This window comes from Uliginosibacterium silvisoli, from assembly GCF_036017035.1.
GTDB lineage: Bacteria > Pseudomonadota > Gammaproteobacteria > Burkholderiales > Rhodocyclaceae > Viridibacterium > Viridibacterium silvisoli.
In genome coordinates this window covers 131410-187709 of the sequence record NZ_JAYXHS010000001.1, presented here as the reverse complement: position 1 = coordinate 187709, position 56300 = coordinate 131410, and the positions used below count along the sequence as shown (strand labels likewise).

The window sequence follows — 56300 nt, the reverse complement described above, 5'->3', positions numbered from 1 at the left end:
TGCCCGCCACAATCGGCATCAGCGCAGCCAGTGCGACGAGCCGCTCGATGGATCCTTCGAAGGCGCCGATCACGCGTGACGCGATGAAGGCCGTGACGAGATTCACCGCCAGCCAGGACCAGCGGTTCTTCACCGAATCCCACACGGAAGCAAAAATGTCTTCCTCTTCCTTCAGGCCGGCCTGGCTGAGCAACTCGCTTTCGGACTGCTCGCGGATGAAGTCGACCACCGTTGCGACGGTGAGCCGGCCGATCAAGCGTCTATCCCGATTGGCCACGGGCGCCGACACGAGGTCATAGCGCTCGAAGGCCTTGGCGGCATCGTCGGCCTTGTCGCCTGGATGCAGGCACAGCATGTCGGTGAGCATCAGATCGCCGACCAGGCTTTCCGGATCGTTGATGAGCATGCGGTGTAGTGGCAATACACCGAGCAGGCGCTCTTCGCGGTCTATGACAAACAATTGGTCGGTATGGTCGGGCAGTTCGTCGAAGCGGCGCAGGTAGCGCATGACGACTTCCAGCGTCACGTCCTCGCGCACCGACACCATCTCGAAGTCCATCAGTGAGCCGACAGCATCCTCTTCGTAGGACATGGCCGCGCGCAGCTGCTCGCGCTCCTCGGCATCGAGGCCGAGATAGACATCGTCCATGACCTGCTTGGGCAGGTCGGGGGCGAGGTCGGCGAGCTCGTCGGCGTCGAGCTGCTCGGCGGCAGCGACCAGCTCCTCCGGCTCCATCGACTCGATGAGCGACTCGCGCACCGCATCGGAGACTTCCAGCAGCACCTCGCCGTCGTTGATCTGCGAGTCGTCACCGCGGATCAGCTCCCAGACGAAGAGACGGTCTTCGAGGGGCAGGGCTTCGAGAATGAAGGCGATGTCGGCCGGGTGCAGCGTCGACAGCTTGCCGGTGAGGCGCGCGACGTTCTGCTTGTGTACGAGGCTCTCGACCAGTTCGTGGTTCTTCATCTCCTGCCGATGGACAACTTCCTCCTCCAGCTTCTGACGGGCGAGCAGAGCCTGCACCTCGCGCAAGGTGTGCTGCATGTCGTCGTGATGGAGCTGTTCGGGTGTGCTGGCCATGGCAGGGCTGCTGAGGAGAATGCCGATGGAAAGAGCGGCCGAGTTTAACCCAGCCACGCCCCGGGAGATGCGTAGAAAGGCCTGCCGTCAGGTGGAAAGTTGTGAAAACAGCTTTCGCGAAACCGCAGCCGCGCAGCCGCGACCCGCCTAGTCGAGCTGCCTGGCCTTGATCTTGTAACCAGCGAGGGAATTCCAGCCGTCCTTCATGCGGATGAGGAACTCTTCCTCCGCTTCGCCAGCTGCGTAGCGTGACTTGTAGGTCAGGGTGACCAGCACGCTGCCGCTATCCTCGACGGCTTTCCAGCTCTGGCGCTCGGTGCCCTGCACCGGGCCCATCTTGGCGCGCACCTTCTCCAGCCGCGCCACGAAGTCCTGCTGCGATTCATGCTGCTTCAATTCCGGTGCGGCAGTGCTGTAGATCTCTGCCACGTTGCCGCCATTGAGCGCCATGTGGAACAGGGGGACCGGTTGCTCGGCCACATCGGGATTGATCTCCACGGGCTTGGCGCAGGCCAGCAGCGTGATGCAGGTCAGCCCTGCCACGATGAGAGCGTGCAGCGGCGAGCGGGTCCTGGTGCTTGTTTTCATGTTTGTCTCTCTGTTCTTGTTGTGTGAGGTGCCGTGCATCAAGGTACTTCCGCGTAGGCCATGCGCCCCTGCACGCGTGCCGAGTGCGTCACCAGCCTCGGCGGATAGGTCTTCTCGAACTTGCGCGGGTTGGGCAGCATCACTGCAATGTGAGCGGCCTGAGCGGCATTCAGCTGTGCGGCGGAGATATTGTAGTAGCGGCGGGCTGCAGCCTCGGCACCGAAGATGCCATTGCCCCATTCGACGACGTTCAGATACACCTCGAGGATGCGGCGTTTGTCCCACAGCAATTCGATCATCACCGTGATGATGGCTTCCTGCGCCTTGCGCACATAACTTCGCGAGGGTGACAGGAACAGGTTCTTGGCCAGCTGCTGGCTGATGGTGGAGCCCCCGGCAACCGACTTGCCCTTCTTCTGGTTCTTCTCCAGCGCTTTCTGCATGCCCTCCCAGTCGAAGCCCTCGTGGTCGACGAACTTGTCGTCTTCCGCGGCGACGACCGCGCGCTTGAGCTGCACCGAGATGCGCTGGTAGGGCACCCAAGTGTATTGCAGCTTCGCCTCGGGGTTCTTTTCGCGCAGCTCGCTCAGGCGCAGCGACATGAAGCTCGTCGACGAAGGGTTCACCCATTTCCACCACAACACATTGCCGAACAGCCACAGCTGGTAAGCCAGCAGGAGCAGGACGACGGTGATCAATACATGCTTGAGGAGGCGGCCAACAGATTTCATGGGGGGATTGCCGGAACGGGATTGCGAGCGGATTGCTGTCGGCGCAGAGGATTGCAGAGGCGGCTTATGGACGCAAGCGCGGCTGGCGAGCCCGCCTTTCCGGCGGATACACCCTTGAGGGCGATTCGCCTTGCGGACCCAGCGATTGCGCTATTCTGCAGCAATCGGCCCTTGCGTACCGGGCCGCCGCGGCCCGGCCCGCGTGGCCCTCGCCGCATTGATCGCAGCACACACTTGCAGCACATCTTGCCCAGGAGTTTGCTTTGCCAGTCAGCGAGGTCGTCCCATTTACTGCTGCCGATGGTTTCCAGTGCAACCTGATCCATGTCACTGGCGATCGGGCGCCCAGCAAGGGGCCTGTACTGCTCGTGCATGGTGCCGGCGTGCGCGCCAACATCTTCCAGCCGCGTACGGAAACCACCCTCGTCGATTACCTGCTTGCCAACGGCTATGACGTCTGGCTGGAGAACTGGCGCGCCAGCATCGAGTTCTCGCCCAACCGCTGGACGCTCGATCAGGCAGCCGCCTATGACCATCCCGCCGCTGTGCAGAAGCTTGTTGAGCAGACCGGTGCAGCGGAAGTGAAGGCCGTAATCCACTGCCAGGGCTCGACGAGTTTCATGATGAGCGCCGTCGCCGGCCTCGTGCCGCAGGTCACCACCATCGTCAGCAACGCCGTGGCACTGCATCCGGTGGTGCCCGCCATGTCGCGCCTCAAGCTGTCGCTGGCCACGCCTATCGTGGCGACCATGACCGACTACCTGAATCCGCAGTGGGGTCTCAAGGCCGAAGGCCTCGTGCCGAAACTGCTGGCCAGCACCGTGGCGCTCACGCATCACGAATGCGACAACCCCGTCTGCAAGTTTTCAAGCTTCACCTATGGCACGGGCTTTCCGGTGTTGTGGCGTCACGAGAATCTCAATGACGCCACGCATGAATGGCTCAAGCATGAGTTTGCCAGTGTGCCGCTGCGCTTCTTCAAGCAGATGAGCCGCAGTGTCAGCAAAGGCCAGCTCATCTCCGTCGAAGGCCTCGACCAGCTACCCGCAGAGTTCGCCGCGCAGCCACCGAAAACCTCCGCACGCTTCGCCTTCCTCGCGGGGGAGCAGAACATCTGCTTCCTGCCGGAGAGCCAGCAACGCACTTTCGATTTCTTCGAACAGCAACGCCGCCATTTTCACTCATTGCGCATCCTGCCCGACTACGGGCACCTCGATATCTTCATTGGCAAGAACGCGGCACGGGATGTGTTCCCCATCATCCTCGACGAACTGGATCGACCTCACTAGGACTCATCAGGAGCAATACGTCATGGGCAGGCCAAGAAGACTTGAAGAACAGGCTGGGCGTTTCGCACTCGTAGACGGCATTCCGTTCCAGCTGCCGGTCAGTTCGCACAAATCGCCGGCGCTGATGGCGGCCTTCAGCATCGATGCCGACAAGGCCGCTGCGCTGATGCCCGGTAACGAGATGCATCCTTTCCGCTTGTGGAACAGGGGGCTGCTGGTTATTACTGTCATCGATTACATTGAAACCAATATCGGCAAGTACATTGAGTACAGCGTTGCCATCGCCTGCACGCACGGCAAGAAACCCGCGCCGCGTCTCCTGCCCGCGATCTTCATGAAGACCTTCGGCACAGGGCAGTACGTGGTCGACCTGCCGGTGAGCACCGAGATATCGGTGAAGGGCGGCAAGGGTATCTGGGGCATGCCCAAGCATCAGGCGAATCTGGATTTCGTCATCGGCGACGAATGGGTCAGCAGCCAGTACGACCTCGACGGACTGCTCGCCGTGCGTATCGATGTCGAGCGTCCGAAGAAGGCCTGGCTGCCGCTGAACGTAGGTGCCATCAACTACTGCGCCTTCCGCGGCATGTTGATGGCGTCATACATCTACTTCAAGGGCAAGCTCGGCTTCAAGCTCATGAAGAAGGGCTCGGCGCGCCTCACGATTGGTGACCACCCGCGCGTGCAGGCGCTCAAGACGCTCGACATCAGCCCGGAACCGTTGTTCTGTGGCTTCCTGCCGGAGACGGCAGGCGTGCTCGACGACCACTTCGAGGCCTGGTTTCTCAGCGAGAAGACTCCGCCAGCGCGCATGGAAGGGCTGGAGAGCGTAGCGAATCTCGAGAACAAGGAAGAGTGGCTGACGCCGCCCAATCGCAAGGATTGAACAGGGGATGACTGCGCATGGATAAGCTCAAGAACTACCTCGGCACGATCATCACGCTGATCGCCTTGCTGACCATCGTCAGTGGCGCTGTGCAGATGATCTGGCCGGGCTTCGTGCTGAAGATCATCGGCGGTTCCTTGGTGCTGGCCAATCAGCATTCTTTCGGCATCGTCGGCATGTTCATGATCCTGTTCGGCGCGCTGACGCTACACGGACTGATCACGCATTCGTCTCCCGCATTGCTTTGGGCAAGCATCCAGAAGCTCGGTGCTTTCATTGCTGTCGCCCTTGGCGTGCATGAGCAGCTGTTCTCCTCGCTGGCGATGGCCGTTGCGCTGTTCGATCTGCTGTCGTTTTTCCTGATGATCATCTTCTGGCGCAAGATGGTTAACGGCACGCTGGCATCATGAAACCTACCGTCGTTGCGCTGGCGGCGGATGCTGCTGAAACCACAAGACGCTCGCTGGTGCTGGCCGGCGGCGGCATGCGTGTGGCCTGGCAGGCCGGCGTCCTCAAAGCGCTCCATGAAGCAGGCCTGCGCTTTCATCATGGGGACGGCACTTCCGGCGGCACGATGAATCTTGGCATGTTGCTGTCGGGCCTCACGCCCGACGAGATGTGCGAGCGCTGGCGCACGCTCGATGTGAAGGACTTCGTGTCCTTCATGCCGATGCGCGAATACTTCAAGGCGCTCAACATGAAAGCCATGGGCGACGCCGATGGCATCGTCGAGAAGGTCTTTCCGCACCTCGGTATCGACCCGGCACGCATCCGCCTGGCCGAGGGCATGGCGGGCAGTTTCAATGTCTGCAACTTCACGCAGAAAACCAACGAGGCGATTCCACACATGGACATCGATCTGGACCTACTGGTCGCCGGTATCTCGCTGCCGATCTTCATGCCCGCCGTAAAGCGCGGCGACACCGAGTATCTGGATTCGGTGTGGATCAAGGATGCGAACCTCATCGAAGCGGTGAAGCGCGGTGCCGAGGAAGTGTGGCTGGTGTGGTGCATCGGCAATACGCCGACCTATCACGATGGCTCGTTCAACCAGTACGTGCACATGATCGAGCTGAGCGCGGCTGGCAAGCTCAACGAAGAGATGGCCTTGGTGAATGAGCTGAACGAACGCATCGCGCGCGGCGATTCGCCTTACGGCCAGAAGCAGCAGATCAGGCTGCACGTGGTCAAGCCAGAGAAACCGCTACCGCTCGATCCCGATTTCTATCTAGGCCGTATCGATTCCGCCACGCTGGTCGATCGCGGCTATGCAGATGCCATGCGCTACCTTCGTACCCGCAAGCCGGAAGGAATGCCACTCACGCCGGAGGCCACACAGATGCAGGACGCAGGAACAGGCATCGCGTTTCGCGAAACCATGGCCGGTTATTTCTCGCTCGGTGCGATTGATCCGAAGACAGGCGCGGCGCAGGGCAAGTCGGCCAATACGCAGCTGGCGCTGCACGCAAGTATCGACATCGAGGACATCGACGCCTTCGTCGCCGACCCGCAGCATCGCAGCGGGCTGAGCGGTCATGTCGACTTCGCGCCGCTCGGCACGAACATGCCGGCCTCGCACGGTGTGTTCGCCTTGTTCATGCCCGGCGATGAGCCGGGGCTGCGCTGGATGGTGTACGAACTCGGTTTCCAGCACGCGGGCAAGGACTACTACCTTGCCGGCAAGAAGGAAGTGCGCGTCGCTTCGCCGCTCGCGCTGTGGCCGGCGACGACGACCTTGTACACGAAGCTGCATGAAGGCCGCGACACGAGCGGACCTGTCGTCGGCGCCGGCGTGCTGAGTCTGGGTGTCAGTGCCTTGATGAGCTTGCTGTCGACCTTCCATGCCACCAACGCACCGACGATGGGCAAGAGCCTCGGTGCGACAGGCAGCTTTGCCGGCTTCTTCACGAAGTCGCTGGTCTCGACTTACATCATGCGGCGCTGATCGACATTTCCGGAAGGGCGGAGCAGGCGATGAAGAATTACGATGTCATCATTATTGGCAGTGGTTTTGGCGGGGCAGTCAATGCCTGCCGTCTGAGCGAGGCGGGCCTCAAGGTGCTGGTGCTGGAGCGTGGCCGACGCTGGGCGCCGGAAGACTATCCGCGTGGCGAAGGCGACGCGTGGATCTGGGATCAGTCCGAGCCGGAAAGCTGCAACGGCTGGATCGACCTGCGCATCATGGATGACATGACGGTCGCGCAGGGAGCTGGTGTCGGTGGTGGCTCGCTGATCTACGCAAACATTTCGGTCGAAGCCAAGCCGGATGCGTTCAAGAACGGCTGGCCGTCGCAAATCACCTATGAGGAGTTGAAGCCGTACTACGAGCGCGTCGGCAAGATGCTCGACGTGCAGACCTTGCCCGAGAACCAGCTGACCGAGCGCTACAAGCTCATGAAGGAAGGCGCAGAGAAGCTCGGCTATGGCGACCGCTTCCGCCCCTTGCCGCTGGCCGTGAGCTTCGACAAGGACTATAGCTACGATCGGCCCGATCCCTTCAGCGACGCGCACTCGGTGAAATTCACCAACCAGTTCGGTGTGGAGCAGGGCACTTGTACGCACTGTGGCAACTGCGACATCGGTTGCCAGGTGAAGGCCAAAAACACGCTGGATCTCAACTACATCGCGCGTGCCGAGCAGCTCGGTGCCGAGGTGCGGCCGCTGCACGTGGTGTACAACATCTCGGAGGATCGAGGCCGCTATACGGTGCACTTTCATCGCGTGGTCGACGGGCAGCTCGTGCCGGGGTTCGAGACCGCGGAGCGCGTCATTCTCGCGGCTGGCTCGCTGGGTTCAACCGAGCTGTTGCTGCGCGCACGCGACCAATACAAGACCCTGCCGAAGATCAGCAACTACCTTGGCCGCAACTGGAGTTCGAACGGCGACTTCCTGACGCCCGCGACCTACGAGGGCCGCGACATTTCGCCCACGCATGGCCCGACGATTTCCTGCGCCATCGACTTTCTGGATGGTGCGGTGAACGGCAAGGAGTTCTTCGTCGAGGACGGCGGCTTCCCCAATCTGCTGCTCAATTTCCTGCGCGACGGCGCAAAGGGCGCCAAGCCGAAACACCGCGTGCTGGTGCAATGGCTGGAGACGCTCAGCGGCATGAAGAATCCAGCGGCCAGTGTCATGCCCTGGTTCGGTCAGGCGATGGATGCGGCGGATGGCAAGCTCTATCTCGGGCGCGTCTGGTATGCACCCTGGCGTCGTGTGCTCAAGCTCGACTGGGATGTGACGCGCAGCGAGGCGACCGTGCAGGCGATGGTCGATATGCACATCAAGCTGTCGGAAGCGACGGGTGGTGATGCGACTGTTCCCTTTACCTGGAGCCTGCTGAAGAACCTGGTGACCCCGCATCCGCTAGGAGGATGCAATATGGGTACGACGTCTGCGGACGGTGTGGTCAATCATGCAGGTGAGGTGTTCGGCTACCCCGGGCTGTACGTGGCCGACGGCGCCATCGTGCCGCGCGCCGTGGGGCTCAATCCTTCCCGCACGATTGCGGCGTTGGCTGAACGCATTGCGTTCTTGATGCAAAGGAGGCTGGCAGGTAGTTGAGTGCCGGTCTGTGCTGGATGCGAAAAGCCCACGGCATGCCGTGGGCTTTTTATTGACGACTGGCCCGCCCCGCACGGCACCCGAGAGGGGGCGGTGTACCGCTTGGGGCGGGTCATTCGCTTCGTGCAGGGTGCGCTGGTCCCTGTTCGGATCAGTATTCCATTTCGCTCGCGGCCAGCATGACGGCGCCCAGACCTTGCGGCACGTTTTCACGCACGTACGAGTACTTGCAGACCACTGGTGGCGAGGTGAACTTCACGTAGGTGGACGGCACGCACTGGTCTGCCGGAGCAGGCAGCGGACCATTGTTCAGGTCCGTGCGGAAGTCTGCATTCGTGTAGGCGTTGTAAACACCGCCAAGACTCATGCCGACCACCGTGCCTTGCACCTTGACGGTGTTGTTGCTGTTCGACAGCGCAACCTTCGTCTTCACGCCTGCCCAGCCCTTTTTCGCGACATCCAGGTAGCTGCTGTCAATGATGTCGAGACGTGCTGCCTTGGCCAGGGAGTAAACGAAGAGCGCGCTGGCAGAGGTTTCCTGCCAGTTCGCTTGGGCAGGGACCGACTCACCCGGATAGCCGCCGTTGGCGGGTAGTGGGCCATCCTTGACGTCGAGCACCTGATACCACAGGCCGTTGGTGCCTTGATAGGTCTTCAGGCCCTTGGCGATATTCTTGACGATCTGGACTAGCTGGTTGCGGTCAGGATGGTTCTTCGGCAGGTACTCCAGCACATCGACGATGCCGGTGATATACCAGGCTTGAGAGCGTGCCCACAGAATTGGCGAAGTGACCTGTCCGTCCAGTGGGGGGTACTTGCCAGCCTTGTAATCCAGGCCAACCCAGATGCCGTCAGTCGCACCGTTCCAGCCGTGGTAGTACAGATTCTTGGTGGGGTTGAAAGTGTACTGGGCTGCCAGCTTGATCTGATTGGTCAGGGTATTGAAGGTGGCCGTTTGGGTGGCGCCGGTTTCATATTGGGCGGCATAGCGCGCCAGGAACGGCGTTGACATGTAGATCGCATCGAGCCATTGCTCGTTCGCGTAGGTTGGTTTGTGCCACCAGGCGCCTTGCGGATTGGTCTTGATCGTCGGGAAGATCGTGCGCACGTACTGCATGGCCTTCAGGTAGCGCGAATCACCCGTCTTCTTGTACAGACCGAACAGCAGGGTGGCGGGCTGAATCGTATCCTGGATCGTCGGGTCGTTCGGCGTCGCGCCGGCAGGGAAGGTGCGGCCATAGTTGATCACGCCGTTCGCATCGACATAGGTGTCGACGAACTTCTTCACGTAGTCGTAGTACTTCTGACGGCCCGTCTTCTCGTAAAGCTTCCAGATGGCGAATAGCGGCACGGTGTTCGTGTATTCCCAGAACTTCGGCGCCGGGCTGGCAGGCACGGTGGCGTAGTTCAGGCTGAAGCAGTTGGACGGTGCGCAGGTCGTGTAGTCATCGAGCACTGGCCAGGTATTGATCATGTAGTTCGCGACGTAGTTGCCGTGGTTGCCCGGTACCGGTGTCGCATTGGCGGTCATTGCCGTCGAGAACATGCCAATACCAACGAGTGCGGTAGCGCATGTCTTGGCTGTAAAGCTCATCTTCATTGTCCGTGCCTTTCTGCTGGGAAGCTCGGTGAGTCAAACGACACACCGGACGCTCCGGTTTGTTGTGTCAAGCAAAGGTCCCGTAACGCCTGTTTTCAATCGTGTAAGGCTGAGGCCCAACCTCCGTCTGGTTTGACGGCAGCGCTGCCCGATTGCTGCGCAAAGGTGTATTTGTCAGGCCAATTGAAAAACAATGTGTCGGGGATCGCACGCTAACGTTCGCCCTGTCGGTATGTCAATAGCCCATTTTGCGTGCCTGACCGACGGCTTATGAGTTCGCCTATCTGCTTGTTATACATAATTAACAAGCTTGTCATTTGCATGAAATATGGCAGATCTGCGGTTGTGCGATTTACCCCGCGAGCTGCTTCCGATAGCACTGTGAAGCGTATTTGTGTGCAACAAAAAGTCGGACGAATCTATAAAAGTCTGACTAATTTGCGCGGCGCCGCCTCCGAAGATGCGGCGCCCTGCGGCTATGCGAGCCAATCGCAGGGGAGACAGGGGAGACAGGGGAGACAGGGGGAGGTAGAGGAGGTAGAGGAGGTAGAGGAGGTAGAGGAGGTAGAGGAGGTAGAGGAGGTAGAGGAGGTAGAGGAGGCGAGCGTGAATACGTCGCCAGAAATGAAAACGGACAACTTCTTGCGAAGTTGTCCGTTGTCTTGCGATGAACGCAAGGCGTGTCTTCGAGCAGGCTCCGCCACGCGGAGCCGGTCCGGATTACATGCCCATGCCGCCCATGCCACCCATGCCGCCCATGTCAGGCATGCCACCGGCAGGCTTGTCTTCTGGCAGCTCACCGACCATTGCGTCGGTGGTCAGGATCAGGCTGGCAACCGACGCTGCGTTTTGCAGTGCCGAGCGCGTCACCTTGGCTGGGTCCAGCACGCCGATTTCGACGAGGTCGCCGTAGGTGTCGTTGGAAGCGTTGTAACCGAAGTTACCCTTGCCTTCCAGAACCTTGGCAACGACGACCGATGGCTCGGCGCCAGCGTTCTGCACGATCTGACGCAGCGGCTCTTCGATGGCGCGCAGCACGATCTTGATACCTGCGTCCTGGTCGGCGTTGTCGCCCTTCAGGTCGCCGATGCCGGCGCGGGCGCGCAGCAGTGCAACACCGCCACCAGCCACGACACCTTCTTCGACGGCTGCGCGGGTAGCGTGCAGTGCGTCTTCAACGCGAGCCTTCTTTTCCTTCATTTCGACTTCGGTGGCAGCGCCAACCTTGATCACTGCAACGCCGCCGGCCAGCTTGGCCTTGCGCTCTTGCAGCTTTTCGCGGTCGTAGTCGCTGGTCGAAGCGTCGGACAGGGCTTCGATCTGGGCAACACGTGCCTGGATCGCTTCAGCCTTGCCGGCACCGTCGATGATGATGGTGGTTTCTTTTTCGACTTCGATGCGCTTCGCTTGGCCGAGGTCAGCCAGCGTAGCCTTCTCGAGCGACAGGCCGACTTCTTCAGCGATGACCTGGCCACCGGTGAGGATGGCGATGTCTTCGAGCATGGCCTTGCGACGGTCGCCGAAGCCAGGCGCCTTGACGGCAACGGTCTTCAGGATGCCGCGGATGTTGTTCACAACCAGAGTTGCCAGTGCTTCGCCATCGACATCTTCAGCGATGATCAGCAGTGGGCGGCCGGACTTTGCAACTTGCTCCAGCACGGGCAGCAGGTCACGGATGTTCGAGATCTTCTTGTCGAAGAGCAGCACGAACGGGTTGTCCAGAGCAGCGATCTGCTTCTCTTGGTTGTTGATGAAGTAGGGCGACAGGTAGCCGCGGTCGAATTGCATGCCTTCGACGATGTCCAGCTCGTTTTCGAGCGACTTGCCGTCTTCAACGGTGATCACGCCCGACTTGCCAACCTTGTCCATCGCGTTGGCGATGATGTCGCCGATGGAGCTGTCGCTGTTGGCGGAGATCGAACCGACTTGGGCGATTTCCTTGTTGGTGGTCGTTGGCTTGGCGTTCTTCTTGATCTCGGCAACGATGGCTGCAACAGCCTTGTCGATACCGCGCTTCAGGTCGGCCGGGTTGAAACCAGCTGCGACGTACTTGAAGCCTTCGCGAACGATGGCTTGTGCCAGCACGGTTGCGGTCGTCGTGCCGTCACCGGCGTTGTCGCTGGTCTTCGAAGCGACTTCCTTCACGAGCTGCGCGCCCATGTTTTCGAACTTGTCCTTCAGTTCGATTTCCTTGGCCACGGACACACCGTCCTTGGTCACGGTCGGTGCGCCGAACGAGCGCTCGAGCACAACGTTACGACCCTTCGGGCCGAGGGTCACCTTGACCGCATTGGCCAGGATGTTGACGCCAACGACGATCTTTGCACGTGCGTCGTCGCCGAACAGAACTTGTTTAGCTGCCATGTTTATGACTCCAGAATATTTGAATCGGATTCGGTGTGAAAAAACAGGGGAGGCGCGTAGCGAGCAGGTCGCGATGAAGGCGAGGAGCGGAAACGTACGCAGGTACGTTGAGCACCGGAGCCTTCAGCCCGGCCTGCGCAGTAGCGCAGCACCGGTTTTTTACAGTTCGACGACACCCATGATGTCTTCTTCGCGCATCACGAGAAGCTCTTCGCCATCGACCTTGACGGTCTGGCCGGAGTACTTGCCGAACAGCACGCGATCGCCAACCTTGACGTCCAGCTTGCGGACTTCGCCGTTTTCCAGAATCTTGCCGTTGCCGACAGCCAGAACCTGACCTTGATCGGGCTTTTCACCAGCGCTGTCTGGAATAACGATGCCGCTGGCAGTTGTGCGCTCGGCTTCGATGCGCTTGACGATCAGACGATCGTGCAGGGGACGAATTTTCATATCCACTCCTGTTGGGGAAGATCAAGAATTAGAGGGCGCCGGAGGCACCCCGACAAAAAACAGGGGAGGAGCTTTGTTAGCACTCTCTCCCGGGGAGTGCTAATGATAGGTGCCGCATTGCGGTATTTCAAGTCCGCACGCTCACTTTATTGTCCGGCCGGGCGCCGTTTGCCCGTCGGGACGGGCGGGTATTGGTGCCGTTCTTGTCAACAGTCCGCGCGCTCAGGGTTGATGTATTTATAACTTTTGGCATATACGGCAATTTTTTTCTTCAGGGTGTCCTAGGCAGGTCGATACGATTTTCAATGCGCGATGTGCGCATCAATTTCTGCCCGATCCGAGGAAGCAGCTGCCTCATGCGCAACAACCAGCCCGTCACCCAGCAGGAGTCCGTCATTCCTGACGGCGTGTTCATCTATTCGCGCACCGATCTGCGCGGCAATATCACCGAGGCGAATGCGGCGTTCGCCGAGATCAGTGGATTCACACCCGCTGAAATGGTGGGGCAACCCCACAACCTGATTCGTCACCCTGATATGCCGGAGGCCGCCTTTGCCGATCTGTGGCGCAGCCTCAAGGCGGGGCGCCCCTGGAAGGGGCTGGTGAAGAATCGCCGCAAGGACGGCGGCTTCTACTGGGTCGTCGCCAACGCGTCACCGGTGCGCGAAGGGGGCGCCATCGTGGGCTATCAATCGGTGCGTTCGCGCCCGACACCTGCGCAGATCGCGGCGGCGTCCAGCGCCTACCAGCGCATCAGGGCGGGTGATACATCGATCCGCATCCAGGATGGGCGCGTGCGCCGCAACCACGGCCCGCTGGTCGAAAAGCTGGTTTCGCACGACACGCAACTGCTCGCGTTCGCAGCCCTCGTCGGTGTCGCGCAACTGGTTTCGCTCGTCGCGATGCTGGCTTCGTGGCCGGCACTGGTCGTGGCGAGCGAGGCCTTGTCTGTCCTGACCTTGCTTGCCGCAGCCTACATGCTTGTCGTCGGTTTGCCGGGAGCACTGTCACGTCTGAACACGATCCAGGCGTTTCTCGACCGTACGCTGACGACCGGCGAACTGACCGAGACACTGGTGCCGACGCGCAATGACCGCATCGGGAATATTGCGGCGAGTCTCGATACGCAGTTCTCCGCCATGCGCGCGACGCTGCAGATTCTTGGCGACGCTGGGCATGACATTCATGCCACGACCGATGCCCTGCACCAGAGCGTGGAGCGCCTGACCGACTCGGCTGCACGCCAGAGCGAGCTGACGTCTTCCGCCGCCGCAGGGGTCGAGGAGATGACGGTGTCGATCAGCGAGGTCGCGACCTTCGCGACCAGCACGCGCACGGTCGCGCAGACGGCGGGGGAGAATGCCTGTCAGGGGGCCGCTGTTTCACGCCAGGTCACCGACAATATGCAGGTCCTCTCCGGTAGCGTCTCCGATTCGACGCGCATGGTGACCCAGTTGGGGCAGCGCATGGATGAGATCGGCAAGGCGGCTGGTGTGATCAAGGAGATCGCAGACCAGACCAATCTGCTGGCGCTTAACGCAGCCATCGAAGCGGCGCGGGCTGGTGAGCAAGGGCGCGGCTTCAGCGTGGTGGCCGACGAGGTGCGCAAGCTCGCCGAGCGCACGGCTACGGCGACGCGCGAGATCGACGAGATGATCCGGCGCATCGATGAAGATACGACGAGCGCCGTCTCGGGCATGCATCGCAGTGCGACGCAGGTGGGTGATTCCGTTGCGCTCGTGCTCAAGGCGCAGGTCGCGCTGGCGACGATCAACGATGAGATGGGGGCCACGCTGGAGATGGTGGGCGAAATCACGCATTCGACCTCCGAGCAGAGCGCCTCCATGACGGAGCTGGCGAAGAGCGTGGAGCAGGTGGCCCAGCTGACAGAAAACAACCTAGGCGTCGCCCAAGACACGCGGGATGCCTCCTTCGTTCTGCAGCGAAGCGTCGAGCGCATGCGCAAGGCGGTAGCGCAATACCGCGTCTGAATCCGAATGTTTGAACCCACGGCGCGGCGCGAGGCTTGCAAGATGAGCCTCACGCCGCGCTTTTGATTTACCATCGCTATATAAATGTTTATATAGATAAAGAGATGGTGGACAAGTCGACGGGGCGCCTGATCGGCAAGCTCGAGGTCACGACGGAGTCGGGCAGCTTTCTGGGCGGCACGCGCATCCGCCTGCTCGAGGCCATTGCCGAACATGGCTCGATTTCCCAGGCCGCGCGCCACGTGCCCATGTCGTACAAGGCGGCTTGGGACGCGGTGGATGCGATGAACAATATGGCGCAGCAAGCGCTCGTTGCGCGTACGACAGGTGGCAGGCAAGGGGGCGGCACGCAGCTGACGGAGTACGGCAAGAGCGTGATCGCCATGTACCACGCCGTCGAGCGCGAGTATCAACAGGCGCTGGATCGCCTGTCGCAGCAAGCGGGCGGCGAGGCCGGTTCGGTTGCTGGTTTCCAGCAACTCTTGCGGCGCATGAGCCTGCGCACCAGCGCGCGCAATCAGTTCGTGTGCACCGTCTGCGGCTTGCGTGAGGGGGATGTCGAATACGAAGTGCTGCTGCGGCTGAATGCGGAGAGCACATTGGTGGCGGTCGTGACGCGGGAGTCGGTCGAAACGCTCGGGCTGGCAATCGGCACCGAGGTGTTCGCGCTCACAAAGGCCTCCGCAGTGGCGCTGGTGCCCAGGGAGACCCCGCCGTCGGAGCAGACCAATCTCCTCTCTGGTGTGGTCACGCGCGTGCATGAGGGCGAAGTCAACTCGGAAGTCGTGATCGATCTGGGCGACGGCAAGAGTCTGGTCGCGGTGACGACACGTGCGCTTGTGTCGGCGCTCGATGTCCGCGTTGGCGAACCCGCGTGGGCCACGTTCAAGGCCTCGAACATCATCCTCAGCGTGATCGGTTGATGGATTGCATCTGCCGATCGCCAAAGATGTCCCCCCTCAAAAAGAAAAGGAACAAAGCATGAACATCATGAAGAGCGTGTTGCGGAGTGGCCTGGCTTGTCTTGTCATCGGGCTGATGCAGGGTGCCGTCAGTGCGGCAGAAGTGCAGGTCGCCGTGGCTGCGAACTTTGCCGGGCCTTTCGAGAAGATCGCCGCCGAGTTCGCCGCGGAGAGTGGTCACAAGGCCGTCGTTGCGGTGGGTGCTACCGGCAAGTTCTACGCGCAGATCAAGAATGGTGCGCCATTCGAGATTCTCCTGGCGGCGGATGACGAGACGCCGCGCAAACTCGTTGCGGAAGGCGACGGCGTTGCGGGCAGCACTTTCACCTATGCCAAAGGCAAGCTGGTGCTGTGGTCAGCCAAGCCGGGTTTCGTCGATGAGGGCGGCAAGGTGCTGACGCGTGCCGATATCGCACATATCGCGATTGCCAATCCGAAGCTCGCGCCGTATGGACTGGCGGCAGAAGAGACGCTCAAGGCCGGCAAGCTGTACGACGATCTCAAACCGAAATTCGTGATCGGCGAGAGCATCGCGCAGACCTTCCAGTTCGTCGCCACGGGCAATGCGGAGCTGGGCTTCGTCGCCATGTCGCAGGTGTTGGTGCCGGGCAAGCCGGTGGAGGGCTCTTACTGGGCCGTGCCGTCGAACCTGTACTCGCCGATCCTGCAGGATGCCGTGCTGCTGAAGAAAGGCGAGGCCAATGCAGCGGCGCAGGCTTTGCTGAAATTCCTCAAGAGTGACAAGGCGAAAGCTGTGATCAAGTCGTACGGTTACGATCTCTGATGAACCTAGGTCGGAAAAGCAAAGCGCCTTGAATGAACCTGCCTGACATCGATCTCTCTGCCGTCACGCTGACGCTGAGGCTGGCCGCTACCACCGTGCTCATCCTGTTGCTGATCGGTACGCCGCTCGCATGGTGGCTGGCACACACGCGCTCGCGCATGAAAGGCATCATCGGCGCGGTGGTGGCTTTGCCGCTGGTGTTGCCGCCAACGGTGCTGGGTTTCTATCTGTTGGTGTTTCTCGGGCCGAATGGCATGGGTGGCAAGCTGACCAAGGCGCTCGGCATCGGCGCCTTGCCGTTCACGTTTGCAGGGCTGGTGGTGGGGTCCGTGCTGTATTCGATGCCCTTCGTCGTGCAGCCTTTGCAGAACGCATTCGAAGCGATCGGCCGACGCCCGCTGGAAGTCGCGGCGAGCCTGCGGGCGGGGCCGTGGGACAGGTTCCTCAGCGTCGCCTTGCCGCTGGCCAAACCGGGCTTCATCACGGCGGCGGTGCTCGGCTTCGCGCACACCGTGGGTGAGTTCGGTCTGGTGCTGATGATGGGGGGCAATATCCCCGGCAGGACGCGCGTGCTGTCGGTCGACATCTACGACCACGTCGAGGCCCTGGAATATGTCGAAGCGCACTGGCTGGCTGGCGGGATGCTGCTGTTCTCGTTTGTTGTGTTGTTGATCCTCTATTCCTTCCATGCCCGACCCCGCACTTTCTGAGGCGCATGCAATGGCTCACCTGAGTGCGCACCTGCGCGTACAGCACGCGGACTTCACACTGCAGCTCGCGCTCGACCTGCCGAGTCGCGGCGTCACCGCATTGTTTGGTCGCTCAGGTTCCGGCAAGACGACGGCGTTGCGTGCCATCGCTGGTTTGCAGAGACCATCTGCCGCGCGCATCGCAGTTGCGGGCGAGGTCTGGCAAGACGATGCCGCGGGCATTTTCGTACCTGTTCATCAGCGTGCGCTGGGCTATGTGTTCCAGGAGGCCAGCCTGTTCCCGCATCTCGATGTGCGCGCCAATCTTGCATATGGCATGAATCGTGTGCCACAAGCACAGCGGCGCGTGACCTGGGAGCAGGCGGTCGACTGGTTGGGCGTGGGGGCCTTGCTTGCGCGACGCCCCGATCAGTTATCTGGCGGTGAGCGTCAGCGCGTGGCGATTGCGCGCGCCTTGTTGACCAGCCCGCGCCTGCTGCTGATGGATGAGCCGCTTGCTGCGCTCGATGCGATCAGCAAGGAAGCGATCCTCCCTTATCTCGAGCGCCTGCATCGCGAGCTGGACATCCCCGTGCTCTACGTCAGTCACGCGCTGGACGAAGTTGCGCGCCTGGCTGATCACATGGTGTTGCTCGACGCGGGCCGGGTGTGCGCCAGCGGGCCTTTGCAGGATGTGCTCACGCGTCTGGACCTGCAGACAGCATTGAGCGACGACATGGGCGCGGTCATCGAGGCTGAGGTCATGGAGCGTGACGAGGTCTACGGGCTCAGTCGTGTGGCGTTCGCGGGTGGAGGTCTGTGGGTGGGCGGACTGTCTCGCGCAGTGGGCGAGCGCGTGCGTGCTCGCGTGCTGGCGCGCGACGTGAGCGTGGCTGTCGAAGCGCCCCGGGCGTCGAGCATCCTGAATGTGCTTGATGCGCGCGTCATGGAAATCCTGGATGCAGGTACCGACAAGGTGAATCTGCGCCTGCTGCTTGGGTCGGACGAGCGTGGCGGGGCGGTGCTGGTCTCGCGCATCACGCGCCGCTCTCGCGATCTGTTGGCGCTGGAGGTCGGGCAACGGGTTTTTGCGCAGGTCAAAAGCGTTGCGCTGGTGACCTGAAGGTACGCAGCAAACCGTCGGTGCGCATTGCGGCGACAGTGCTATCCGCCTTGTCTGTCTGAGCGCGGCCACTTGCAGCGCGTGGCGTCGTCGCAAGCGAACGCGCGTCTGTCAGGAGCTGGGGATCTAGTCTTCCCGGTTGTCGAAGTTGTCGCGGATGTATTGCTCGAATACGCGGTCAGTACCGGTGCGCTTGTATTCCTGGTCGCTGGTCAGACGGCTCAGACGGCGGTCGAGCTCCATGTCGGAGTGATTCCAGTTGGCCTTGGTGAAGATGTACATCTTTACCTGGTTCGTTTGCGCGTTGACCTCGTCCTTGATGGCGGCCTCGCGGTCCGCAGGCACTCCCTTGGCGCGCGGGTGCAGCCGGTGCCATTGAGCGTGCGTGCCTTCATGGAAGAGTTCGACGAGAGTGGCCCCGACGCTGCCGCGATACTTTTCGGCGATGCGTATGAACTTGCCGCTCCATTCGCCGCGCCCGCTGATCGATGCGTCATACATGATGCGTCTGTTCTGGTTCAGTTCGCGCAGTATGGCCACGATCTTCTGGCCATCCTTCGTGCTGCCGGGCGGGGACTTGGCGATCAAGTTGATGTTGTAGCCCATGAGCCCCTGCGTGGAGGCTTTCTCGTCGTCCTGGCGAGTGTCTATGTCCTGGACAAGAGGGTTGGCTGCGTCGATTGACGGGTCTACTTCGACCTTGAGGCCAATCGTGCCAGGTTCAGGTGATTGCGCGAGGCAATTCGTACCGTCTTCCTCCAGCCCGCCGTCACGCAACGAGCAAACTGAACCGGGTTTGCGACCATTTCCCATAGCGAGTCTCCGAGCGGTGCCACGCCTTCTCGTAGCGATTGGCGTGCGAGACCGTAACGGTCGCAATAAGTGTTGTCAATGCGACCGGGCGCGCGCCGTTCAGGCCTGCTCGCCCGACAGATCATCCAGAATCGGGCAGTCCGGTCGCCCGTCGCCGGCACAGCAGTGCGTCAGATGCTGAAGGGTATTCACCATTCCCTGTAGCTCGGCAATCTTGGTCTGGAGCTCTTCGATGTGATGAGCAGCGATCTTCTTAACCGAGGCGCTGGAGCGACGCCGGTCTTCCCACAGGCTCAGCAGTTCGCGGATTTCCTCGATGGAGAAACCGAGGGTACGCGAACGTTTGATGAAGCGCAGGGTGTGTATCTGCTGCGCACCGTAGAGGCGGTAGTTGGCTGCCGTGCGGGCGACGTTGCGCAGCAGGCCGATTTCTTCGTAGTGGCGCAGCATCTTCACCGAGACACCGCTTGCCAATGCAGCCTGTCCGATATCGACGAGACCGCTTTCGAGCGCCTCGGCGCGTTCCGGGAGTGTCTTTCTCATGTTCTCTCCTTGTCGGCAAGAGTGGATGTCGCGCTGCCACGCCAGCGCTTGAGCAGCAGGGCGTTGCTGACCACGCTGACGCTGGACAGGGCCATGGCAGCACCGGCGATCACTGGATCGAGCTGCCCCGCAGCTGCGAGTGGAATGCCGATGATGTTGTAGATGAAAGCCCAGAACAGGTTCTGGCGGATCTTGTGCCAGGTGCGCCGGGAAATGTCGATGGTATCTGCGACAAGGCGCGGATCGCTGCGCATCAGGGTGACGCCGGCGGCCTGCATGGCCACGTCCGTGCCGCCGCCCATGGCGAAACCGACGTCAGCGGCGGCCAGTGCCGGGCCGTCATTGATGCCGTCGCCGACCATGGCCACCTTGCCGAATTTCTGCCGCAGCTCAGCGACGATGGTCGCTTTGTCCGCGGGCAGTACTTCCGCGCGCACCTCGGTCAAACCGAGCTGTGTGGCCGCTGTAGCTGCGCTGCTGGCGTGATCGCCCGTCACCAGTACGGCGGCAATGCCGCGTGCTGTCAGTGTGCGGATGGCAGCTGTGGATTCGGGCCGCACTTTGTCGCCGAAGGCCAGCATGGCAAGCAGGGTGGGTTGTCCCGTCAGGTCCGCCATCCACGACACCGTGTGGCCCTGATCCTGTTGGGCTTCGGCATGTGCCGCGAGGGCCGTCGTGTTGACCTGCAGCTCGCTCATCCAGCGTGGGCTGCCGATGACGATGTGCCGGCGGCTATCGCCCGCTCCGATGCGGGCGCCGATGCCGCGTCCCGCTTCGACTGTCACCTCGCTCGCTGCGGGCAGCGTCAGGGACTGGCGCTGCGCTTCCGCGACGACGGCTTTCGCCAGCGGGTGTTCGCTGCCGGACTGGATGGCAGCAGCCATGGCAAGTGCTGCGTCGCGCTGGCCGCCGACACTTTCGAGCACGATGAGCTCAGGCTTGCCGACGGTGAGCGTGCCGGTCTTGTCGAACATGACGGCGCGTACGTCATGCGCAATCTCCAGCGCTTCCGCATCCTTGATGAGGATGCCGCGACGCGCAGCGACACCGGTGCCGGCCATGATTGCCGCGGGTGTCGCCAGGCCGAGTGCGCACGGGCAGGCAATGACCAGCACGGCGACCGCGTTGAGGATGGCGTGCTCCAGATCGCCACCGATCAGCCACCAGCCCAGCAGGGTCAGCAAGGCCAGGCCCAGCACTACCGGCACGAAGATCGCGCTGACCTTGTCGACCTGGCGCTGGATGGGCGCTTTCTTCGCTTGCGCGTTCTCGATCAGCGCGATGATGTGGGCGAGCTGCGATGCTGCCCCCACGGCGCCGACCGCAAGCGCAATGAGGCCTTCGCCGTTGACGGCGCCGCCCGTGACCACGTCGCCGATATTCTTCGGCACGGGCAGGCTCTCGCCAGTCAGCAGGGATTCGTCGACATGCGAGCGGCCTTCGATGATGTGTCCGTCAGCGGCGATGCGCTCGCCGGGGCGCACGATGACAATGTCACCGACGCGTAATTGCGCTGCAGGTACGTCCTGCTCGGTGCCATCCTTGCGCACGCGTGCCGTTTCCGGACGCAACTTCTGCAATGCGCGAATCGCTTCGGTGGTGCTGCGCTTGGCGCGCGTCTCCAGCCATTTGCCGAGCAGCACCAGCGTAATGACGGCGGCCGAGGCTTCGAAGTACAAGTGCGTCGGGCCCGCATGCGCGGCGTGCGCGGAGCCCACGAGGAGTTGATAGACGCTGAGCCCGTAGGCGGCACTGGTGCCCAGCGCGACCAGCAGGTCCATATTGCCCGCGCCCGCCTTGAGTGCGCGCCAGCCGGCCCGATAGAAGCGTGCGCCGCAGACGAACTGTACGGGTGTGGCGAGTACCCACTGCCACAGCCCCGGAAGCATCCAGTCGCGGCCTGACGCGCTGCCCAGCATGGGCATGACAAGCGGCAGGGTCAGCAAGGCGCTGGCGAGCAGCATCCACTTCTGCGTGTCACGCATGGGGGCTGGTGCGGGGCTCTCCTCGTTGATGCTTGTTGCTGCGTAGCCGGCGCGGGCAATGGCGGCGATCAGATCTTCTTCGCTGACCGCATGTGACACGACGTGCGCGCGTTCAGTCGCGAGATTCACATCCACCGCTTCGACGCCATCGAGCTTCAACAGCGCCTTCTCGACGCGCGCGACACAGCTCGCACAGGTCATGCCATCGATAGCCAGATCCGTGTTCGTGGTGGGCACGTCGTAGCCGGCGCGGCGGATTGCCGCAACCAGCACCTCCGTTTCGGTCTGTGCGTCGAGCGTGACGTTCACTCGTTCGGTGGCGAGGTTCACGCTCGCCTCGCTGACACCATGCACCGCGCGCAGCGCCTTTTCGACGCGAGCCGCACAGGAAGCGCAGGTCATGCCGGAAACCGGCAGGCCAAGACTGCGCGGGTGATTGCTCGATGCGGTGCTTGCTGTCATCAACGTGGATACCATGACGGGCTCTTCTGGAGAGGTAGACGAACCCATGCTGGACCTTACCATGATGGGAGAGTAAAGCGAATCGCCAGAAAATTTCTGTGTGTTGACCTTCCTATGGGGGGAGGCTGCACGATGAGTGCGTACTCACACCTCTGGAGTTAGTCATGAGTGGACAGATATTTGAACTGAACGTGCCCGACATGAGCTGCGGGCATTGCGTCAGCGCAGTCACCAACGCCATCAAGGCGCAGGATTTCGATGCAATCGTGACGGTCTCGCTCGCGGACAAGACGGTGCGGGTAGAGACGACGGTGGAGCGTGAAGAGATCACGCACTGCCTGGCTGAAGCGGGCTACCCCGCGAGCTGACAGACGACAGTATTCAGGAGAGCTTTCGCTTGAAAACAAGCAATCGTGCCTTTGTTACGCGCCTCGCCATCGCAACGGCGATGGTTTGTGTGATGAGTGTGGGCTTCGCGCATGAGGAGAGCGCGCACGCCGCCGCGAAGGCTGCGAAGCCCGAGCAGACTGCCTGGGGGATAGCCGGCAGTCCGAAGGCAGTGAGCCGGACTGTCGAGATCAGGATGCTGGACACGATGCGCTTTTCGCCCGACAAGCTGAACCTGAAGCAGGGCGAGACGGTGCGATTCGTTGTCAGGAATGAAGGCAGCATGCTGCACGAACTCGTCATCGGGACGAAGGCAGTGCTGGATCAGCATGCGGCAATGATGGCGAAGTTTCCTGACATGACGCACAGCGCGGCCTACATGGCACACGTGGGTCCCGGTGCGACGAAGGAACTGATCTGGACCTTCAACCGTGCCGGCGATTTCGACTTTGCATGTCTCATTGCCGGGCACTACCAGGCAGGCATGAGAGGGCAGATCGTCGTTACCGGGAAATCGTGATCAGGCGACCGGTCTTCATGTCAGGCGAAGTGAAACGTTATCTCGGTGGCGGTGCTGCAGGAGGTCATCGGCAGTACGGTTGAAACAGCTGTGCCAATGTCGCCGTATTTGCCATTTCAATCGCGTATTTATTGTTTTGATGCGCATGGTGCGACCACTGGTTGTGCCGAACAAACCGCCCGTCAGTACCGGGCAGGCGCTACATATATGCCACTAGAATTCGCGATCTTCCGCAGCGAATCAATGAGGCTTCCACGTGTCCGGCCTGTCCGCTTCAAACGCCAGTTTCGATCTCGCTGGCCTTGGTCTGTCCCTTCCCAGCCGGGACAGCTTTCTCAAAGCACTTACCCAGCAGGCCCGTCTGTTATCCATCGTCACGGCCTTGCCGGATGCGGCGCTGGTCGTTGAGCGTTTCCACGGCACTGAGGCGATCTCCAGCTGCTATCGCTTTGAAATCGACTGTCTCTCAAGCTCCGCGCATCTCGAGCTCAAGCAACTGCTGGGCGAGCAGGTCTCTTTGCGACTCTTGCTGGCGGATGGTCGCTCGCATCGCAGCTGGCACGGCATCGTATTGCAGGCCGCGCAGCTCGGTGCCGACGGCGGTCTGGCGCGCTACCGGCTGACTGTCGAACCCTGGTTTGCGTGCCTGCGCCAGGTGCACAACAGCCGCATCTTCCAGGACAAGACGGCGCAGCAGATCGTGGAAGAAGTCTTTGCGGCCTATCCCGAACTCGACTACGAATTCCGCCTGAACGAGGAGCTGCCGGTGCGCAGCCTGTGTGGTCAGTATCGCGAAACGGATCATGACTTCGTCGTGCGATTGTTTGCCAGTGAAGGCCTGTCTTTCCACTTCGAGCATGAGCAGGACGCGCCGGGTGTGGCGGCCATCGATTCACCCGCCAGCAATGCCGAACAGAAGCACACCCGCCACAAGCTCGTCATCTTCGACACAACGCATGCACTGCCGGAATGCCCGCAAGCCGTGATCCGCCATCACCGCAACAGCAGCACCGAAGGCAGCGACTGCTTCGAGCACTGGCGCACGCGTCAGGCCGTGACCACGAACGCGGTGGCGCGCGCTAGCTGGGACTATCGGCAGCTCATCGCTCCCGCTGGAGAGTTCAGCAGTACGGGCGAAGCCATCGGGGGCCTGGGCGACGTGCCCGTGCTGGAAGACTACGACGGCAGCGGCGCCTACCGCCATGCCGATGCCGCGCAAGCCGAACGCGCTGCATGCCTGCAAGGTCAGTACGTCGAGCTCGCCATGCAGACGCATGTCGGCGAAGGCTCGGTGCGCCAGCTTGCGCCCGGCCAGCAATTCACGCTGATGCGTGGCTTCGGGCTGATCGACCTCAGCCAACCGGACGCTGCGCGCAATCGCTTCACCGTACTGGGCATCACGCACGACGCCGCCAACAATCTTGAAGGCAATGCCAAAGGCATTGCAGGTCTGCTGGGTGCGGGCAGCGCAGAGAACGGCACCTATCGCAACCATGCAGTCTGTGCGAATGCCGGGCTGCCTGTCGTGCCGCAACCACTTAACAAGCCTGTTGTTCCCGGCTTCCAGAGCGCCATCGTTGTCGGAACGGAAAACGACGCGGCGGGCCTCGGCACACATAGCGATCGCGATGGCCGCATCCGCATCCAGTTCCCATGGCAACGTGGTGCCAGTCCACTCTCAGGCGGTTTGAATCACGACACCGAGCGCGCAACGGGTAAGGACACGAATGGCACCTGGGTGCGTGTTGCCGAATCCTTCGCGGGCCCCAACTGGGGCAGCAACTTCACGCCCCGCGTCGGCAGCGAGGTCATCGTCGAATTCATCGAGGGCGATATCGACCGCCCCATCGTCACCCACCAGATGTACAACGGCGACGACAACCCGCCCTGGCCCGCGGGCGAGGGCAGCAGCGCCAACCATCCCGGCGTCATTGCGGGCATGCACGCGCCGACGCTGGACGGCAGCGGCTGGAGCCAATGGCTCATCGACGACGCCACCGGCCAGCTACGCACGCGACTCGCCACCAGCCACACCGCCAGCCAGCTCAATCTCGGCTACCTGATCCATCAAGGCCCAACGAGTTCCACACGCGGCGCATGGCGCGGCACAGGCGCAGAACTGCGCACCGATGGCTGGAGCGTCGTGCGCGCCGCACAAGGCATCCTGCTGTCGACAACAGCCAGACAGAACGGTGCCTCCACGCAGCTCGATAGCACCGAAGCCGCAGGCCAGCTCAAAGCCGCTTTCGATACAGCCTCGCGCCTCTCCGACGCCGCCAGTCAATCGGAAGCCGACCCGCTGACGCAAGCGGGCCAGATCGACAAATTCAGAAGTACCATCCACCAGAAAGACGCGCCGCCAGATGGCACCGGCACAACCGATCGCGAAGTCCCCAGCTTCGCCGCAGCAGCCATCCTCGTAGAAGGCCCGAGCAGCATCGCCCTCGCCAGCCCGGCCAGTACCACCCTATTCGCCAGCGAGCACCTCACCGCCACCGCGCAGGCCGACGCTCAGCTCACTGCACAACACACGGCCAGCTTCGTCGCAGGCGACGCTGCGAGCCTTTACACGCATACAGGTGGCATCAACGCCATCGCCGCCAATGGCCCGGTCAGCATCCAGGCGCACGACGGCCCCGTGGAAATCCTCGCCGACAAGACCGTCACTGTCACCAGCTCAAACGACAGCATCAGCGTCCTCGCCAACAAGAAGATCGTCCTGCAGGCAGGGCAATCCTCCATCACGCTCGAAGGCGGCAACATCACCTTCGCCTGTCCGGGGAATTTCATGGTGAAGGGCGGGAGTCATGCGATGGCGGGTGGGGCGAGTGCGGCGGCGAGTCTGGCCGGGCTGCCGTCTGGCGTCATGGGAGTCACCAAGGCACAGCTTCTGGAGAAATCGCCCTACGATGAACAGTTTCGTGCGGTGGACAAGGCAAGCGGCGAACCGATTGCTGGTCAGCCCTATCGCATTGAGACTGCGGAGGGAGATGTAGTTGAGGGCGTGACCGATAAAGATGGCAAGACGCAGCGGGTAAAGACGCTTGACCCACAGGGGCTGAAACTCTCCTGGTTGAGCAAGGACGCTGTTGCCAGTGCCGCCGCCAACGCAACCGAACAGGAGTGCTGACAAATGGCTGAAACTCTGACGCCTCCCGCCAAAGCAAAAGCCAAGAAGCCTGACGCTACGGCAACGACCAATACCACGCCTGGTTCTTGCGTAGACGTTCCCTGCGTCGTGAAGCACAAGGTGACCTATCACTTTGACATCACATCAAAGAAGACACTATTACTGCCTTACGCATATGCCATCAACGGCAAAGTGGATACCGCCTTCAGAAAAGGAGCTTTGTATCTGTCTTGCGGTGACAAAGCTGGCTTTTCGATATACGCAGAAAAGGGGGCGAAGATTGAGTTCTATCTTGGTAGCGACGCTCATCCGGACTTTCGAAAAGCGCCTGTTTACGCATTTACCGTTGGTGACGCCGCAGCCGAAATCCAGATCAAGGAGAAGGCGGGAAAGCACTCTGATACGGCCGATCTCGTTTTCAAGGAAACAAAAGAAACAAAGGCCTCCGCGACTGGAAGCATTAGCAAGGTACATCACTATGCCGGCACTTTGACTGGCGACATCTGGCTCAAGATCTCGCACAGGTACTTCGTGGACGAGGCGACGGATAGAATTCCAGCCTCTGTGTCCGTAGAAATTCGTACGGCAGTACTGAAGCTCTATTCCCAAACCTCCCCTCATTCCGGTGATCTCAAAATCACGCTTCAGAAAGCGGACAAAGCCGCTCAGTCCGTAACCCTCAAGTTTGTTGGCTCGGACAATTGTTCCAACAACATCAACAATTTCGATCTCTATGCCGACGGTTTGCCGCGCGTACATCCACAAGCTTGGGTGGCGGTGATCGAAACAGCGTTGGAAGCGAATGTCAGCGAAGTAACGATCAGCTCGGGTTGGCGGCCGATGATTGGCTCCATCCTTCATCGCGTCGGGCTGGGTTTGGATGTGAACTACCTGGACAAAACTCGATTGAATCGTAAGGAGCTGAGAGCCGAGCAGTACGGAAAGGGCACATCGCCTGACACATCAAATGTCAGTGAAGAAGAGAAGAGGCTGTTTGATGAGAAACTCAAGGCGGAGGCAGCAGAGAAGCAGGCTAAAGCCAATCTACAAAAGCTGCTAGACGAACAGAAAGCGCTAGAGAAAGCCAGGAAAACCTCTCTCGGCAAGATTGACCCGTTGCGGGAGGCAGCGCTGCCAGGGGAAATTGAAGCCGCAGATAAGGCAGCAGCGAGTAGCTCCCAGAAGGTCAAAGACGCGAACACCAAATGGGGCGAGGAGCGTGACAAGAACGAACCTGCTTCGGTCAAGTCTTTTCGTACTCGCCTGATGAAATGCGACTGTGTGCGCTCAGTGTTTGATCCGTGGTTTATGGATGTAAATACCAAAGACAAGATTAATCCCACACCTAACGTTCAGCATGACAGCAACGAAACACTGCATGCCGATCATTTGCACCTGACTGTGCGCGACGAAGGACTGCCACTGCCATGAGACTTCTGTTGATATGCAGCGCTCTGTGGTTGGGCCTAGCGTTCCCTGCACAAGCGCAAGAGGATGGTTCGCGTGTCTGGATCGAACGCAAATGGGAGTTTCGGTATGTCATGAAGATCGAGCGCCCCATACGCTTCAAACATCGCAAAGAACTCAGCCAAGAAACGCTGAGCAAGGCAGATCCATCTGTGGCCGCGGACATAGAAGCAATCATGCCAAACGTGAAGATCTTCGAAATTCCAAACGAGTATTACGAATCTGACAACAAGGTCGCCACGCTGCTAATGACTTTCAACGCGGAAGCCGAAGTTACGTCCCTGTATGATTGGCCACACAAACTTTTCGGGCGCATCAACCGCATCCGTAACATCGTCTTGGCTCCGGGCAATGGTCCGAACGATCAGCAGTTCCGAGTTGGGCCATGGTTCACCGGCCGTACTGCCGATGACTCGTTCTACGTTCCGGCGATCTGTACCGGCGACGATAAGGAGCGCTATTCGAAGGGCTTCGTCGGAAACACCGTGACAGGCAACTTCGGCTGCCGCGAATGGGCCTACTACCTCATGAACGCAGACTACCCTTACATCGATGTGACTTCGTACATATGGGGCGAGGACTACAGCAAGAAACCAAACAAACGAGGCAAGTATCCGCTTCAGCGAGAGACTTTCATCCGCCCCGTCATCGGCTGGGGCCGTTTCGATGTGCCACCCAAGCCAGTAATCGGCCGTCACGGCACGAACTGGGTGTGCTTGCACGAATGCCCCAATGGCGATGCGCCCGGCATCATCCCCGACATCAAGGCTTGGGCCACCCAGAACGGCTGGCCGGCTCCCAAGGTGCCGAAGAAGATGCCGCTGTTCCCGGACAAACCTTACAAGCTGGGCGAACTGGTGGATTGAGGTAGCTTGCTGTGAAAAACCGGCGCTGTAACGTCACGCATGCGTTGGCAGCGAAACCCATGCTGATCGGTATCGAGGAAGCGAGAAAACAGGTCGCTGGAGAGATGGCATGGGGCGAACACAGCGACGCCACCGGCACGGTGAAGCGGCACGTGGTCCGGTTCGACAAGCAGAAAGCTGCGCTATAGGCATCGCAAACCTTCCAGTACGGATTGCCCGAAAGCGACTCGCTGTCGCGCAGCGTAAACGTCACGAGTTTTGCGCCGCTCAGCCTCGTGCAAGGCCGTTGGCAGGTGGGCAAAGTCCAGCGCGCATATGGTATGGCGATCGACTCTGTAAGTGTCAGTGCCAAGGGAGAAGTGTTCGCCGTGGCAGCGGCGAACAAGGGCGATGACACGGAGCTGAAGCTGGTGCTTCTGGAGCAGGACAAGCTCGCCTGGCAGGAAAGGAGCACGCTACCAGGCTCGTTTGGCGTGCTGACCTCTTGGGTCGGTTTACGTGACTTCATCGTCGGAAAGAATGCCATTGTCGTTAATACGAGCAGCGAACATGAAGTGCCGCGCCTGCTCTACCCCTGGGGTCGCAACAAAGCTTCCATCTCCGGCAATGGCGTCTTCTACTCGGTCGATGGCGGGAAGTCGTGGAAGCGGCTGGCCATGAATGGCTACCTCGGCTTGCTCGGGCTGGATTCCAGAAATGATCGTGTCATGTGGTCAAAGGGCAGCTGGTATGAAAGCAGGGACGCGAATGTCTACAGCTACGGTCTCCAATGATCGTCTTGATTGGATATCCATCGTGAAGTCTGGCCTCAAGATGAGGACGAGCAGCGTTGAAAGGTTCTTGACGTGAAGCTTCTACAGTTTCTCATTGCTACAGGTCTGGCGGTCTATGTGGCGCAGCAGAGCCCGCACTGGGCATTGCTGTTCTGGGGTGCGTCGCTCGCGTGCTGGGTAGTGGAGGGACTTTGGCTGCGCTGGAGCAAGAGCAAGCACGGCTTGCCCTTGTTGAGCGTGGCGATGACTGTGGCGCCACTGGCGGTGACGTGGAGTGCAGCAGGCTGGGGCTTCGAGCACACGTCGGGCGTTTTTGCGACGCTAGCTGTGATCGCCGCAGTGGCAGTGCTCGTGCTGGTCTTGTACGCAGTGCAATCGGCAGTGGCGATCGTGTGCGGAGTGGCGAAGGTACGTGCGGCAATCGACAAGGCCGCAAGGCGCGAAGCAGAGGATACGGCAACAGTGGAGACAATTTACGATCGCGCTCCCTCGACCGAGCAAGCACATTGGGATGTCCATCCCAGCGGCTTGCGCTATCGGTCAGAGATAGTCGGCGAAATCGGCATGGGCGGGCCCGCGACCTATGCTCACCGCTTTGACAATGGCGTGGTGCTGGGCAATGGCTCCTTGTACATTGGTGAGCACGGGCGCTATGTGGCGTGCACGGGTGTGGACTCCGCATGCGACATCACGCTGATGGATTTCGAAACAGGCAGGAGCCGGCAGTGGACCGATTGCGATGACGCCAGGTTGCTGTGCGGCGAACGCGGGCCGGAGCATCCAAAGTTGCGCGGGCGGCTGCAGTCACCCAAGGCGGTGCAATGGAAACGCGCGCACGGCCTCTGGCTGCATCCTGATGTGGAAGTGGCGCGGGAGAAAATCGAGCTGTGCGACGAAGCCGGGCGTCACCGCCTGGAGCTGGAGGCGATCTTCGATGAAGCGCAATTGCGCGACATGGCAGATTCGGCGAGCTATGTGGCGCAACCGTTTTACCGCATCAAGCTTGACGGACGCGAGCTGTCGCTGCGTACGGCATTGCCGGACGAGATCGTCTGGAGCAAGGCAGGAGACAGACTGCTGATCCCGGCAGTAGCACAAGACGCGGGCGGTTCGCACTGGCTCTGGCGCGAGGATGCGGATGCGATATGGGTAACACCGGCATGGCAAAGTGATCGTGCGCTGGAGTGCGCCAGCTTGAGTCGTGTGAATGAGATTGACAGCGAAGGGCTGTGGATTTTGTTCAGTGTCGGGGCGCCTCGGGGGGGCGGCTATCCGAATGCCTGGCGGGCGCTGCGCAGCCCCGATTCATTCACCTACGGTTCCTACCCGAACGAATGGGTACGCGGTGCTGACGAGCATGGGCGTGTCGAGGTGGTGGCGCTGACGGGCAATGAAACCTCCTGGCGTTTGCGTTTGCGCTGGGATGAGCTCGGCCAGCCAGAGGCGCTGGGCGTGGTGGAGACGCGGCGCGGCGCGAATGGCTCACCCGCAGTTTTCGAAGCCTTGCCGTCCCGACCAGACGATCGCTTGACGCGCTATAGAGTGCGCGCGGGAAAAGCGGTGGCGGAAGATGTGCAGTTGTTTCACCTGTGGTCGGACTGCGGACGGTTTCTTGTTTTGCAGCCGTATGCAGCGGGCGCGACGGACACTTTCTTCGTACTTGATACGGAGAGTGGTCGGCGGCTGGATACGACGTATCGCGTAGCGGGCTTGCAGCTCAACAGCTTCGAGTGCGGGCAATTGCAGGTGCAAGCGCCAGTGGGGTGTGTGCCGCCCCGCTATGGATTCGGACCTTTCGAGAAGATCGGTCGTGCACCAAGCCCGAATGATGAAGGAGAAACGTTCGCGGTCGAAGACGACTGGCTATTGATGGAGAGCCTGCGGTTTCGCGTGGACATGACAAAAGGGTCGATCGACGGACCCTTGACGAAGTGCGTGCGAGTCAAAAAGCCGCCGTTTCCCAACGCGGCATTTGCCTATGTGTATCCGTCGCCGGATGGCAAACGCTGGGTGCACTGCTTCGGCGCCCGCGACGAATACAACGACAGTTATGAGCGTGGGCAAGAGTCGCGCTACCAGGCGTGTGCAATCACCAGCGACGGTGTTTGCCTGGAAGGGCTGGGCGCAGCGATGATCTGGTCGCAGGACTCCAGATACCTGTTCTTTACCACGCGGCTGCCCCGTGAGCATGCGGACTTTGAAGACATGGACTGGAAGGGCCGGGTGCTCGACTGCGAGACGCGGCAACTGCACGGTGCGAAAGATCTGAAAGGCCTGGCGATACTGGATCAGTTCGACGCGGACGGATTGAAGTGGCGTTGGGTTGAAGTCGACTGGTGGCGCGAAGATGTGGGCACGACGCCGAAGCATTTCTCGATGAAGTCTCTTCTAGCGAAGTTGGCGCAGCCGTTGGAAATGCATGGCGAACTGTGGCTCCCTGCCGGGGCTCAGAGGCGACAGGACTGGGCTGCGCTTTACGAATCGAGCAAACGAGCGGTGGCAAGCTTTGAGGATTAAGGTCTGACTGCATGGATGGCGCGAGTACATATCGATCAGATCATGCGATGGTTGAGTGAGTCGCGACGAATGCGACATACCGATCTGAGTCGTGCTCGCATGGGGATCTCCTTCAAGCGCTGGACGAGGAAGGGGAAGGGGGCTGTCGGTGCGCATGTCGCAGTGCTGGATGTCTGTTGAGGCATACTGGTTTATTGGTTGCCATATCTCATGTTCACTGCGTTTTCGAGGATTTGCGATTTCTTCGCTTGAGCATGAGTGCCAGTAGCGCGCTTCCAGCCGCACCGGCTCCCGCTAACGCCGGTACCAGCATGCCCTCCAACTGACCCACCGGCTCCGACGCCAGCCTCACCTCATTGCCCGACGCTGTGCGCAACCAGCTGATGAACTTCGGATCCGATAGGCGCATGCCACCGCCGCCCTGGCCGAAGGTGTAGGTGATGGCGCTTCCGGTGCCAAGTGGTGTGGCGAAGGTGTTGATGCCCATGACGACGATGCGTCCGGCGCTCGTGACGAAGGCGGGGGAGCCGGAGTCGCCGCCGGCGACCATGGTCTCGCGGGCGTTGCCGAGGGTGATGCCGCCGAGCGGGCCTGTGCCGGTGGGGCCGTCGAAGTCGTAGAGGTAGAACGCGCTGCTGCGGCCGCTGGCGTCGATGCGGTCGGGCAGGGCATCCACCACGTTCTCGCCGATGCGGCGTATCGACTCATTGCTGCCGGTACTGACGCCCGTGTCGCCCTGTCCCGAGCCGCCGTAGCCGACCAGTGTGATGATGCTTGCGCCTGGCTTGATGGGCGCGTCCTGCACGCGATAGCGCAGGGCTTCTGCGGGCGCACTCTTGGCGAGGTGGATCAGCGCGAGGTCGTTGTAGGGAAAGTCGTAGCCGGGGAAGACATCGATGCGACTGGCGGCGATGACGCTGGCTTCGCCGGGGACGTTGATGATGACCTTGAGCTCTTCCGGTTTCGCCACTGCACCTGAAGCGATGTGCGCAGCGGTGAGTACATGGTGATCGCCAAGCAGGACGCCTGAATAAACGTTTCCTCCCGTGCGGATGGCGACTGCGCCCGACCAGTCGGAGTTGGCAACGATAGCGTCGACGCGACTGGCGGGGCTGTCCGGCGCGGTGCCTGCCATCATGGCTGACAGGCTGCCCGGAAGGAGCATGGAAAGGATGCTGGCAGTAAGGAAGAATTTGCGTGTAAGCGTGGTCAGCATGCAGTACTTCCTGCGCGAGGGGACATTGTCCGGGCCTGATTCCACTCCGTTGTAGCGTCGGCGCGAAACTTGCGCCCGTCGAAATCCGGGCTGTAATGAAAGTGTCAGACCGGCGGCTATCATGCACGCCGCCCCGGGCGTTTGCCACCAGTGCCTGATGCGTCGTGCAGCGCATGCCATGTGGCGCATCGCCCCCGCCAGTCAAGAAAGCCGTACCACTGGTCGTTATGTGCTGTGGACATGGCGCGCTGCACTAACGCCTTGGTGGGCTCTCGCACATAATCAGGCAGATCAGCGCGCAGGGACACTGGCCGGGACAGGCCGGGGGGCGCGATAGTGAGGAGAAGAAGCGAATGGATATGTGCCGGATCGTTTTCAGCGGAGAGTTGCTGGACGGGTTTCACATGCAGGATGTACAAAAGGCTGCAGCCATCCGTCTGCGTGTTGGAGATGAGCAACTGGCGCGCCTGTTTTCGGGCGAGCCCACGGTGTTGAAGAAGGCGGTCAGTGCAGAAGCGGGCCAGCCCTATCTGGCGGAACTGGAGCGCATGGGGATGAAGGCGCGTCTGGAGTCGCTGGCGCCGCTCAATGACTCGCAGGCCGTTCAGGTTTCTTTCAAGGTGGTCTTCTGGGGAAAGACCATCAAGGGTTACAACAAAGCGCAGGTGATGCGTGCCGTGCCGCGCCGTTTGCGTGTGGACGAGGCGCAGGTCGTGCGTCTGTTCTCCGGCGGTAAGGCGGTGCTCAAACGTGGCGTCAGCGCCGAAGTTGGCGGGCGCTATGTAACCGAACTGGCGCGCATCGGCATGCAGGTCGAGCTGGAAATTGAAACAGAGTCCCTGCCGGTGGGTAATTCAACGAGCAGCCAGATCTTCGCGTTCAATAGCGCGGCTGGTGGTGTGGTGAGCGCGCCGCTGGTGGATGAGGACAGCTACGGCAGTTTCCTGCAGACGCAGGTGGATCTGCAGCGCAACGGCACCTTGCTGGGTACCAACATCATGGGCGTGCTGGGGGCGCAGGAAGAGCCCGAGGTGTCTACACCGCCTCCTGTTGCGCCTCCCGCTGTGGTGACGCCTGCAGAAGCCAAGGCGCAGTCGGTGGAGCGGCTGGCGTCAGCCATCGAGCTCGCTTATGCGGAGGAGCTCGGCAAGCACGAGGACAAGCCTGCCGCCAGAACGGGGAAGGAAAAGCGTTGTCCGCAGTGCGGGCATCGCCAGTCGCGTGCCGATCGGGAGCGTTGCGAGGCGTGTGGTTGCGAACTGGTCGCCAAGGCGACAAAGAAGAAAGCGCGCAAGCCCGAAGACGAAATGACGCGTTCATTGCACGACGAGCTGACTGGCAATTTCGGCAGCAGCGATCTCGCCACCATGATGCGCGAAATGCGGCAGCAGAAGCCGGAGGGGCAGACTGCGACCGAGCGCCGCATCAATCCCGTGCCCGTGTTGATCGGCGGGGCTTGTGTACTTGCCGTGGGTGGATGGTTGCTGTTATCCCGCTGACAAAATATTTTAATGTCATTTCTTGAAAAGGCCGCAGCGCTCACTGAGCGTTGCGGCCTTTTCACTTGAGGCCCGCCTCGGGCCTCGCACGGACTGCGTCTCTTTATTTCTTTACGCCGAAACGATAGACGATCTTGCCGGTGTACCACTGGCCAGGCTGTAGCGTGGTGCTCGGGAATTGCACCTTGTTCGGGCTGTCCGGGAAGTGAGAGGGCTCCATGCAGAAAGCCCCGCGGAAAGCGAACAAACGGCCGCCTTTGCCCTGGTCGCGCGGCGCCTTGGCTTCGAGGTTGTTGCCCGAGAAGAGCTGCATGCCAGGCTCCGTCGTCCATACCTCCAGCGTGCGCCCAGATGCAGGATCGAGCGCGCTGGCCGCGAATGTCAGTTCATCCGCTTTGCCGCTCCTGTTGAGCACGAAATGGTGGTCATAGCCGTTGCCGAGCTTGAGCTGCTCGTCTTCCTTGCCTATGTCCTTGCCGAAGGCCTTCGGCGTGCGGAAATCCATGACCGTGCCGCTGACGTCGCGCGCTTCACCGGTAGGAATCAGCGTGCTGTCGATGGGCAGGAACTTGTCGGCGTTGACCTTGATGACATAGTCCGTATTCAGTTGCGTTGGGTCACCAGACAGATTGAAGAAGGTGTGGCCAGTGAAGTTTGCGACGGTGGTTTTGTCCGCAGCGGTAGCGGCCCATTCGATAGTGAATTCGTTCTTGTCATTGAGGCTGTACAGCACACGTACCGGCAGCGTGCCGGGGTAGTTCTCTTCACCATCCTTGAAGACGTAGATGAACTCGACGCTGGAGGGCGACAGCTGGCGCGCGTTGAAAACCTGGAAGCGTGAGCCTTTTGCGCCACCATGCAGGCTGTTCGGACCGTTGTTGGCGGCCAGTTGGTACTCCTTGCCTTCTAGCGTGAACTTCGATGCGCCGATGCGATTGGCATAGCGTCCGATGAAAGCGCCCATCGAGGGTTGCCCGCCGACTACGCCATCGATGTTCTCGTAACCCAGCGCGATGTCAGCAAAGACGCCCTTGCGATCCGGCACGAGAATCTGCTCGACCTTGGCGCCGTAGTTCGTCACCTTGATGGTGACGCCGTTCTTGTTGCTGAGTGTGTACAGATCGACCGCTTTGCCGTCGATGATCTTCTGGAAATTCTCGCGCTTGAGCTCGACGACTGTCGGTGCGTACCTGGTGGTTGCGGCCTGGGCTGCAGACGCCAGCGCAAGCGCTGCGCACAGAGGTACCAGGCGCGAGGTGATGTGGCAGAACAGCGGGATACTTGCTTTCATCGTGATCATCTCTCTTTCGTTTGAACGAGGGGAACGAGACGCGACGCAGGATCTGGCTGCGTCAACGGAAGAACGGCTCCTGCAACGAGGAGCCGCTATTCTAAAAGCATGTTGCCTGACAATGCGTACTGATTTGACTTTGTTGTAAGACAAGAGCGTTGCCCAAGCGTGAAGCTTTCAAGCGAACGCGTCCCACAGCAGTTTCAGGCCGGATGCGCCCAGCATCAGCGTGGCGATGAGGAAGAACGGGCGTTCGGGCACCTTGCGCATCACGTGCAGGCCCAGCCATACGCCGAGTGGCGCCAGGGGGGCCAGCATGGCCGCGAGTGTCAGCGTCTCGCGGGTAAAGAGGCCCAGCCAGAGGTAGGGCAGGATCTTTGCCGCATTGATGACGGTGAAGAACACTGCCGACGTAGCGACGAAGTTCTCCTTGGGCAGTTTGCGCCCCATCAGATACACGAGGATGGGCGGCCCCCCGGCGTGCGCCAGCGTGCTGGTGAAGCCCGACAGCGCGGACCAGATGCCGCCGGCCGCGGGGCCGGGTTGGCCAGAGAGGCGCAGGCGGTCACGCAGCTTCAACAGGCGATCCACCATGAACAGCACTGCGATGCTGCCGATGCAGGCTTTCACTGCATGGTCGGGCAGGGCGCCAATGGCGAAGCTGCCGAGCGCGATGCCGACCAGCCCGCCGGGCAGGATGACGCGTAGATCGGCGACCGACCATTTCTGCCAGTAGGCGCGTACGCCGAACATGTCCATCACGCACAGGATGGGCAGCATCACGGCGACGGCAACGCCGGGTGGGAGCCATAGCGCCATCAAGGGCACGCCGATGCCGCCGAGTGCGCCACCGAAAGCAGATTTCGAAATGCCGGTGAGCAGCACGGCGATGGCCGTGACGATCCAGCCGAGTGGGGTCAGATAGTCCATGGTGATGAGATGAAGTGGCGGCTCAGGCGCGGAGGCTGGCGAGCCGTGCAATCGCCGCGTCCAGCGTCTCGTCACGCTTGGCGAAGCAGAAGCGCACCAGCCCGGCGTCATGTCCGTCGACGTGGAAAACCGACAAGGGAATGCAGGCGACGCCATGCTCGATGGTCAGCCAGCGCGCGAATTCGACGTCGCTGATGTTCGCTCTCAGGCCGCGGAAATCGGCCAGCTGGAAGTAAGTGCCGCTGCTTGGCAGGAGCTTGAAGCCTGCGGCTCGCAGGCCGGGGGCGAGGCGATCACGTTTGGCCTGAAAGAACCCTGGCAGGGCTTGCCAGTGCGCAGGGTCGGCAAGGTGCTCGGCGAGTGCGTGCTGGGCGGGTGCGTTCACCGCGAAAACGAGGAACTGGTGAATCTTGCGCAGCTCTGCCGTCATGTTCGGCGGTGCCACGCAATAGCCGATCTTCCAACCGGTGGCGTGGAAGGTCTTGCCGAATGAATAGATTGCAAAGCTGCGTGCGCGCAGTGCCGGCTGCGCCAGCACGCTGCGATGCTCGAGGCCGTCGAATACCAGATGCTCGTACACCTCGTCGGAGAGCACGAACAGGTCATGCCGTTCGGCAATGGCGGCGAGCGCGTCGAGGTCTGCAGCGCTGAAGATGCTGGTCGATGGATTGTTCGGATTGTTGATGAGGATCATGCGCGTGCGTGGCGTCACCGCGCGCTCCACCTCCTGCCAATCGACCGCATAGTCGGGTGCCCGCAGTGCGACGCGCACCGGGATCGCCCCCTGTGCCGCGATGGCCGGTGCATAGCTGTCATACGAGGGATCGAGCACGATGGCCTCATCGCTCGCATGCAGCACGGTAGCGATGGCCGTGAAGATGGCCTGGGTTGCGCCGGCCGTGATGGTGATCTCCTGATCCGCGTCGACGGCAATGCCACGCGAGCGCTGCAGCTTGGCGGCAATCGCCTGGCGTAGCGCGGGCAGGCCGGCCATCGGGGCGTACTGGTTGTGGCCTGCCCGGGTGGCGCGGGTCAATGCGTCGAGCAAGTCCGGGTGGCAGGGGTAGTCCGGAAATCCCTGCGACAGATTGATGGCGCCATGCTCGTTCGCGAGCTGGCTCATCACCGTGAAGATCGTGGTGCCCACGTCGGGGAGTTTCGATGCAAAACGTGGCGAGAGGGGAGAGAAGGGCTGTGTAGGCATGCCGTAGTATCGCAGCAGCAGTCGCTGTACAAAAGCCCGCTGGACAGTGCCGCATGCCTCTGCTGCAATGAAGTTCGCGATGCCAGAGGCCGCCCGCGGCCATTACCGACAGGAGACCCGAATGAACCGCAGTCATTGTCACCACGCTTCATTGCTTGCCCGCAGCACTGTCTGTCTTGCCGCGCTGCTGATTGCAGGCAGCGCTTTCGCTCAGGACTTTCCTCGCCGCAAGGCCGGGCTATGGGAGACCACCATGAACTCCATGCAGATGCAGGGCCAGAAAGTGACCGCCCAGCACTGCATCGATGCGAAGACAGACGCCGAGATGTTCAAGCGCGGCATGGAGAACAAGGAGGCCAACTGTAGCCAGCAGACCTTCAAGCGCACGGCTGCAGGCATGGAGTTCGATTCAGTGTGCAAACAGGGCGACAGCACGACGACGACGCACGGTGTCGTGACGGGTGACTTCAACAGCCAGTACACGATGGACATGAAGATGCACCGCACGCCCGCACTGAACGGCAAAAGCGATTTCCAGATGACGAGTACTGCACGCTACCTTGGCGCCTGCTCGGCTGACATGAAGCCGGGCGACATGAAGGTCAACGGCATGCTCATCAATGCCAACGGAATGCCCGCGGGCCTGACGCCGCAGCAGGCGGAGCAGATGAAGAAGATGATGGAGCAGATGCAGAAGCAGCAGAAGTAGGGGCAGGACCCAGGCAGGACATATGGCAAAGAAAAAGGCCGCCCCCGGGGCGGCCTTTTTCTTTGCGACGGCCACTCTTCAACTCTTTGGTGTTTCACTTGCGGTACGCGTACCCGAGCCCCGCAGGTTGACGATTTTCTGCAGGGCGTCGAACCAGAATGGCGCGCCGAACAGTGCGGAGGATGCCGTAATCAGCCAGCCGAAAATGCGCCCGATCAAAGACAGGTCCAGCGCGGGAGGCGCGGTCCAGCCTATCGGCAATATCTTCAGATCGTTGAAAACCTGCTCGGTGCCGCCGACGGAGACGCTGGCAGGCAGGGCTGCGACGAGAGACGGATGTTTCCACAGCGTCGAGAACAGGTGGATGGCATCGATATTGAGCACGACGGCCAGCGTCAGCGCGATCAGGAAGCAGACCAGCTGTGAGCGGCGCTTGTAGGCCCCGGAAACGCGATCCATGCCATTGTCGAACCAGTCGGAAACCTCGGCCTGCACATGCTCGATGCGTCCCTCGGCGCGGTCGTAGATGCCACGCAGCAATTTGCGCAGCTGCTTGTTGTGAAGTGCATCGATGTCCTTGCCCAGATCCTCGAATTTGTCGCCCGTCTTCTGGATGGACTCGATCAACGCTGTCGCGAATTGACGTGGCTCGATGTAGGAGGGCTTGTGCTCCAGTTGGGCTTCGGTCTTTGCCTCGCCAGATGAGCGCGGATTGACCAGGGCGCTGTTATAGACCTCACGCGCGAGGCCGTCGAACTGCTTGTCGTTCAGCAGGGCCTTGACGCCATCCAGCAGCGTATTGGCGCGGAGCTTGAGCGCTGAAGCCAGCGCCTCGTTGAGCGAGCTGGCGATCAACGAGATGGATGCGAAGGTGAAGCACAGGCCGATGGCCACTTCCAGCACGGTACTGTTGAACATGTCTGCCCCCTGTCTATGCGTATCAAAGCAATGTAGATCACGTGCGCAGCAGGTGCTGCTGTCCTTGCGGGCACGGGGCGTAAAGGCGTGCGCAACCGGACGTCCGCTTGCCTGGTCAATTGCAACAATGTTGCATGTGAGGGGCGGTCCACAATATCATCGCAACACTTCGCGTCCAGAATCCGGCGTCCGTCCTGGCCGCCTGATCGGCGAGTAGCTCTGAAGCAGCATTCCATGCGCCCGTCCAGTAATCGCCTCGTTGCGTTTGTCCTCGCTCTGTTCGTGCTGTTTGCACAACAGGGTGCGACGCTGCACGCGCTGTCGCACGCAACGCAGGAAGTTGCCAGTGTCGGACAGAAGTCACCGGACAGGCAGAGCCCGAGCGGCCATGAGAATTGCGAGCAGTGCCTGTCGTTTGCGGCGGCAGGCGGCGCCATGCCGGCAAGCCAGCATGGCCTGTCATTGTTTGCGTTTGCACATGTTGTTCGCGCATCACTTCCTCCTGCATGCCTGGCATCGCGCACGACGACGGCATACCAGTCGCGCGCGCCTCCCTACCTCCCTGCCTGAGCGACATCGTCTGTATCAGCTAGCGCGCGCCGCCATGGCAGCACGCCGCCTGCTGCCGTCTTTGTTCGCCCTCTGGCGCGCGGTTTGACCGGCTGATCCGGCCGGCACCGTCGCCATTTCCTGCTCCTGTACGACTGCGTACGCCGCATTCCATGCGACGCGTACCGGCTTTCCATTGACGTCATTCACGACGAGGTTCTCGCATGTCCAGATACAACATCCTTACCGTGGCGATGGCCGCCGCGGCATTTACGCCGTCTCTTTCCTTTGCCGCAGACAACGCCGATCTCGAGCTCATCCGCGGCGAGATCAGCGCCTTGCGCCAGAGCTACGAGTCACGCATCAGCGAGCTCGAGGCGCGCCTCAAGAAGGCCGAGACGGAGAAAGCGGCATCGACCGCCGCTGCACCAGCCGCAGCGCCAGCCCCTGTTGCGGGGGCAGAGGGCGGTGCGCCGCAAGCTCCAGCAGCGCAAGGCAGTGGCTTCAATCCGAACGTCTCGCTGATCCTGTCGGGCACCTATGCCAACTTCTCCCGCAAGCCGGAGGATTACCGCATCTCGGGCTTCATTCCTGGCGGTGAGATTGGTCCGGGCCCGCGCGGGTTCAGCCTGGCCGAATCGGAGCTTGGCTTCTCGGCCAGCGTCGATCATCTCTTCTACGGTCAGGCCAACTTTGCAGTATCGCCAGACAACGAGATCTCCGTTGAAGAGGCTTTCGTTCAGACGACTGCGCTGCCTGCGGGTTTGAAGCTCAAGGCCGGGCGCTTCTTCTCCGGCATCGGCTACCTCAACGAGCAACACGCCCATGTGTGGGACTTCGTCGACAACCCGCTTGTGTACCAGGCTTTCCTCGGCACGCAATTCGGTCAGGACGGTGTGCAGATGAAATGGCTGGCGCCCTCCGACACCTACTTCGAGGTCGGTGCAGAGGCCGGGCGCGGCTCGAACTTCCCCGGTTCCGAAGTCAGTCGCAATGGTTCGGGAGCCCAGGCGGTCTTCGCACATGTCGGCGGTGACATCGGCGTGAGCCATAGCTGGCGTGCGGGCGTGTCGTATCTGTCGGCCTCGCCAAGAGATCGCACCTACGAAGAGACGGACGTGTTCGGCAACAGCGTCACCAACGCCTTCTCCGGCAGCTCGCGCCTGATGGGTGCTGACTTCGTCTGGAAGTGGTCGCCGAACGGCAATGCAGATCGGCAGAACTTCAAGCTGCAGGGCGAGTACTTCCGCCGCAAGGAGGCGGGCGATCTGGTTTATGACACGGCTGCTGCCGCCCAGTCGGACCGTTACAGCTCCAACCAGTCCGGCTGGTACATGCAGGGCGTATTCCAGTTCATGCCGGCCTGGCGTGTTGGTTTGCGCTATGACCAGCTCAGCAGCGGCACGGTGGATTACGCCAGCAACGCCGCCAATCTTGCTGACGTTGCGTACAAGCCGACCAAGACCAGCCTGATGTTCGACTGGAGCCCGAGTGAATTCAGCCGCGTACGCCTGCAGCTGGCCCGCGACAAGTCGCGACAGGTCGACGGCGTCGCTGCACCCGACAACCAGTTGTTCCTGCAGTACCAGATGAGTTTAGGCGCCCACGGCGCGCACAGCTACTAAACGCCTGGCAAAACGGGCTGCACGCGCAGCGGCCGGCGTTGGCTTGCTCGCCGTGCCTGAGCACTGCTCTGCGCGAGCGGCCTTGCCCGCTGTGCGTTCGCTCCATTTTTACAAGCGTTTAACAAGGAGAGTTGAAAATGAAAAATGCATTTCTATCGATGATGCTCGTGCTGGCTTTTGTTGCACCCGTGACGAGCCAGGCCGCTCTGCGCGCCATGGCGTGCGAACCGGAGTGGGGCGCCTTGTTGCAGGAGCTCGCCGCCGACAAGGTGGCGGTCTACACCGCGACGACCGCATTGCAGGATCCGCATCGCATCCAGGCGCGCCCCAGCCTCATTGCCGCCGTGCGCAATGCCGACCTGCTGGTGTGCACGGGTGCGGAGCTTGAGGTGGGCTGGTTGCCCGTGATGCTGCGCCAGTCGGGCAACCCGAATGTGCAGCCCGGAAAACCGGGGTATTTCGAGGCCGCGGATTTCGTCAGCAAGCTCGAGGTGCCGACACGTCTCGATCGCGCGGATGGCGACGTGCATGCCTCTGGCAATCCGCACATCCAGACAGATCCGCGCAATATTGCCTTGGTGGCGGATGCGTTGAGCAAGCGCCTGACGCAACTTGATGCTGGCAACGCGGCGTTCTACCAGGCTCGCTACGCGGATTTCGCGGTGCGCTGGAAGGCAGCCATGCAGCGTTGGGAGAAAGACGCAGCGCCAGTGCGCGGCATGCCGGTGATCGTGCAGCACAAGGCCTACCCGTACCTGGAGAACTGGCTGGGGCTCATCGAACTCGCCACGCTGGAGCCCAAGCCGGGCGTCGAGCCGACCAGCAGTCATCTGGCCGAGGTGCTGGCGCAGCAGCAACGCCAGCCCGCGAAGCTGATCATCCGTTCGGCATACAACGACGCGCGTGGTGCCGACTGGTTGGCCGAGCGCGCGAAGATCCCGGCCGTCGTGCTGCCTTTCACCGTGGGTGGCAGCGATCGCGCGAAGGATCTGTTCGGTCTCTTCGACGACACGATCGCGCAACTGCTCAAGGGCGTGAAGGGTGGGGCCACGCCATGAGCCCTGCGCTGAGTTTTTCGGGGCTGGACATCAGCATCCTCGGGCCGGCCTTCATCGCCGGCCTGCTGGTGCTCGCGACGCACGTGCCGCTTGGCATGCAGGTGCTCGACCGCGGCATCGTCTTCATCGACCTGGCCATCGCGCAGATCGCCGGCATCGGTGTCGTCGCGGCCGATGTCATGGGGTGGGAGAGCAGCGAGCATGCCTGGGCCGTGCAGGTCGCCGCAGTCGGCGCCGCGCTGCTTGGCGCCTTCCTGCTCAACTGGACAGAGCGGCGCTGGCCGGAGATCCAGGAGGCGCTGATTGGCGTGCTTTTCGTCGTCGCATCCTGCATCGGGATCTTGCTGCTGGCCGGTAATCCACATGGCGGCGAGCACCTCAAGGATCTGCTGGTCGGCCAGATCCTGTGGGTCAGCAGCACCCAGCTGTGGTCGGTAGCGGCGCTTACGGCCGTCGTGCTGGCGGCGTGGTTCAGCATTGGCCGACGCGTCGGTCGCCTGGCTTTCTACCTGCTGTTCGCGCTTGCCGTTACCGCCTCGGTGCAACTGGTCGGCGTGTATCTGGTGTTCTCCAGCCTCATCGTGCCCGCATTGGCGACGCGTGCCGTCAGCCGGGGGCGTCTGTGGGTAGCCTATGCGCTGGGGGCGATTGCGTATGCCTTAGGACTGGCGCTGTCGGCACTGGCGGACTGGCCCTCCGGCGCTGTCATCGTGCTGGTCATGGCCCTGGCGGGCGTCATCACGAGCGCGGTCTATGGCCGCAGCGGCAGGAGCTTGTCATGAGAAACGCAATCAGCTTTCCTGTGCGTATTTCCGCGCTGGTGGTTTTCGCCGCGGGCTGCGTGGCCTGCAGCACCGTGTACGAAGGCAGGTACGCACGTGATGAAGGCTGGCGCCCCGGCACGGTCCAGGAGCTGGCGCCGGCTGCAGGAATCAAGCAGGCGGGCTGGCGCGATTGCCGCAAGGACATGTCTGCCGCGCAGCAAGCTGCGAGTCGTTTCGCGACCGTCGAGTTCTTCGGCAGCCATCGCAAGTCGACGATTACCGTGCCGGTCGAGGAGGGCGCGCAATGGAGTCGCGGCGATCGCGTCTATGTCGACACCGCGGATTGCAATGCGGGGCTGCAGCCGCGAGCGGTGGACTGAGTCGGGGCCGGGATCAGCTCAGGAGGCCGGCAAACCGCAAGACGTCATCGAGGTAATCCGGCCAGCGCGTGAAACTGTGATCGCCGCCCTCGAGTATGGTTTGGCGAGCGCCTGCGTAGCGCGCGACGGCATGGCGATAGTCGAGTACTTCGTCTGCCGTCTCCGCGAGCAACCAGAGATTCTGTGGATTGCGCAGAAGCGGGCAATCCAGCGCCGCGATCTGTGCAATGTGCGCTTCGGTGAAAGTGAAGCGCGTGCCGCTGTAGATCATTTCGTGCTCGCCGAGAAACAGGCCCGCGTCGAAGTCTGCGTGTGGCACGAAGGGGTTGATCAGAGCCGCACGCAGTCCGTGTTTCTCAGCGAGGAGGGTGGCGTAGAACCCCCCCAGCGAACTGCCAACCAGCGTCGGTGGGGTAGCACAGCGCGCGATCTGCGCCTCGATGCGGGCGATGGCCTCGAACGGGACGGGCGAGAGCTGTTCGCACCACATCTCGTGCGCCAGCCCACGCTGCGCGAGATGCTCCGCGAGCACGTGGACCTTTTCCGATTGCGGGCCGGAACGGAAGCCATGGAGATAGATGAGCATTCCCGCAGGATAGTGCCAAACAGCCGTAGGCTGCGTTGCGACCAGCGCTCTCAGTAGACAAAAAAAGCGCGGCAGTGGCCGCGCTTTCTTATGGAGGCTGGGACGAATCAGTAACCTTCGCTCGTCAGGCCACTCGGCAGCTTGGTCTTCAGCTGCGTAGCCGTGTAGGCGCCATTGGTCCAGACGATCCAGTCGAGATCGAACCTTCCAAACGAGCCAGTGTTGATTTCGCCAAAGGCGATCGAGTTCTGGGCAACGCCTGCGGTAGCTTGTTCCAGACTGGTGAATGACCGGTTGACGGCCGGCGTGGAGGCCCCATCCACATAGACTTTCACGTTCCCCGTAGTGGCGTTTGTCATGGTCACCGTCATCTGGTAGGTGTGCCAAGAGGTTGTCGGGTTGGCTACGCCAGGAAACGACACGGCCTGTGGAGTGAAGTCGAAATTCCAGAGCACAAGCCCGTTATTGGCGTAGGTCGCATCCTGCACATAGATTTGCATGCGACCGCCGTTTGCTCCACCGTTGGACTCACCCATATTCAGCATGACGCTCAGGCCGTTGTAGGTCGAGAGGGAGCGCGTGCGGAACACGGTCGTGATCGATTTCGGGTAGCCATCCGGCAGCACATTGCGCAGGTAGTAACTGTTGCTATCGCCGACCGCGGCGGTCGAGTCGATTGTAAGGACACCAGACGAGACGGAGTTGTTCGTGAGCACACACGAGCCAGCCGAGCTGGATGAACTGGACGAACTGCTGGAACTCGAACTGGATGCGCTGCTATTGCAAAGCAGGAATTGGCTGGATTGGCCTGATGCCAGCGTGACGGCGCCGGAGGTATTGGGCATTGCATCCGCCTTGTAGCTACCCCACGCGACACCAGCGATAGTCAGCTGCACAGTTACGTCCTTGTAGCTAAGCTGTTGACCGCTCGAGTTCAGGCTGGCGACACGAACGACGGTGTCATATGTGGCGGCGCCATTAAAGGTGGAAGGATATGCCGTGATGATCGCACTTGAGCCACTGATGGAGATGCTCAGCCATGACGCAATGGCTCCGCCCGAAGTGTTGGAGACGCGGATCGCTGCAACGTCTGGCCCGAGGTTACTTGCAGTTACGGTTTGTGCGGGGACAGTGCTCAATGGCGTCGCCGCCGAGAATGTCAGCGCGTAGGTCGACAGATCGAAATTTCCGTTCTGGGCAGGCGTACTGGTGCTGCTACCGCCACCTCCGCCACCGCCGCAGGCTACGAGCGCGCAGGCCAAGACGGCCCACGCAAGGTGTCTCATTTGTCTGAACATATTTCCCCGCTTGTAGTTGTAAAGATGTTTAAAGCGGGGCGAGTCTAGCCCAGCAACTCACATCGCGAATGTGAGGTGTTGCATGTCTGCAACTCAATGGTCGGGCCGCTGCATCCAATTCATTTGCCATGTAGCGAAGACCAGAACGACGAAGGCGATGCGCTACCAGGTGAAGAAGGTGAAACCGTTCTTGGCCCACAAAAAAGCGCGGCCGCGGCCGCGCTTTTTTTTCTGTGCAGGGAACTGATTAGTAACCCGTGCTTGTGAAACCTGCAGGCAGCTTGCCGCTCAGCTGCGCAGGCGTGTAAGCATCCGAGTTGGTCCACACCAGCCAGTCGAGCGAACCCTTGCGCGTGTAGGTGCTGTCGGTGTCGCCAAGGCGTAGATTGTTCTCACCGACCGCTGCCGCTGGAAACGAGCTGACGGTCTGGTTGAGGATCGGCGTGGCATTGCCGTCGAGATATACGAGAACCGTGCCCGAGGAAGGCGTGTTCATCGTGATCGCGATATGGAAGACGTGGTAGTTCGTCGCATCGAAATTGCTCGAGTACACGGCCCCCCCTCCGTTGACGTTGTTGAGCGACAGTTTGGTATTCGTTAGCGAGGACCCTGTAAAGCTAGAGCCGAACGTGATTTGAGCCTTGTAGGCGGTGGCACCGGTGTCGCCGAAGGAGCTATTGATGTCCAGGAAGCGGTCTGAGGCGGCATCACCCTTGAGGCGCGCCAGGATGGTGAGCTTCTTGGGATACGTTGCTGCAGTGTTCGTCGCCGCGAACGGCGTGACGAAGAAATGCTGGTCGCCAGCTGCTGCGGTGGTATCCAGGCTGAGGATGCCTGCGGCTACGCTCGAATAGGCGCTGTTGCCTCCAGTGTTCAGGTCAAATTGCGTCAGCGAGCCGTTGGCCTGAGTGAGTGCGCCCGTTGCATTAGGCAGTGCGCTTGCGTCGTAGATGCTCCAGAGGTTGGAGGTGACGACGAGTTGCACGTTCACGTCTCTGGAGAACAGTTGCGCGCCACTTGAGCTGAAGCTCGCCACGCGTACGACCGTGTTGTACGTGCCCACGCTCAGGCTGGAAGGGTTGGCCGTCACGGTGCCGGTCGAACCGCTGATCGTGACGCTCAACCATGATGCAATTGCGCCGCCCGAAGTTGATGAAACACGAATCGCTGCCGCGTCCGGCCCCAGGTTGCTCAGGGTGATGGTTTGTGACGCAACCGTGCTGATCGGCGTCGCGGCCGTGAAGCTCAGCGAAGTGGTTGAAAGGTCAAATGTTCCGTTTGGAGCGGGCGTACTGGAGCTGCCGCCTCCGCCGCCACCGCCACATGCGACAAGCATGCACGCCAAGCCCACCCACAGCAGGTGTTTGATTCTTCCTTGCATATTTCCCCCGGTTTTAAAATGTAAAAATCTTTAAAGCGGGGGCGAGTCTAGCGCAACAATTCCTGGGCAAGTGTGCGTTGTTGCATGCCTGCAACTCAATGGTCAGACCACTGCACCCAATCCATTTGCCATGTAACCAGTATCAGAACGCCAAAGGCAATGCGATACCAGGCGAATATGGTGAAGTCGTTTCGGGAGATGTAACGCAACAGCCAGCGTACGCACAGGAAGGCGGAGATGAAGGCAGTGATGAAGCCCACGGCCCACATGCCGATGTCGGAGGCCTGCAGCAGGGCCCGGTCCTTGTAAAGGGAGTAGGCCGAAGCCAGTGTCAGCGTAGGGATGGCGAGGAAGAACGAGAATTCGGTTGCTGCCTGGCGCGACAGGCCAAACAGCAGGCCGCCGATGATGGTTGCGCCAGAGCGGGAGGTGCCGGGGATCAGGGCAAAAGCCTGCGCAATGCCGATCTTCAGCGCATCGAGGGCAGTCATGTCGTCTACCGTCTGCACGCGCACTGTGTGCTGGCGGCGTTCAGCCCACAGGATGATGAAGGCGCCGATGATGAAGGCGGTGGCAACCACCGGGGCATTGAACAGATGTGCCTTGATGGCCTTGCTGAAGAAGAAGCCAAGCGCAGCAGCAGGAATGAAGGCAATGATCAGGTTGATGATCAGGCGCTGCGCTTTTGGATCAGAGGTTGCGCCAGTCAGTACGCTCGCAAGGCGAACGCGATATTCCCAGATGACGGCGATGATGGCACCGGCCTGAATGGCGATTTCGAAAAGCTTGCCACGTGCATCGTTGAATTCGAGCAGGCTGCCGGCGAGGATCAGGTGGCCCGTCGAGGAGATGGGCAAAAACTCGGTCAGGCCTTCGACCACGCCGAGAATGGCGGCTTTCAGAAGCAACACGATGTCCATGTGGCAGGTCCGGCAGAATTGAAGTGCTGTGATTATACGGGTTGATACCTATTGGCCGGTTGGGGGCGTCGCGGAGCCGGAGGGGGCTGTGTCGCGCTCCAGTTGTGCAATCCACTGCAGGGCGTATTCGCGCGTCTCGCCACACATTTCAACGGAGGGCTGCAGGCCGCCGCAGAACGCCGGGCGCTCAGGTTTGCCGAACACCGCGCAACGCAGATCGGCCGTGAGTTGCACGCAAGGGACGCCGGCAGGCTTGCCATCCGGCATGCCGGGCAAGGGCGTATTGATGGACGGGGCGATGCAACAGGCCGCACAGCCGGCGCGACACGTCAGCGACATATGAGGGCTCCTGCGGGGCTCATTGGCGCGATCCGGCGGATCCGCCAACAGCATTCTGATCATGCAGCAGTCGCAGACAGCGGTAGTAAGAGGCGATGTGAAGTGCTTGCGAAAACTCTCCGCCCTCTATGGCGGACTCCACGGCTGCCAGTGTTTGCAATGAACACTCGATCTCCTCCGCCTCGTCGAGATTCTGCCTGCCGGTTGCCGTCACGTTGCGCGCCAGGAACAGGTGCACCTTGTTTGTCTGGCGGGCCGGGTTGGCAAACATGCTGCACACGAACGACCAGTCCGTGGAGGAATAGCCGGTCTCTTCGAGCAGTTCTCGCTGGGCGGCGAGCAGCGGTTCCTCGCCATCGTCGATGACGCCCCCCGGCAATTCCAGTGTCGTAGTGTCGGCGGCGTAGCGGTACTGCCGGACGACGAGCAGGTGTCCGTTTGCGTCGAGGGCAAATACATGCACCCAGTCCGTCTCGTGCATGACGTAGTACGGATCCAGCGTGATGCCATTCGGAAGCTCGCAGCGATCTGCCGTGACATGCAGCCAGCGGTCCTTCAGCACGGTGTTTGATTGCAATTTTTTCCAGGGGCGCATGTCTTGTCTCTGCAATTCAAGCTTGTGTTGCATGGTTCTGCGGGTGTTTGTCGTAGCACTTTTTACATGCCAGGAGAGCGGGCGACGCCCGGCGGCGAATCGTACCTGTTTCGGGTGACGAATCCGGGCTTCATTGCTGCCACGTAGCGTCACTGTGGCTGCCCGGATGGACATCGTCATCTACGTGTTTTCCGCCCTGTAGGACGCTTTGTTGTAGGACGTACACTGACTACGCTGTAGGAATAAAGCTGGCTGCCCGGTAGTGCGTGATTCTGGATGTCCTGTGGCTACGGAGATCCAGGCACGGCGGATGCTGCATCCGGACGGGCGTGTCGGCATTTGGCATGCTTCTTGTGTATCAAGCCTTCGAAGAGATGGAGGGTAGACATGTTTGATGTGGAAATTTTCTACAAGACCGAACTGGGCCGCATGGCCGTGAGCGATCGTTCCTACGGCTTGCAACAGCGTATGCGTGCAGCGCTCATTCTCATCGACGGGAAGACTCCCTGGGTGACGCTGCAAAGCATGCTCAAGCCGCTGGGTGACCCGGCAGACATCGTGGAGAATCTCAGCCAGCTCGGCCTTCTGGAATCAGACCACCAGCTACCCCCCATGCCCGTCATTCAACCGGGGACTGCCGTGTTTTCGATGCCGGCTTCCACCGGCCCCATGTCCACCAACGCCGCCTCGCGTTAATCCCCCGCCGAGGGCAGCTACGCTGCCCTCATTAGTACGTGTCGGCAGTCGCAGGGCTCCCGACAAGCCACTCCACCAGATGGTAGTGCCTTGGTCGCAGGGGCCAGATGCAGTAGCTTGCCGTCTCCGCGCCGGGCTGGCCCAGCCCGAGCGTGCCGTGATCCACGATCGGCAGTTCGCCGCCACGCCAGAAATGCGCGATGAGCGCATCCAGGTCGGTGCCACCGACCGGCCCCGTCACGCTGTGGTCCGGCTTGCGCGTCGTTGAAATGACGTCGTGATAACTTGCCCAGTGCTGACGCGCGAGATCGCCACGCAGCGCGCGCAGCCATTCTCTGGCGGTGCCTTCTTCGCGAGGCGCAAGTTGCCCGAGCACATTGGCGAACAGTACGGCGTGTTCGCCGAAGTGCTGTGCCAGGAGGCCTGTGCCAGGCTGCGCCAGGATGTCTACATCGTCGAAGTGCCAGCGGACCTGCGGGTAGCGCCAGCGCAGCAGGTGTCGCGCAAGCGGATCGGGTTCGAGCACCGTGACAGCCTGCCAGCGCTGCAGGAATTCCTCGTCCAGCGTGTGACCGGCGCTGGGACCGACGAGAAGCAGTCGGGTGGCGGGCGGTTGCCAGGCCTGCAGCCAGTCGCGCGTCGTGCGCCGGAAGTCCTGCCACAGACCCGTCCTGTAGCGCAGCGCACGCAGATGCCAGATCAGCCCACCACTGTTGTGCAGCCAGTGCTGCTGCAGGCGTGGTGTCGTGTCCGCATTCGCAGGCACTGTTCTATTCGCCCGCAACAAGCCCCAGTTCGCTGGTGACGCGAGCGAGTTGGGCCGACAGGCTTGCGACCTGTTCCTCCAGTGCCGCGACGCGCGCGGCGAGACCGCCTTCTGGCGCAGCTGTCGGAGCATGTGCGCTGGCAACGGGTTCTCCGCTGAGCAGGTGTGCCCAGCGCGCTTCACGGGCGCCAGGAGTGCGGGGCATGAGTTTGACGAGTGCGCCGTCGGCGCGCGCAGCAAGCTCTTCCAGAAAGGCTTCGATCGAGGATACGTCTGCAAAGCGATACAGGCGCTCGCTATTGGCGCGCAACTCCGCAGAGGTCTGGTGGCCGCGCAGCATCAGAGTGACAACGATGGCCGCGGCAGGCGTCGGCAGGTTGAGTACGCGGCCGACGTTATGGCTGTAGCGCGTGACGCGATTGCCGAAGGTCTCAAGTATCAGGGTGTGCGACTTGAGCGCGTCGATGGCCTGTAGCGCCTCGCTTTCCGACACCTCCATCACCGGGTCACGGCTGGTTTTCTGGTTGCAGCCGGTGATGATTGCGTTGAGCGACATCGGGTACGAATCGGGCACCGTCTTTTCCTTCTCGGCCAGCACGGCGAGAACACGGGCTTCGGTTGGCGTCAGTTGCAACAAGGGCATGAGGTGTCGTCCTGAGTCGTGAGAGGCGCAGTGTACGCGCAAAGTCGCCGCTACATGTTGACGCGGCTGAAGCCGGCGACTGCTTGTTACAACATCGCTGCCGCAGCGCGATCAGCGCGTCTTTCCTGCCATCAGATAGCGCGTGAAGCTTACGCCGTGGCGTTCGACAACTTCAGTGCCGGTGTCGCGAAAGCCTTGCGTGGCGAGAAAGGCGCGGGCCAGGCTGCTGGCTTCGGCGGTGATGGTCTTCGCGCCCATGGCGCCGGCGAGCATGTGCATGTCGTCCATCAGCAAGGTGGCGACACCCTGGCGCGCTGCACGTGGTGCGGTGTAGAGCATGGCCAGGTGGCCTGGCATGTTGAGCTGGGCAAAGCCGACAATGCCTTCGTCATCGACGGCAATGCGTACCCAGCCTTCGCTGAGCGCTGCAGCAAAGGCGGCTTCGTCATCGGCCGATCTTGCCCACGCGGCAAGCTGTTCTGGCGAATATTCGCTCGCAGCGCTGACGTTGATGGCGTCGCGAAAAATCTGTGCAAGCTCGGCTGCATCGGCGACGTTGAAGTCGCAGGTCTCGAAAGTTGCGTCGGGCCCTGTGTCCGGATCCGCATCGTGCATGTCGTCAGTGCTCATTTGGCGAGGAAGATTTCAAGAAGATCGTTGAGGAAGCGACGGCCGTGTTCGCTCGGGCGGATGCGGTCGGCGTCGATTTCCAGCAGGCCGCGGGTGCGCGCCACGCCGAGCTCTTTCTCGATGCTGGCGAGTGGCAGGCCGGTGGTCAGCTCGAGTTGCGCGCGTGGCACGCCGTCCAGCAAGCGCAATGCATTCATCATGAATTCGAAGGGCAGGTCGGCTGCAGCGACGAAATTGGCGTCCTGCACGAAGTTGCCGCTGCGGGCCGCATCAAGATAGGCGTTGGGGTGTTTGTGGCGCATTTCGCGCCGCACGCCCTCGTGTGAAGTGAGCTTGCCGTGGGCGCCTGCGCCGATGCCGATGTAATCGCCGAAGCTCCAGTAGTTCAGGTTGTGGCGGCAGCGGTGGCCGGGCTTGGCGAAGGCCGAAGTCTCGTAATGGCGGTAGCCTGCCTCGGCGAGGCGCGTCTCCATCATGTCCTGCATGTCGGCCGACGCGTCTTCGTCGGGCAGGGGAGGCGGCGCGCGGTGAAACAGCGTGTTGGGCTCCAGTGTCAGGTGGTAGCACGACAGATGAGGTGGCGCGAAGCTGAGGGCTTGCGCGAGATCGCTTTCGGCTTGCGCCAGGGTCTGCTGTGGCAGGGCGTACATCAGGTCGATGTTCCAGGTGTCGAAATTGCGCGCGGCAAGTTCAATTGCGGCACGCGCTTCCCGGCTGTCGTGGATGCGGCCAAGGCGCTCGAGCTGCACATCGTCGAAGCTCTGGATGCCGAGGGATACGCGCGTCACGCCCGCGCCGCGGAATTCAGCGAAGCGACCTGCTTCGACCGTGCCGGGATTTGCTTCCAGAGTGATCTCGGCCTCAGGGTCGAGTGGCAGCAAGGTACGCACGCCGGTCAGCAGACGGTTGAGTTGCTCCGGCGGAATCAGGCTGGGCGTGCCGCCACCGATGAAAATGCTGATGACGCGGCGCCCCCACACCTGCGGCAAGGTCGCCTGCAGGTCCTGCAGTAGCGCGTCGACATAGGCGGCATCCGGAATCCCGTTGTCACGTACCGCATGCGAGTTGAAGTCGCAGTACGGGCATTTTTTCACGCACCACGGGAAGTGGATGTACAGCGCCAGTGGCGGCGGTGCTTTCAGCTGCGCGGCAGGATTGTCGGGCAGGGCGGCAAGCGCTTGTTGCGGAAGGATGGGGATGATGCGTGCGGCCATTGTGTTCTGTTGTGCATCGTCATGTGCATTACGATGCGCGACGTAATGACGAAGGGCGGTGATGAAGGTGTTTTGGTTCAGTGTGCTGCGGCAGCGCACTCAACAAAAACACCTTCATCGCGCAGTTTGCGGCGAAGTGCGATGCGGCCGTTGGCTCGTTGTTGCTTGAGCGACTTGCCGTGCGCAACGTTGCGCTTGGTACGCAGCAGTGCGAGATGCACCAGGTTGCGCGGTTTGGGGGCTTTCACTTTCATGGTCTTGCTCCTTGGTTGATTGAACGTGCGATCCAGCGCTACTTCGCGGCCTCTTCCATGGCCTGGCGTTGCGTTTCGGCCTGCTGCTGCGCCTGGTCGAGTTGCTGGGTGACCTGCGCCTTCTGCTTCTGTGCTTCTTCCACTTGCTGTGCCTGCAGCTTGGCCACGGTGGCTGCTGTGGTGACCGTTTCGGCGCCGCAAGCGGCCAGCAGCAAGGCTGCGACGACAGCGGGGATGGTGCGATTGATGCGAATCATGATGAACTCCTTTTGGCGGGATTCACGAGGCGGTATCATCTGACAATTTTGACGCCATGTGGTTTCGCAACCTGCAACTATACCGACTGCCCCAGAACTGGGACATGACCATCGAGCGTCTGGACGAACAACTGGGTCGTCTGCGCTTTCGCCCCTGCGGTAGCCAGGATCTTTCCACTCACGGCTGGATTTCCCGCCAGCCCGAAGGCTCACTCGTTCACAGTGTAGGCGGTCAGTGGCTGATCGCCCTGGGCATCGAACGCCGCCTGCTGCCATCTTCCGTCGTCAAGCAGGTCGCGGCTGACCGCGCCGAGGAAATCGAGCAGCAACAGGGCTACAAGCCCGGCCGCAAGCAGATCAAGGAGATCCGCGAAGCCGTAACGCAGGAGTTGCTGCCGCGCGCCTTTACGACGCGTAGCCGCATCTTCTCGTGGATCGACCCCGAGGCCGGCTGGTTGGTCGTGGATGCTTCCAGTCGCAAGGCCGCTGATACGGTGGTCGAATCACTGCACAAGGCCCTCGACGAACTGCCGCTGAAGCTGCTGAATACGCGCCTGAGCCCGGCAACCGCCATGACGGAATGGCTGGTCGCCAACGAAGCACCTGTCGGTTTTACGATTGATCAGGATTGCGAGCTCCGCGCCATCACCGAAGAGAAGAGTGCCGTGCGCTACGTGCGTCACGCGCTCGACGGCAAGGAAGTGCAGGATCACATCGTGGGTGGCAAACAGGCGTCGAAGCTGGCCCTGACCTTCGATGACCGGCTGAGCATCATCCTCAACGACAAGCTGGAGTTGAAGCGTCTGCAATTCCTTGATGTCGTCAAGGATGCGGCGGGCGATGCGGAGGATGCAGAAGCGTTGTTCGATGCCGAATTCGCGCTCATGACGGGCGAGCTGCGGCGTTTCATTCCTGCGATGATCGAAGCGCTCGGCGGTGAAGAGCCCACCATCTGACATGGCGGCGCTGAAAGTCTATATTGCCGGTCCTGATGTGTTCCGCACCGATGCGCTCGCTTGGGCCGCGGAGGTGCGGCGGCGCTGCCTGGCGCTTGGCCTCGAGGCGCTCATTCCGCTCGACGGCGACGCCAGTACGCCCGCCGGAATCTATGCCAACAACATCGACATGATCCGTGCAGCCGACGCGGTGGTAGCCAATCTCAAGCCGTTCCGTGGTGCGGAGCCGGATTCCGGTACCTGCTTCGAGGTGGGATTCGCGTTGGCACTGGGCAAACCGGTGGTGGGCTATCTTCATTCTGCGGAGTCGCTGTGCGAGCGTGTCGCGCGCCTGCAGGGCTCCCCGCTCGTCGCCGACGGTGAGTGCGTGCTGGATGCGGAGGGCTGGCGCGTGGAGAACTTCGACCTGCCACTCAATCTCATGCTGGCCGTGCCGGTGAAGCTGGTGGCGGATCTGGAGCAGGCCCTGCTGGCCGTAGTGCACGAGTAAGCCGGGGATGTGCTGATAGTGGAAAAAGGGCGGATCGGTTTCGCCCTTTTTTCATTCAGCCCGTGGGCTGGTGTGTGGTCGCGCCCTTGTCTTCCGCTGTCCTGTAGCGGTCGCCAAGTTTCGGTAACCAGCGCTTGAGGCCCGGTGTGGTCATGACGTTGGACACCAGCGCCATCAGCACAAGCATGGTGAACAGCTTCTGCGAGATGAAGCCCATGTCGAGGCCGATGTTGAGCACGATCAATTCCATCAGGCCGCGCGTGTTCATCAGCAGCCCCAGGATCTTGGCGCTGACGTGGTCGGTGCCCGCGAGACGCCCGGCGATGTAGCCGCCGCCGAATTTGCCCAGCGTGGCGACGCCGATCAGCGCGACGCACCACAGCCAGTCGCCGGCTGTCGTGAGCGAGCCGACATTGGTGCGCAGTCCGGTGTAGGTGAAGAACACCGGTAGCAGCAGTACCTGCACGAAGCGGCCCACCTTGTCTGCCCATTGTTCGGTGAATTCGCGTTGGTCGTGCACCAGCAGGCCGAGCATGAAACCGCCGAAAATCGCGAATATGCCGATCAGGTAAGTCGTGAGGGCCGACACGAACAGCAGAACCAGCGTGGAGGCCAGCAGGTTGCTGGAAAGGCCCGGGCTGCGGCGCGTCTCGAGGCCGATCAGGCGACGCAGTTGCGGGCGAACCAGATACCAGCAGACCACGCCATAAATCGCCAGCGCCACCAGACGCAACGAGAAACTGCCAAACGAAAAGCTCGAGATCGCGAGCGCCGAGACGACCATCAGGATCAGCCAGCCGACGACATCGTTGATGGCGGCAGCACTGATTGCCACAACGCCTATCGGTGCGCGTGTCAGGCGGAATTCCATCAGGATGCGGCCCAGCGTGGGCAGGGCCGTGATCGAGAATGCCGTCGCCACGAACAGCGCGCAGCCGACCTGATTGATGCCGGGCGCCAGCACTGGCGCGGCGTAGTAGCCAAAGATGAGCCCGAGCGCGAACGGTAGGATGATGCCGAGGATGGAGACGTAAGTCGTCGCGCGTTTGTGGTGGTTGTGTGCCAGCAGCGAGAAGTCGAACTCCATGCCGATCTCGAACATCAGCAGGATCAGACCGATCTGGCTAAGGATCATCATCGGTGCGCTTGGCACATCGGTGAAAACGATGCGGAACAACTCGGGCGCAAGGGCCCCGAACAGGGTCGGACCGAGCAGGATGCCGACCAGCATTTCACCTACTACTCTGGCCTGGCCAAAGCGCGCGGCAAGCTCCCCGCCGAGGCGACCGGCGGCAACGATGATGGCGAGCTGGATGAGGATGCCGGCGAGCAGCGATTCGCTCTGATGCACGGCTGACTGGGCTGTCTGTACGACTGTTGACATGATGGTCTTGTCCGTCGGAATGCGGCTTGCAGCGGGGGGCTGCCTGTCTGGCCAGCGTTCCGGGAGGAGTGCCGACATGCTATCTTTGCCGGATTATACGGAGTCGGCATGGAACACAGAGGGGGCGTTGTGAATAGTTCGGTGAGCAGTGCGGTGATGGAGGAAATGGGTGCGATGCCGACCGCG

56 protein-coding genes (2 of these 56 only partly in view) are annotated in these 56300 nt (G+C 61.3%); 29 read left to right on the top strand and 27 right to left on the bottom strand.

What is annotated here, in order from left to right:
• From mgtE to mtgA, 3 genes are all read right to left on the bottom strand, one after another.
• Positions 1-1081 carry the 5' portion of a magnesium transporter gene (gene mgtE / locus VVD49_RS00895; protein WP_327597235.1) on the bottom strand. 374 nt of this gene lie to the left of the window's left edge, so the window shows 1081 of its 1455 coding nt (coding positions 1-1081); its start codon is at positions 1079-1081; the stop codon falls past the left edge of the window.
• Between the two features lie 147 nt (positions 1082-1228).
• Positions 1229-1669, bottom strand: coding sequence for a DUF4019 domain-containing protein (locus tag VVD49_RS00890; RefSeq protein ID WP_327597234.1), 441 nt, complete (start codon positions 1667-1669; stop codon positions 1229-1231).
• Positions 1670-1707: 38 nt separating this feature from the next.
• A complete protein-coding gene (gene mtgA, locus VVD49_RS00885; RefSeq protein ID WP_327597233.1) occupies positions 1708-2400 on the bottom strand; it encodes a monofunctional biosynthetic peptidoglycan transglycosylase in 693 nt (230 codons plus the stop codon).
• Between the two features lie 263 nt (positions 2401-2663).
• Here mtgA and VVD49_RS00880 point away from each other — a divergent pair, with 263 nt between their 5' ends.
• Genes VVD49_RS00880 through VVD49_RS00860 form a run of 5 tightly spaced genes read left to right on the top strand, consistent with a single transcriptional unit; the run spans position 2664 to position 8136 of the window.
• The gene (locus tag VVD49_RS00880; protein WP_327597232.1) at positions 2664-3689 is read left to right on the top strand and encodes a lipase family alpha/beta hydrolase; all 1026 of its coding nucleotides are present in this window, start codon (positions 2664-2666) and stop codon (positions 3687-3689) included.
• A 22-nt stretch (positions 3690-3711) separates the two neighbouring features.
• On the top strand, positions 3712-4575 hold the full coding sequence (locus VVD49_RS00875; protein WP_327597231.1) for an acetoacetate decarboxylase family protein: 864 nt from the start codon (positions 3712-3714) through the stop codon (positions 4573-4575).
• A gap of 17 nt (positions 4576-4592) precedes the next feature.
• Positions 4593-4985, top strand: coding sequence for a hypothetical protein (locus VVD49_RS00870; protein ID WP_327597230.1), 393 nt, complete (start codon positions 4593-4595; stop codon positions 4983-4985).
• A complete protein-coding gene (locus VVD49_RS00865) occupies positions 4982-6520 on the top strand; it encodes a patatin-like phospholipase family protein (protein ID WP_327597229.1) in 1539 nt (512 codons plus the stop codon). The genes VVD49_RS00870 and VVD49_RS00865 overlap by 4 nt, the downstream gene beginning before the upstream one ends.
• A 29-nt stretch (positions 6521-6549) precedes the next feature.
• Complete coding sequence (locus tag VVD49_RS00860) at positions 6550-8136, top strand: GMC family oxidoreductase (RefSeq protein ID WP_327597228.1); 1587 nt, start codon at positions 6550-6552, stop codon at positions 8134-8136.
• 151 nt (positions 8137-8287) lie between these two features.
• Here the strand turns inward: VVD49_RS00860 and VVD49_RS00855 are convergent, their stop codons facing one another.
• The 3 genes from VVD49_RS00855 to groES all read right to left on the bottom strand — a co-directional run bounded on the left by VVD49_RS00855 (position 8288) and on the right by groES (position 12550).
• The gene (locus tag VVD49_RS00855) at positions 8288-9730 is read right to left on the bottom strand and encodes a glycoside hydrolase family 88/105 protein (protein ID WP_327597227.1); all 1443 of its coding nucleotides are present in this window, start codon (positions 9728-9730) and stop codon (positions 8288-8290) included.
• A 726-nt stretch (positions 9731-10456) separates the two neighbouring features.
• A complete protein-coding gene (gene groL, locus VVD49_RS00850) occupies positions 10457-12100 on the bottom strand; it encodes a chaperonin GroEL (protein ID WP_327597226.1) in 1644 nt (547 codons plus the stop codon).
• Positions 12101-12259: 159 nt separating this feature from the next.
• Positions 12260-12550: a co-chaperone GroES gene (gene groES, locus VVD49_RS00845; protein WP_327597225.1), complete on the bottom strand. Its 291-nt coding sequence runs from the start codon at positions 12548-12550 to the stop codon at positions 12260-12262.
• A 356-nt stretch (positions 12551-12906) separates the two neighbouring features.
• Between groES and VVD49_RS00840 the strand changes: the two genes are divergently transcribed.
• The 5 genes from VVD49_RS00840 to modC all read left to right on the top strand — a co-directional run bounded on the left by VVD49_RS00840 (position 12907) and on the right by modC (position 18099).
• Positions 12907-14541, top strand: coding sequence for a methyl-accepting chemotaxis protein (locus tag VVD49_RS00840; protein ID WP_327597224.1), 1635 nt, complete (start codon positions 12907-12909; stop codon positions 14539-14541).
• A gap of 104 nt (positions 14542-14645) precedes the next feature.
• On the top strand, positions 14646-15464 hold the full coding sequence (locus VVD49_RS00835; RefSeq protein ID WP_327597223.1) for a TOBE domain-containing protein: 819 nt from the start codon (positions 14646-14648) through the stop codon (positions 15462-15464).
• A gap of 58 nt (positions 15465-15522) precedes the next feature.
• The gene (modA, locus tag VVD49_RS00830; RefSeq protein ID WP_416384876.1) at positions 15523-16287 is read left to right on the top strand and encodes a molybdate ABC transporter substrate-binding protein; all 765 of its coding nucleotides are present in this window, start codon (positions 15523-15525) and stop codon (positions 16285-16287) included.
• Positions 16288-16319: 32 nt separating this feature from the next.
• The gene (gene modB, locus VVD49_RS00825; RefSeq protein WP_327597222.1) at positions 16320-16997 is read left to right on the top strand and encodes a molybdate ABC transporter permease subunit; all 678 of its coding nucleotides are present in this window, start codon (positions 16320-16322) and stop codon (positions 16995-16997) included.
• Between the two features lie 10 nt (positions 16998-17007).
• A complete protein-coding gene (gene modC, locus VVD49_RS00820; protein ID WP_327597221.1) occupies positions 17008-18099 on the top strand; it encodes a molybdenum ABC transporter ATP-binding protein in 1092 nt (363 codons plus the stop codon).
• A gap of 126 nt (positions 18100-18225) precedes the next feature.
• Here modC and VVD49_RS00815 read toward each other — a convergent pair whose 3' ends face one another.
• From VVD49_RS00815 to VVD49_RS00805, 3 genes are all read right to left on the bottom strand, one after another.
• A complete protein-coding gene (locus VVD49_RS00815) occupies positions 18226-18912 on the bottom strand; it encodes a hypothetical protein (RefSeq protein WP_327597220.1) in 687 nt (228 codons plus the stop codon).
• 99 nt (positions 18913-19011) lie between these two features.
• Entirely contained in the window at positions 19012-19455 is a 444-nt protein-coding gene (gene cueR, locus VVD49_RS00810; protein ID WP_327597219.1) for a Cu(I)-responsive transcriptional regulator, read from the bottom strand.
• Positions 19452-21917 carry a heavy metal translocating P-type ATPase gene (locus VVD49_RS00805; RefSeq protein WP_327597218.1) on the bottom strand — a complete coding sequence of 822 codons (2466 nt, stop codon included), beginning with the start codon at positions 21915-21917 and terminating at the stop codon, positions 19452-19454. The genes cueR and VVD49_RS00805 overlap by 4 nt, the downstream gene beginning before the upstream one ends.
• 149 nt (positions 21918-22066) lie before the next feature.
• On the opposite strand from VVD49_RS00805, the gene VVD49_RS00800 reads away from it, so the two are divergent.
• From VVD49_RS00800 to VVD49_RS00765, 8 genes are all read left to right on the top strand, one after another.
• Positions 22067-22270, top strand: a complete 204-nt coding sequence (locus VVD49_RS00800) for a heavy-metal-associated domain-containing protein (protein ID WP_327597217.1) — start codon at positions 22067-22069, stop codon at positions 22268-22270.
• A gap of 29 nt (positions 22271-22299) precedes the next feature.
• A complete protein-coding gene (locus VVD49_RS00795) occupies positions 22300-22809 on the top strand; it encodes a cupredoxin domain-containing protein (protein ID WP_327597216.1) in 510 nt (169 codons plus the stop codon).
• Between the two features lie 256 nt (positions 22810-23065).
• On the top strand, positions 23066-25939 hold the full coding sequence (locus VVD49_RS00790) for a type VI secretion system Vgr family protein (RefSeq protein WP_327597215.1): 2874 nt from the start codon (positions 23066-23068) through the stop codon (positions 25937-25939).
• Between the two features lie 3 nt (positions 25940-25942).
• Positions 25943-27370, top strand: a complete 1428-nt coding sequence (locus tag VVD49_RS00785) for a hypothetical protein (protein WP_327597214.1) — start codon at positions 25943-25945, stop codon at positions 27368-27370.
• Positions 27371-27480: 110 nt separating this feature from the next.
• Positions 27481-28272, top strand: a complete 792-nt coding sequence (locus VVD49_RS00780) for a hypothetical protein (protein ID WP_327597213.1) — start codon at positions 27481-27483, stop codon at positions 28270-28272.
• Positions 28273-28283: 11 nt separating this feature from the next.
• On the top strand, positions 28284-28460 hold the full coding sequence (locus VVD49_RS00775) for a hypothetical protein (RefSeq protein ID WP_327597212.1): 177 nt from the start codon (positions 28284-28286) through the stop codon (positions 28458-28460).
• Between the two features lie 24 nt (positions 28461-28484).
• Positions 28485-29045 carry a beta propeller repeat protein gene (locus VVD49_RS00770; protein WP_327597211.1) on the top strand — a complete coding sequence of 187 codons (561 nt, stop codon included), beginning with the start codon at positions 28485-28487 and terminating at the stop codon, positions 29043-29045.
• 117 nt (positions 29046-29162) lie between these two features.
• Positions 29163-31562: a hypothetical protein gene (locus tag VVD49_RS00765; RefSeq protein WP_327597210.1), complete on the top strand. Its 2400-nt coding sequence runs from the start codon at positions 29163-29165 to the stop codon at positions 31560-31562.
• 214 nt (positions 31563-31776) lie between these two features.
• On the opposite strand, the gene VVD49_RS00760 is transcribed toward VVD49_RS00765, so the two are convergent.
• Complete coding sequence (locus VVD49_RS00760; protein ID WP_327597209.1) at positions 31777-32778, bottom strand: trypsin-like serine protease; 1002 nt, start codon at positions 32776-32778, stop codon at positions 31777-31779.
• Positions 32779-33182: 404 nt separating this feature from the next.
• Here VVD49_RS00760 and VVD49_RS00755 point away from each other — a divergent pair, with 404 nt between their 5' ends.
• The gene (locus VVD49_RS00755; protein WP_327597208.1) at positions 33183-34277 is read left to right on the top strand and encodes a hypothetical protein; all 1095 of its coding nucleotides are present in this window, start codon (positions 33183-33185) and stop codon (positions 34275-34277) included.
• Between the two features lie 103 nt (positions 34278-34380).
• Here the strand turns inward: VVD49_RS00755 and VVD49_RS00750 are convergent, their stop codons facing one another.
• The 3 genes from VVD49_RS00750 to VVD49_RS00740 all read right to left on the bottom strand — a co-directional run bounded on the left by VVD49_RS00750 (position 34381) and on the right by VVD49_RS00740 (position 37702).
• The gene (locus VVD49_RS00750; RefSeq protein WP_327597207.1) at positions 34381-35577 is read right to left on the bottom strand and encodes an aldose epimerase family protein; all 1197 of its coding nucleotides are present in this window, start codon (positions 35575-35577) and stop codon (positions 34381-34383) included.
• Between the two features lie 168 nt (positions 35578-35745).
• Positions 35746-36498: a sulfite exporter TauE/SafE family protein gene (locus VVD49_RS00745; RefSeq protein ID WP_327597206.1), complete on the bottom strand. Its 753-nt coding sequence runs from the start codon at positions 36496-36498 to the stop codon at positions 35746-35748.
• 22 nt (positions 36499-36520) lie between these two features.
• Positions 36521-37702, bottom strand: coding sequence for a methionine aminotransferase (locus VVD49_RS00740; RefSeq protein WP_327597205.1), 1182 nt, complete (start codon positions 37700-37702; stop codon positions 36521-36523).
• Positions 37703-37823: 121 nt separating this feature from the next.
• Between VVD49_RS00740 and VVD49_RS00735 the strand changes: the two genes are divergently transcribed.
• Entirely contained in the window at positions 37824-38411 is a 588-nt protein-coding gene (locus tag VVD49_RS00735; protein WP_327597204.1) for a DUF3617 domain-containing protein, read from the top strand.
• 78 nt (positions 38412-38489) lie between these two features.
• Here the strand turns inward: VVD49_RS00735 and VVD49_RS00730 are convergent, their stop codons facing one another.
• The gene (locus tag VVD49_RS00730; protein ID WP_327597203.1) at positions 38490-39329 is read right to left on the bottom strand and encodes a hypothetical protein; all 840 of its coding nucleotides are present in this window, start codon (positions 39327-39329) and stop codon (positions 38490-38492) included.
• 234 nt (positions 39330-39563) lie between these two features.
• Here VVD49_RS00730 and VVD49_RS00725 point away from each other — a divergent pair, with 234 nt between their 5' ends.
• The 5 genes from VVD49_RS00725 to VVD49_RS00705 all read left to right on the top strand — a co-directional run bounded on the left by VVD49_RS00725 (position 39564) and on the right by VVD49_RS00705 (position 43705).
• Positions 39564-39899 (top strand): hypothetical protein, encoded by a 336-nt coding sequence (locus VVD49_RS00725; RefSeq protein WP_327597202.1) that lies wholly within the window; start codon positions 39564-39566, stop codon positions 39897-39899.
• Positions 39900-40102: 203 nt separating this feature from the next.
• Positions 40103-41503: a hypothetical protein gene (locus VVD49_RS00720; protein ID WP_327597201.1), complete on the top strand. Its 1401-nt coding sequence runs from the start codon at positions 40103-40105 to the stop codon at positions 41501-41503.
• A 137-nt stretch (positions 41504-41640) separates the two neighbouring features.
• Positions 41641-42561 carry a metal ABC transporter substrate-binding protein gene (locus tag VVD49_RS00715; RefSeq protein ID WP_327597200.1) on the top strand — a complete coding sequence of 307 codons (921 nt, stop codon included), beginning with the start codon at positions 41641-41643 and terminating at the stop codon, positions 42559-42561.
• A complete protein-coding gene (locus VVD49_RS00710; protein WP_327597199.1) occupies positions 42558-43343 on the top strand; it encodes a metal ABC transporter permease in 786 nt (261 codons plus the stop codon). Before VVD49_RS00715 ends, VVD49_RS00710 begins: the two co-directional genes overlap by 4 nt.
• Entirely contained in the window at positions 43340-43705 is a 366-nt protein-coding gene (locus VVD49_RS00705) for a hypothetical protein (RefSeq protein ID WP_327597198.1), read from the top strand. Before VVD49_RS00710 ends, VVD49_RS00705 begins: the two co-directional genes overlap by 4 nt.
• 13 nt (positions 43706-43718) lie before the next feature.
• Here the strand turns inward: VVD49_RS00705 and VVD49_RS00700 are convergent, their stop codons facing one another.
• The 6 genes from VVD49_RS00700 to VVD49_RS00675 all read right to left on the bottom strand — a co-directional run bounded on the left by VVD49_RS00700 (position 43719) and on the right by VVD49_RS00675 (position 49004).
• Entirely contained in the window at positions 43719-44291 is a 573-nt protein-coding gene (locus tag VVD49_RS00700; RefSeq protein WP_327597197.1) for a YqiA/YcfP family alpha/beta fold hydrolase, read from the bottom strand.
• 107 nt (positions 44292-44398) lie between these two features.
• Complete coding sequence (locus VVD49_RS00695) at positions 44399-45577, bottom strand: hypothetical protein (RefSeq protein ID WP_327597196.1); 1179 nt, start codon at positions 45575-45577, stop codon at positions 44399-44401.
• Positions 45578-45836: 259 nt separating this feature from the next.
• Positions 45837-46970 carry a hypothetical protein gene (locus VVD49_RS00690; protein ID WP_327597195.1) on the bottom strand — a complete coding sequence of 378 codons (1134 nt, stop codon included), beginning with the start codon at positions 46968-46970 and terminating at the stop codon, positions 45837-45839.
• A gap of 95 nt (positions 46971-47065) precedes the next feature.
• Positions 47066-47890, bottom strand: a complete 825-nt coding sequence (locus VVD49_RS00685; RefSeq protein WP_327597194.1) for an undecaprenyl-diphosphate phosphatase — start codon at positions 47888-47890, stop codon at positions 47066-47068.
• Positions 47891-47938: 48 nt separating this feature from the next.
• A complete protein-coding gene (locus tag VVD49_RS00680; protein WP_327598925.1) occupies positions 47939-48223 on the bottom strand; it encodes a YkgJ family cysteine cluster protein in 285 nt (94 codons plus the stop codon).
• A gap of 25 nt (positions 48224-48248) precedes the next feature.
• Positions 48249-49004, bottom strand: a complete 756-nt coding sequence (locus VVD49_RS00675; protein WP_327597193.1) for an NUDIX hydrolase — start codon at positions 49002-49004, stop codon at positions 48249-48251.
• Positions 49005-49211: 207 nt separating this feature from the next.
• Between VVD49_RS00675 and VVD49_RS00670 the strand changes: the two genes are divergently transcribed.
• Positions 49212-49520 carry a restriction endonuclease subunit S domain-containing protein gene (locus VVD49_RS00670; RefSeq protein ID WP_327597192.1) on the top strand — a complete coding sequence of 103 codons (309 nt, stop codon included), beginning with the start codon at positions 49212-49214 and terminating at the stop codon, positions 49518-49520.
• Between the two features lie 31 nt (positions 49521-49551).
• Here VVD49_RS00670 and VVD49_RS00665 read toward each other — a convergent pair whose 3' ends face one another.
• The 6 genes from VVD49_RS00665 to VVD49_RS00640 all read right to left on the bottom strand — a co-directional run bounded on the left by VVD49_RS00665 (position 49552) and on the right by VVD49_RS00640 (position 53284).
• Positions 49552-50286, bottom strand: coding sequence for a hypothetical protein (locus VVD49_RS00665; protein WP_327597191.1), 735 nt, complete (start codon positions 50284-50286; stop codon positions 49552-49554).
• A gap of 4 nt (positions 50287-50290) precedes the next feature.
• Positions 50291-50929 (bottom strand): YceH family protein, encoded by a 639-nt coding sequence (locus tag VVD49_RS00660; protein WP_327597190.1) that lies wholly within the window; start codon positions 50927-50929, stop codon positions 50291-50293.
• A 111-nt stretch (positions 50930-51040) separates the two neighbouring features.
• The gene (locus VVD49_RS00655) at positions 51041-51559 is read right to left on the bottom strand and encodes a GNAT family N-acetyltransferase (protein ID WP_327597189.1); all 519 of its coding nucleotides are present in this window, start codon (positions 51557-51559) and stop codon (positions 51041-51043) included.
• Positions 51556-52773 (bottom strand): radical SAM family heme chaperone HemW, encoded by a 1218-nt coding sequence (hemW, locus tag VVD49_RS00650; RefSeq protein ID WP_327597188.1) that lies wholly within the window; start codon positions 52771-52773, stop codon positions 51556-51558. Before hemW ends, VVD49_RS00655 begins: the two co-directional genes overlap by 4 nt.
• A gap of 77 nt (positions 52774-52850) precedes the next feature.
• Positions 52851-53027 carry a hypothetical protein gene (locus VVD49_RS00645; RefSeq protein ID WP_327597187.1) on the bottom strand — a complete coding sequence of 59 codons (177 nt, stop codon included), beginning with the start codon at positions 53025-53027 and terminating at the stop codon, positions 52851-52853.
• 38 nt (positions 53028-53065) lie between these two features.
• Positions 53066-53284, bottom strand: a complete 219-nt coding sequence (locus tag VVD49_RS00640) for a hypothetical protein (protein WP_327597186.1) — start codon at positions 53282-53284, stop codon at positions 53066-53068.
• A gap of 56 nt (positions 53285-53340) precedes the next feature.
• Here VVD49_RS00640 and VVD49_RS00635 point away from each other — a divergent pair, with 56 nt between their 5' ends.
• Together VVD49_RS00635 and VVD49_RS00630 are read left to right on the top strand one after the other, a co-directional pair.
• Positions 53341-54240 carry a recombination-associated protein RdgC gene (locus tag VVD49_RS00635; protein ID WP_327597185.1) on the top strand — a complete coding sequence of 300 codons (900 nt, stop codon included), beginning with the start codon at positions 53341-53343 and terminating at the stop codon, positions 54238-54240.
• 1 nt (position 54241) lies between these two features.
• Complete coding sequence (locus VVD49_RS00630; protein WP_327597184.1) at positions 54242-54730, top strand: nucleoside 2-deoxyribosyltransferase; 489 nt, start codon at positions 54242-54244, stop codon at positions 54728-54730.
• 55 nt (positions 54731-54785) lie between these two features.
• On the opposite strand, the gene VVD49_RS00625 is transcribed toward VVD49_RS00630, so the two are convergent.
• A complete protein-coding gene (locus tag VVD49_RS00625; protein ID WP_327597183.1) occupies positions 54786-56114 on the bottom strand; it encodes a cation:proton antiporter in 1329 nt (442 codons plus the stop codon).
• 108 nt (positions 56115-56222) lie between these two features.
• Between VVD49_RS00625 and VVD49_RS00620 the strand changes: the two genes are divergently transcribed.
• A protein-coding gene (locus VVD49_RS00620; protein WP_327597182.1) for an NAD(P)/FAD-dependent oxidoreductase crosses the window boundary here: on the top strand, positions 56223-56300 show its start. It continues 1338 nt past the right edge of the window; only the first 78 of its 1416 coding nucleotides appear in the window; it begins with the start codon at positions 56223-56225; its stop codon lies off the right edge, out of view.

Bases quoted from the DNA above. Each gene is read 5' to 3' on its own strand.
- mtgA (WP_327597233.1), bottom strand. From the start codon at position 2,400: ATGAAATCTGTTGGCCGCCTCCTCAAGCATGTATTGATCACCGTCGTC.
- VVD49_RS00645 (WP_327597187.1), bottom strand. From the start codon at position 53,027: ATGAAAGTGAAAGCCCCCAAACCGCGCAACCTGGTGCATCTCGCACTG.
- VVD49_RS00725 (WP_327597202.1), top strand. From the start codon at position 39,564: ATGCGCCCGTCCAGTAATCGCCTCGTTGCGTTTGTCCTCGCTCTGTTC.
- VVD49_RS00735 (WP_327597204.1), top strand. From the start codon at position 37,824: ATGAACCGCAGTCATTGTCACCACGCTTCATTGCTTGCCCGCAGCACT.
- modA (WP_416384876.1), top strand. From the start codon at position 15,523: ATGAACATCATGAAGAGCGTGTTGCGGAGTGGCCTGGCTTGTCTTGTC.
- VVD49_RS00805 (WP_327597218.1), bottom strand. From the start codon at position 21,917: ATGGTATCCACGTTGATGACAGCAAGCACCGCATCGAGCAATCACCCG.
- modC (WP_327597221.1), top strand. From the start codon at position 17,008: ATGGCTCACCTGAGTGCGCACCTGCGCGTACAGCACGCGGACTTCACA.
- VVD49_RS00705 (WP_327597198.1), top strand. From the start codon at position 43,340: ATGAGAAACGCAATCAGCTTTCCTGTGCGTATTTCCGCGCTGGTGGTT.
- cueR (WP_327597219.1), bottom strand. From the start codon at position 19,455: ATGAGAAAGACACTCCCGGAACGCGCCGAGGCGCTCGAAAGCGGTCTC.
- VVD49_RS00855 (WP_327597227.1), bottom strand. From the start codon at position 9,730: ATGAGCTTTACAGCCAAGACATGCGCTACCGCACTCGTTGGTATTGGC.
- modB (WP_327597222.1), top strand. From the start codon at position 16,320: ATGAACCTGCCTGACATCGATCTCTCTGCCGTCACGCTGACGCTGAGG.
- VVD49_RS00865 (WP_327597229.1), top strand. From the start codon at position 4,982: ATGAAACCTACCGTCGTTGCGCTGGCGGCGGATGCTGCTGAAACCACA.
- VVD49_RS00755 (WP_327597208.1), top strand. From the start codon at position 33,183: ATGCAGGATGTACAAAAGGCTGCAGCCATCCGTCTGCGTGTTGGAGAT.
- VVD49_RS00690 (WP_327597195.1), bottom strand. From the start codon at position 46,970: ATGCAAGGAAGAATCAAACACCTGCTGTGGGTGGGCTTGGCGTGCATG.
- VVD49_RS00630 (WP_327597184.1), top strand. From the start codon at position 54,242: ATGGCGGCGCTGAAAGTCTATATTGCCGGTCCTGATGTGTTCCGCACC.
- VVD49_RS00860 (WP_327597228.1), top strand. From the start codon at position 6,550: ATGAAGAATTACGATGTCATCATTATTGGCAGTGGTTTTGGCGGGGCA.
- VVD49_RS00890 (WP_327597234.1), bottom strand. From the start codon at position 1,669: ATGAAAACAAGCACCAGGACCCGCTCGCCGCTGCACGCTCTCATCGTG.
- VVD49_RS00635 (WP_327597185.1), top strand. From the start codon at position 53,341: ATGTGGTTTCGCAACCTGCAACTATACCGACTGCCCCAGAACTGGGAC.
- VVD49_RS00730 (WP_327597203.1), bottom strand. From the start codon at position 39,329: ATGTTCAACAGTACCGTGCTGGAAGTGGCCATCGGCCTGTGCTTCACC.
- groL (WP_327597226.1), bottom strand. From the start codon at position 12,100: ATGGCAGCTAAACAAGTTCTGTTCGGCGACGACGCACGTGCAAAGATC.
- VVD49_RS00715 (WP_327597200.1), top strand. From the start codon at position 41,641: ATGAAAAATGCATTTCTATCGATGATGCTCGTGCTGGCTTTTGTTGCA.
- VVD49_RS00675 (WP_327597193.1), bottom strand. From the start codon at position 49,004: ATGACGATGTCCATCCGGGCAGCCACAGTGACGCTACGTGGCAGCAAT.
- VVD49_RS00750 (WP_327597207.1), bottom strand. From the start codon at position 35,577: ATGATCACGATGAAAGCAAGTATCCCGCTGTTCTGCCACATCACCTCG.
- VVD49_RS00710 (WP_327597199.1), top strand. From the start codon at position 42,558: ATGAGCCCTGCGCTGAGTTTTTCGGGGCTGGACATCAGCATCCTCGGG.
- VVD49_RS00815 (WP_327597220.1), bottom strand. From the start codon at position 18,912: ATGGGAAATGGTCGCAAACCCGGTTCAGTTTGCTCGTTGCGTGACGGC.
- VVD49_RS00660 (WP_327597190.1), bottom strand. From the start codon at position 50,929: ATGCCCTTGTTGCAACTGACGCCAACCGAAGCCCGTGTTCTCGCCGTG.
- VVD49_RS00870 (WP_327597230.1), top strand. From the start codon at position 4,593: ATGGATAAGCTCAAGAACTACCTCGGCACGATCATCACGCTGATCGCC.
- VVD49_RS00720 (WP_327597201.1), top strand. From the start codon at position 40,103: ATGTCCAGATACAACATCCTTACCGTGGCGATGGCCGCCGCGGCATTT.
- VVD49_RS00700 (WP_327597197.1), bottom strand. From the start codon at position 44,291: ATGCTCATCTATCTCCATGGCTTCCGTTCCGGCCCGCAATCGGAAAAG.
- VVD49_RS00800 (WP_327597217.1), top strand. From the start codon at position 22,067: ATGAGTGGACAGATATTTGAACTGAACGTGCCCGACATGAGCTGCGGG.
- VVD49_RS00840 (WP_327597224.1), top strand. From the start codon at position 12,907: ATGCGCAACAACCAGCCCGTCACCCAGCAGGAGTCCGTCATTCCTGAC.
- VVD49_RS00640 (WP_327597186.1), bottom strand. From the start codon at position 53,284: ATGATTCGCATCAATCGCACCATCCCCGCTGTCGTCGCAGCCTTGCTG.
- groES (WP_327597225.1), bottom strand. From the start codon at position 12,550: ATGAAAATTCGTCCCCTGCACGATCGTCTGATCGTCAAGCGCATCGAA.
- VVD49_RS00695 (WP_327597196.1), bottom strand. From the start codon at position 45,577: ATGAGACACCTTGCGTGGGCCGTCTTGGCCTGCGCGCTCGTAGCCTGC.
- VVD49_RS00875 (WP_327597231.1), top strand. From the start codon at position 3,712: ATGGGCAGGCCAAGAAGACTTGAAGAACAGGCTGGGCGTTTCGCACTC.
- VVD49_RS00670 (WP_327597192.1), top strand. From the start codon at position 49,212: ATGTTTGATGTGGAAATTTTCTACAAGACCGAACTGGGCCGCATGGCC.
- VVD49_RS00655 (WP_327597189.1), bottom strand. From the start codon at position 51,559: ATGAGCACTGACGACATGCACGATGCGGATCCGGACACAGGGCCCGAC.
- VVD49_RS00685 (WP_327597194.1), bottom strand. From the start codon at position 47,890: ATGGACATCGTGTTGCTTCTGAAAGCCGCCATTCTCGGCGTGGTCGAA.
- VVD49_RS00740 (WP_327597205.1), bottom strand. From the start codon at position 37,702: ATGCCTACACAGCCCTTCTCTCCCCTCTCGCCACGTTTTGCATCGAAA.
- hemW (WP_327597188.1), bottom strand. From the start codon at position 52,773: ATGGCCGCACGCATCATCCCCATCCTTCCGCAACAAGCGCTTGCCGCC.
- VVD49_RS00785 (WP_327597214.1), top strand. From the start codon at position 25,943: ATGGCTGAAACTCTGACGCCTCCCGCCAAAGCAAAAGCCAAGAAGCCT.
- VVD49_RS00745 (WP_327597206.1), bottom strand. From the start codon at position 36,498: ATGGACTATCTGACCCCACTCGGCTGGATCGTCACGGCCATCGCCGTG.
- VVD49_RS00760 (WP_327597209.1), bottom strand. From the start codon at position 32,778: ATGCTGACCACGCTTACACGCAAATTCTTCCTTACTGCCAGCATCCTT.
- VVD49_RS00835 (WP_327597223.1), top strand. From the start codon at position 14,646: ATGGTGGACAAGTCGACGGGGCGCCTGATCGGCAAGCTCGAGGTCACG.
- VVD49_RS00625 (WP_327597183.1), bottom strand. From the start codon at position 56,114: ATGTCAACAGTCGTACAGACAGCCCAGTCAGCCGTGCATCAGAGCGAA.
- VVD49_RS00780 (WP_327597213.1), top strand. From the start codon at position 27,481: ATGAAGATCGAGCGCCCCATACGCTTCAAACATCGCAAAGAACTCAGC.